Source organism: Klebsiella sp. S69 (genome assembly GCF_016516145.1).
In the GTDB taxonomy this organism is placed as follows: domain Bacteria; phylum Pseudomonadota; class Gammaproteobacteria; order Enterobacterales; family Enterobacteriaceae; genus Klebsiella; species Klebsiella oxytoca.
Window position 1 is genome coordinate 114,831 of sequence record NZ_JACVUU010000017.1, and the last position, 46,527, is coordinate 161,357.

Annotated in this window: 70 protein-coding genes (1 of these 70 cut by a window edge); 56 read left to right on the forward strand and 14 right to left on the reverse strand. The window is 52.1% G+C overall.

Translation table 11 applies throughout. From position 1 onward, the window contains the following. Both pabA and argD read left to right on the forward strand, forming a co-directional pair. Window positions 1–216, forward strand: partial view of an aminodeoxychorismate synthase component 2 gene (pabA, locus tag IAE27_RS17375; protein ID WP_070555763.1) — the 3' portion only. It extends 348 nt beyond the left edge of the window; only the last 216 of its 564 coding nucleotides appear in the window; its start codon lies off the left edge, out of view; the stop codon is at window positions 214–216. 90 nt (window positions 217–306) lie between these two features. Beyond that, window positions 307–1,527 (forward strand): bifunctional acetylornithine/succinyldiaminopimelate transaminase, encoded by a 1,221-nt coding sequence (gene argD / locus IAE27_RS17380; protein ID WP_023329051.1) that lies wholly within the window; start codon window positions 307–309, stop codon window positions 1,525–1,527. On the opposite strand, the gene IAE27_RS17385 is transcribed toward argD, so the two are convergent. Both IAE27_RS17385 and crp read right to left on the reverse strand, forming a co-directional pair. Further along, window positions 1,517–3,595 (reverse strand): YccS/YhfK family putative transporter, encoded by a 2,079-nt coding sequence (locus IAE27_RS17385; protein ID WP_070555762.1) that lies wholly within the window; start codon window positions 3,593–3,595, stop codon window positions 1,517–1,519. The two genes, argD and IAE27_RS17385, sit on opposite strands and share 11 nt — an antisense overlap. Window positions 3,596–3,646: 51 nt before the next feature. Continuing rightward, entirely contained in the window at window positions 3,647–4,279 is a 633-nt protein-coding gene (crp, locus tag IAE27_RS17390) for a cAMP-activated global transcriptional regulator CRP (RefSeq protein WP_000242758.1), read from the reverse strand. Between the two features lie 304 nt (window positions 4,280–4,583). On the opposite strand from crp, the gene IAE27_RS17395 reads away from it, so the two are divergent. Next, window positions 4,584–4,988 (forward strand): OsmC family protein, encoded by a 405-nt coding sequence (locus IAE27_RS17395; protein ID WP_154022756.1) that lies wholly within the window; start codon window positions 4,584–4,586, stop codon window positions 4,986–4,988. A gap of 46 nt (window positions 4,989–5,034) precedes the next feature. On the opposite strand, the gene IAE27_RS17400 is transcribed toward IAE27_RS17395, so the two are convergent. The 4 genes from IAE27_RS17400 to IAE27_RS17415 all read right to left on the reverse strand — a co-directional run bounded on the left by IAE27_RS17400 (window position 5,035) and on the right by IAE27_RS17415 (window position 9,250). Then, window positions 5,035–5,904 (reverse strand): phosphoribulokinase, encoded by an 870-nt coding sequence (locus IAE27_RS17400; RefSeq protein WP_004106399.1) that lies wholly within the window; start codon window positions 5,902–5,904, stop codon window positions 5,035–5,037. A gap of 35 nt (window positions 5,905–5,939) precedes the next feature. Then, window positions 5,940–6,158 (reverse strand): YheU family protein, encoded by a 219-nt coding sequence (locus tag IAE27_RS17405; protein WP_004106398.1) that lies wholly within the window; start codon window positions 6,156–6,158, stop codon window positions 5,940–5,942. Next, on the reverse strand, window positions 6,155–7,153 hold the full coding sequence (locus IAE27_RS17410) for a hydrolase (RefSeq protein WP_160886763.1): 999 nt from the start codon (window positions 7,151–7,153) through the stop codon (window positions 6,155–6,157). Before IAE27_RS17410 ends, IAE27_RS17405 begins: the two co-directional genes overlap by 4 nt. Window positions 7,154–7,345: 192 nt before the next feature. Then, window positions 7,346–9,250, reverse strand: a complete 1,905-nt coding sequence (locus IAE27_RS17415; RefSeq protein ID WP_070555759.1) for an ABC transporter ATP-binding protein — start codon at window positions 9,248–9,250, stop codon at window positions 7,346–7,348. Window positions 9,251–9,422: 172 nt separating this feature from the next. Here IAE27_RS17415 and kefG point away from each other — a divergent pair, with 172 nt between their 5' ends. From kefG to slyD, 4 genes are all read left to right on the forward strand, one after another. Continuing rightward, window positions 9,423–9,986, forward strand: coding sequence for a glutathione-regulated potassium-efflux system ancillary protein KefG (gene kefG / locus IAE27_RS17420; protein WP_024274771.1), 564 nt, complete (start codon window positions 9,423–9,425; stop codon window positions 9,984–9,986). Then, window positions 9,973–11,778, forward strand: a complete 1,806-nt coding sequence (kefB, locus tag IAE27_RS17425) for a glutathione-regulated potassium-efflux system protein KefB (RefSeq protein WP_135800628.1) — start codon at window positions 9,973–9,975, stop codon at window positions 11,776–11,778. Before kefG ends, kefB begins: the two co-directional genes overlap by 14 nt. Before the next feature lie 11 nt (window positions 11,779–11,789). Next, complete coding sequence (locus tag IAE27_RS17430) at window positions 11,790–11,990, forward strand: YheV family putative zinc ribbon protein (protein ID WP_004106389.1); 201 nt, start codon at window positions 11,790–11,792, stop codon at window positions 11,988–11,990. A 94-nt stretch (window positions 11,991–12,084) separates the two neighbouring features. After that, complete coding sequence (slyD, locus tag IAE27_RS17435; RefSeq protein ID WP_004106387.1) at window positions 12,085–12,672, forward strand: peptidylprolyl isomerase; 588 nt, start codon at window positions 12,085–12,087, stop codon at window positions 12,670–12,672. A 59-nt stretch (window positions 12,673–12,731) separates the two neighbouring features. Here the strand turns inward: slyD and IAE27_RS17440 are convergent, their stop codons facing one another. After that, on the reverse strand, window positions 12,732–12,950 hold the full coding sequence (locus IAE27_RS17440) for a protein SlyX (RefSeq protein ID WP_004106384.1): 219 nt from the start codon (window positions 12,948–12,950) through the stop codon (window positions 12,732–12,734). Window positions 12,951–13,172: 222 nt separating this feature from the next. Between IAE27_RS17440 and fkpA the strand changes: the two genes are divergently transcribed. The 11 genes from fkpA to bfr all read left to right on the forward strand — a co-directional run bounded on the left by fkpA (window position 13,173) and on the right by bfr (window position 21,387). After that, window positions 13,173–14,009, forward strand: coding sequence for an FKBP-type peptidyl-prolyl cis-trans isomerase (gene fkpA / locus IAE27_RS17445; protein ID WP_004106382.1), 837 nt, complete (start codon window positions 13,173–13,175; stop codon window positions 14,007–14,009). A gap of 166 nt (window positions 14,010–14,175) precedes the next feature. Then, window positions 14,176–14,898, forward strand: a complete 723-nt coding sequence (locus tag IAE27_RS17450; protein ID WP_004106380.1) for a transcriptional regulator — start codon at window positions 14,176–14,178, stop codon at window positions 14,896–14,898. After that, window positions 14,898–15,284 carry a sulfurtransferase complex subunit TusD gene (gene tusD, locus IAE27_RS17455; protein ID WP_064343917.1) on the forward strand — a complete coding sequence of 129 codons (387 nt, stop codon included), beginning with the start codon at window positions 14,898–14,900 and terminating at the stop codon, window positions 15,282–15,284. Before IAE27_RS17450 ends, tusD begins: the two co-directional genes overlap by 1 nt. Then, window positions 15,284–15,643, forward strand: a complete 360-nt coding sequence (gene tusC / locus IAE27_RS17460) for a sulfurtransferase complex subunit TusC (RefSeq protein WP_016807656.1) — start codon at window positions 15,284–15,286, stop codon at window positions 15,641–15,643. The genes tusD and tusC overlap by 1 nt, the downstream gene beginning before the upstream one ends. 7 nt (window positions 15,644–15,650) lie before the next feature. Continuing rightward, on the forward strand, window positions 15,651–15,938 hold the full coding sequence (gene tusB / locus IAE27_RS17465; RefSeq protein WP_070555758.1) for a sulfurtransferase complex subunit TusB: 288 nt from the start codon (window positions 15,651–15,653) through the stop codon (window positions 15,936–15,938). Between the two features lie 124 nt (window positions 15,939–16,062). Continuing rightward, entirely contained in the window at window positions 16,063–16,437 is a 375-nt protein-coding gene (gene rpsL, locus IAE27_RS17470) for a 30S ribosomal protein S12 (protein WP_002920115.1), read from the forward strand. A 95-nt stretch (window positions 16,438–16,532) separates the two neighbouring features. Next, window positions 16,533–17,003: a 30S ribosomal protein S7 gene (rpsG, locus tag IAE27_RS17475; RefSeq protein WP_004106370.1), complete on the forward strand. Its 471-nt coding sequence runs from the start codon at window positions 16,533–16,535 to the stop codon at window positions 17,001–17,003. Window positions 17,004–17,099: 96 nt separating this feature from the next. Then, window positions 17,100–19,214: an elongation factor G gene (gene fusA / locus IAE27_RS17480; protein WP_004115957.1), complete on the forward strand. Its 2,115-nt coding sequence runs from the start codon at window positions 17,100–17,102 to the stop codon at window positions 19,212–19,214. A gap of 70 nt (window positions 19,215–19,284) precedes the next feature. Beyond that, window positions 19,285–20,469, forward strand: a complete 1,185-nt coding sequence (tuf, locus tag IAE27_RS17485) for an elongation factor Tu (protein ID WP_004115955.1) — start codon at window positions 19,285–19,287, stop codon at window positions 20,467–20,469. 173 nt (window positions 20,470–20,642) lie between these two features. After that, window positions 20,643–20,837, forward strand: coding sequence for a bacterioferritin-associated ferredoxin (gene bfd, locus IAE27_RS17490; RefSeq protein WP_004106366.1), 195 nt, complete (start codon window positions 20,643–20,645; stop codon window positions 20,835–20,837). Between the two features lie 73 nt (window positions 20,838–20,910). Further along, window positions 20,911–21,387 (forward strand): bacterioferritin, encoded by a 477-nt coding sequence (gene bfr / locus IAE27_RS17495; protein WP_004106364.1) that lies wholly within the window; start codon window positions 20,911–20,913, stop codon window positions 21,385–21,387. Here the strand turns inward: bfr and IAE27_RS17500 are convergent. Then, window positions 21,371–21,847, reverse strand: a complete 477-nt coding sequence (locus tag IAE27_RS17500; protein ID WP_004106362.1) for a prepilin peptidase — start codon at window positions 21,845–21,847, stop codon at window positions 21,371–21,373. The genes bfr and IAE27_RS17500 overlap by 17 nt on opposite strands. Window positions 21,848–22,226: 379 nt before the next feature. On the opposite strand from IAE27_RS17500, the gene rpsJ reads away from it, so the two are divergent. From rpsJ to IAE27_RS17655, 31 genes are all read left to right on the forward strand, one after another. After that, window positions 22,227–22,538, forward strand: coding sequence for a 30S ribosomal protein S10 (gene rpsJ / locus IAE27_RS17505; protein ID WP_001181005.1), 312 nt, complete (start codon window positions 22,227–22,229; stop codon window positions 22,536–22,538). Window positions 22,539–22,570: 32 nt separating this feature from the next. After that, window positions 22,571–23,200, forward strand: coding sequence for a 50S ribosomal protein L3 (rplC, locus tag IAE27_RS17510; RefSeq protein WP_004106354.1), 630 nt, complete (start codon window positions 22,571–22,573; stop codon window positions 23,198–23,200). A gap of 10 nt (window positions 23,201–23,210) precedes the next feature. Further along, a complete protein-coding gene (gene rplD / locus IAE27_RS17515) occupies window positions 23,211–23,816 on the forward strand; it encodes a 50S ribosomal protein L4 (RefSeq protein ID WP_003031119.1) in 606 nt (201 codons plus the stop codon). Then, window positions 23,813–24,115 carry a 50S ribosomal protein L23 gene (gene rplW, locus IAE27_RS17520; RefSeq protein WP_000617546.1) on the forward strand — a complete coding sequence of 101 codons (303 nt, stop codon included), beginning with the start codon at window positions 23,813–23,815 and terminating at the stop codon, window positions 24,113–24,115. The genes rplD and rplW overlap by 4 nt, the downstream gene beginning before the upstream one ends. A gap of 17 nt (window positions 24,116–24,132) precedes the next feature. Further along, window positions 24,133–24,954: a 50S ribosomal protein L2 gene (gene rplB / locus IAE27_RS17525; RefSeq protein ID WP_000301869.1), complete on the forward strand. Its 822-nt coding sequence runs from the start codon at window positions 24,133–24,135 to the stop codon at window positions 24,952–24,954. Window positions 24,955–24,970: 16 nt separating this feature from the next. Next, window positions 24,971–25,249, forward strand: a complete 279-nt coding sequence (rpsS, locus tag IAE27_RS17530) for a 30S ribosomal protein S19 (RefSeq protein ID WP_001138115.1) — start codon at window positions 24,971–24,973, stop codon at window positions 25,247–25,249. A 14-nt stretch (window positions 25,250–25,263) separates the two neighbouring features. After that, window positions 25,264–25,596, forward strand: coding sequence for a 50S ribosomal protein L22 (rplV, locus tag IAE27_RS17535; RefSeq protein WP_002919773.1), 333 nt, complete (start codon window positions 25,264–25,266; stop codon window positions 25,594–25,596). 17 nt (window positions 25,597–25,613) lie between these two features. Beyond that, window positions 25,614–26,312, forward strand: a complete 699-nt coding sequence (gene rpsC, locus IAE27_RS17540) for a 30S ribosomal protein S3 (RefSeq protein ID WP_004106350.1) — start codon at window positions 25,614–25,616, stop codon at window positions 26,310–26,312. Window positions 26,313–26,324: 12 nt separating this feature from the next. Next, entirely contained in the window at window positions 26,325–26,735 is a 411-nt protein-coding gene (rplP, locus tag IAE27_RS17545) for a 50S ribosomal protein L16 (protein WP_002919759.1), read from the forward strand. Continuing rightward, window positions 26,735–26,926, forward strand: a complete 192-nt coding sequence (gene rpmC / locus IAE27_RS17550; protein ID WP_002919754.1) for a 50S ribosomal protein L29 — start codon at window positions 26,735–26,737, stop codon at window positions 26,924–26,926. Before rplP ends, rpmC begins: the two co-directional genes overlap by 1 nt. Continuing rightward, the gene (gene rpsQ, locus IAE27_RS17555) at window positions 26,926–27,180 is read left to right on the forward strand and encodes a 30S ribosomal protein S17 (RefSeq protein WP_004106347.1); all 255 of its coding nucleotides are present in this window, start codon (window positions 26,926–26,928) and stop codon (window positions 27,178–27,180) included. Before rpmC ends, rpsQ begins: the two co-directional genes overlap by 1 nt. A 165-nt stretch (window positions 27,181–27,345) precedes the next feature. Next, window positions 27,346–27,717, forward strand: a complete 372-nt coding sequence (gene rplN, locus IAE27_RS17560; RefSeq protein ID WP_000613954.1) for a 50S ribosomal protein L14 — start codon at window positions 27,346–27,348, stop codon at window positions 27,715–27,717. Window positions 27,718–27,727: 10 nt separating this feature from the next. After that, window positions 27,728–28,042 carry a 50S ribosomal protein L24 gene (gene rplX, locus IAE27_RS17565; RefSeq protein WP_004106345.1) on the forward strand — a complete coding sequence of 105 codons (315 nt, stop codon included), beginning with the start codon at window positions 27,728–27,730 and terminating at the stop codon, window positions 28,040–28,042. Window positions 28,043–28,056: 14 nt separating this feature from the next. Next, a complete protein-coding gene (rplE, locus tag IAE27_RS17570) occupies window positions 28,057–28,596 on the forward strand; it encodes a 50S ribosomal protein L5 (protein WP_001096202.1) in 540 nt (179 codons plus the stop codon). A gap of 14 nt (window positions 28,597–28,610) precedes the next feature. Continuing rightward, a complete protein-coding gene (rpsN, locus tag IAE27_RS17575) occupies window positions 28,611–28,916 on the forward strand; it encodes a 30S ribosomal protein S14 (protein ID WP_002919667.1) in 306 nt (101 codons plus the stop codon). Window positions 28,917–28,949: 33 nt separating this feature from the next. Further along, window positions 28,950–29,342, forward strand: coding sequence for a 30S ribosomal protein S8 (rpsH, locus tag IAE27_RS17580; protein ID WP_004106343.1), 393 nt, complete (start codon window positions 28,950–28,952; stop codon window positions 29,340–29,342). A 12-nt stretch (window positions 29,343–29,354) separates the two neighbouring features. Continuing rightward, complete coding sequence (rplF, locus tag IAE27_RS17585) at window positions 29,355–29,888, forward strand: 50S ribosomal protein L6 (RefSeq protein ID WP_004106341.1); 534 nt, start codon at window positions 29,355–29,357, stop codon at window positions 29,886–29,888. 9 nt (window positions 29,889–29,897) lie between these two features. Next, window positions 29,898–30,251, forward strand: coding sequence for a 50S ribosomal protein L18 (gene rplR, locus IAE27_RS17590; RefSeq protein ID WP_000358960.1), 354 nt, complete (start codon window positions 29,898–29,900; stop codon window positions 30,249–30,251). Window positions 30,252–30,265: 14 nt separating this feature from the next. Then, window positions 30,266–30,769, forward strand: coding sequence for a 30S ribosomal protein S5 (gene rpsE, locus IAE27_RS17595; RefSeq protein ID WP_004106339.1), 504 nt, complete (start codon window positions 30,266–30,268; stop codon window positions 30,767–30,769). 3 nt (window positions 30,770–30,772) lie between these two features. Continuing rightward, on the forward strand, window positions 30,773–30,952 hold the full coding sequence (gene rpmD, locus IAE27_RS17600; RefSeq protein WP_001140434.1) for a 50S ribosomal protein L30: 180 nt from the start codon (window positions 30,773–30,775) through the stop codon (window positions 30,950–30,952). A gap of 3 nt (window positions 30,953–30,955) precedes the next feature. Beyond that, window positions 30,956–31,390 (forward strand): 50S ribosomal protein L15, encoded by a 435-nt coding sequence (rplO, locus tag IAE27_RS17605; RefSeq protein WP_004106336.1) that lies wholly within the window; start codon window positions 30,956–30,958, stop codon window positions 31,388–31,390. A 7-nt stretch (window positions 31,391–31,397) separates the two neighbouring features. After that, entirely contained in the window at window positions 31,398–32,729 is a 1,332-nt protein-coding gene (gene secY / locus IAE27_RS17610; RefSeq protein ID WP_004106334.1) for a preprotein translocase subunit SecY, read from the forward strand. Between the two features lie 31 nt (window positions 32,730–32,760). Beyond that, window positions 32,761–32,877, forward strand: coding sequence for a 50S ribosomal protein L36 (gene rpmJ, locus IAE27_RS17615; RefSeq protein ID WP_000868187.1), 117 nt, complete (start codon window positions 32,761–32,763; stop codon window positions 32,875–32,877). A 146-nt stretch (window positions 32,878–33,023) separates the two neighbouring features. After that, the gene (gene rpsM, locus IAE27_RS17620) at window positions 33,024–33,380 is read left to right on the forward strand and encodes a 30S ribosomal protein S13 (RefSeq protein ID WP_004106333.1); all 357 of its coding nucleotides are present in this window, start codon (window positions 33,024–33,026) and stop codon (window positions 33,378–33,380) included. A gap of 16 nt (window positions 33,381–33,396) precedes the next feature. Next, entirely contained in the window at window positions 33,397–33,786 is a 390-nt protein-coding gene (rpsK, locus tag IAE27_RS17625; RefSeq protein ID WP_004138423.1) for a 30S ribosomal protein S11, read from the forward strand. Between the two features lie 33 nt (window positions 33,787–33,819). After that, window positions 33,820–34,440 carry a 30S ribosomal protein S4 gene (gene rpsD, locus IAE27_RS17630; RefSeq protein WP_004106330.1) on the forward strand — a complete coding sequence of 207 codons (621 nt, stop codon included), beginning with the start codon at window positions 33,820–33,822 and terminating at the stop codon, window positions 34,438–34,440. A 25-nt stretch (window positions 34,441–34,465) separates the two neighbouring features. Next, window positions 34,466–35,455 carry a DNA-directed RNA polymerase subunit alpha gene (locus IAE27_RS17635; RefSeq protein WP_002919219.1) on the forward strand — a complete coding sequence of 330 codons (990 nt, stop codon included), beginning with the start codon at window positions 34,466–34,468 and terminating at the stop codon, window positions 35,453–35,455. A gap of 40 nt (window positions 35,456–35,495) precedes the next feature. Beyond that, window positions 35,496–35,882 (forward strand): 50S ribosomal protein L17, encoded by a 387-nt coding sequence (gene rplQ, locus IAE27_RS17640; protein WP_004106324.1) that lies wholly within the window; start codon window positions 35,496–35,498, stop codon window positions 35,880–35,882. A 106-nt stretch (window positions 35,883–35,988) separates the two neighbouring features. Next, on the forward strand, window positions 35,989–36,357 hold the full coding sequence (locus IAE27_RS17645; RefSeq protein WP_070555152.1) for a DUF1992 domain-containing protein: 369 nt from the start codon (window positions 35,989–35,991) through the stop codon (window positions 36,355–36,357). Window positions 36,358–36,359: 2 nt separating this feature from the next. After that, window positions 36,360–36,785 carry a Zn(2+)-responsive transcriptional regulator gene (zntR, locus tag IAE27_RS17650; protein WP_004115947.1) on the forward strand — a complete coding sequence of 142 codons (426 nt, stop codon included), beginning with the start codon at window positions 36,360–36,362 and terminating at the stop codon, window positions 36,783–36,785. 58 nt (window positions 36,786–36,843) lie between these two features. Continuing rightward, window positions 36,844–37,104, forward strand: coding sequence for an alternative ribosome-rescue factor A (locus IAE27_RS17655; protein WP_083307702.1), 261 nt, complete (start codon window positions 36,844–36,846; stop codon window positions 37,102–37,104). Here the strand turns inward: IAE27_RS17655 and mscL are convergent. The 5 genes from mscL to def all read right to left on the reverse strand — a co-directional run bounded on the left by mscL (window position 37,058) and on the right by def (window position 41,823). Then, window positions 37,058–37,471 carry a large-conductance mechanosensitive channel protein MscL gene (gene mscL / locus IAE27_RS17660; RefSeq protein WP_004106310.1) on the reverse strand — a complete coding sequence of 138 codons (414 nt, stop codon included), beginning with the start codon at window positions 37,469–37,471 and terminating at the stop codon, window positions 37,058–37,060. The genes IAE27_RS17655 and mscL overlap by 47 nt on opposite strands. Window positions 37,472–37,611: 140 nt before the next feature. Then, the gene (gene trkA / locus IAE27_RS17665; RefSeq protein ID WP_004106309.1) at window positions 37,612–38,988 is read right to left on the reverse strand and encodes a Trk system potassium transporter TrkA; all 1,377 of its coding nucleotides are present in this window, start codon (window positions 38,986–38,988) and stop codon (window positions 37,612–37,614) included. 21 nt (window positions 38,989–39,009) lie between these two features. Further along, a complete protein-coding gene (gene rsmB / locus IAE27_RS17670) occupies window positions 39,010–40,299 on the reverse strand; it encodes a 16S rRNA (cytosine(967)-C(5))-methyltransferase RsmB (protein WP_070555155.1) in 1,290 nt (429 codons plus the stop codon). Window positions 40,300–40,351: 52 nt separating this feature from the next. Further along, on the reverse strand, window positions 40,352–41,299 hold the full coding sequence (gene fmt, locus IAE27_RS17675; protein WP_126488141.1) for a methionyl-tRNA formyltransferase: 948 nt from the start codon (window positions 41,297–41,299) through the stop codon (window positions 40,352–40,354). A 14-nt stretch (window positions 41,300–41,313) separates the two neighbouring features. Next, on the reverse strand, window positions 41,314–41,823 hold the full coding sequence (gene def / locus IAE27_RS17680; protein WP_004106306.1) for a peptide deformylase: 510 nt from the start codon (window positions 41,821–41,823) through the stop codon (window positions 41,314–41,316). A 129-nt stretch (window positions 41,824–41,952) separates the two neighbouring features. On the opposite strand from def, the gene dprA reads away from it, so the two are divergent. From dprA to IAE27_RS17710, 6 genes are read left to right on the forward strand one after another with little or no spacing between them, the layout of a single operon-like run. Further along, on the forward strand, window positions 41,953–43,077 hold the full coding sequence (gene dprA / locus IAE27_RS17685) for a DNA-protecting protein DprA (RefSeq protein WP_154022674.1): 1,125 nt from the start codon (window positions 41,953–41,955) through the stop codon (window positions 43,075–43,077). Then, complete coding sequence (gene smg / locus IAE27_RS17690) at window positions 43,049–43,522, forward strand: DUF494 family protein Smg (protein ID WP_070555143.1); 474 nt, start codon at window positions 43,049–43,051, stop codon at window positions 43,520–43,522. Before dprA ends, smg begins: the two co-directional genes overlap by 29 nt. Before the next feature lie 27 nt (window positions 43,523–43,549). Further along, window positions 43,550–44,092 (forward strand): type I DNA topoisomerase, encoded by a 543-nt coding sequence (locus IAE27_RS17695; RefSeq protein ID WP_004106296.1) that lies wholly within the window; start codon window positions 43,550–43,552, stop codon window positions 44,090–44,092. Window positions 44,093–44,096: 4 nt separating this feature from the next. After that, window positions 44,097–44,669 carry an L-threonylcarbamoyladenylate synthase type 1 TsaC gene (gene tsaC, locus IAE27_RS17700; protein WP_023329047.1) on the forward strand — a complete coding sequence of 191 codons (573 nt, stop codon included), beginning with the start codon at window positions 44,097–44,099 and terminating at the stop codon, window positions 44,667–44,669. Window positions 44,670–44,672: 3 nt separating this feature from the next. Further along, a complete protein-coding gene (gene aroE / locus IAE27_RS17705; RefSeq protein WP_004106292.1) occupies window positions 44,673–45,491 on the forward strand; it encodes a shikimate dehydrogenase in 819 nt (272 codons plus the stop codon). Beyond that, window positions 45,488–45,745 carry a DUF1488 domain-containing protein gene (locus tag IAE27_RS17710; protein WP_070555135.1) on the forward strand — a complete coding sequence of 86 codons (258 nt, stop codon included), beginning with the start codon at window positions 45,488–45,490 and terminating at the stop codon, window positions 45,743–45,745. The genes aroE and IAE27_RS17710 overlap by 4 nt, the downstream gene beginning before the upstream one ends. On the opposite strand, the gene IAE27_RS17715 is transcribed toward IAE27_RS17710, so the two are convergent. After that, a complete protein-coding gene (locus tag IAE27_RS17715) occupies window positions 45,721–46,275 on the reverse strand; it encodes a gamma carbonic anhydrase family protein (protein WP_115239155.1) in 555 nt (184 codons plus the stop codon). The genes IAE27_RS17710 and IAE27_RS17715 overlap by 25 nt on opposite strands. A gap of 69 nt (window positions 46,276–46,344) precedes the next feature. On the opposite strand from IAE27_RS17715, the gene IAE27_RS29620 reads away from it, so the two are divergent. Then, window positions 46,345–46,527: hypothetical protein (locus tag IAE27_RS29620; RefSeq protein WP_227685276.1), on the forward strand; the 183-nt coding region annotated here is incomplete at its 3' end.

The following is a 46,527-nucleotide window of genomic DNA, read 5'->3' on the forward strand; positions in this document are numbered from 1 at the left end:
GGCCTCAATAATCCGCTAACCGTGACCCGCTACCACTCCCTGCTGATTGACCCGCTAACGCTGCCTGAATGCTTTGAGGTGACCGCCCGCAGCGAGGAGGGTGAGATCATGGGCATTCGCCACCGCGAATTCGACCTTGAGGGCGTGCAATTTCATCCGGAGAGCATTCTCAGCGAACAGGGCCACCAGCTGCTGGCAAACTTCCTCAATCGGTGATTTGTAGTTGCCATGGGTTGATTTTTTATGCATATTTTGTGATTAGATTATCATAATCACTATCGCATAACGAAGAGGGATGGGCACGACATGGCAACTGAACAACCGGCGATCACCCGCGCGACATTCGATGAGGTTATTTTGCCAATTTATGCACCGGCGGAATTTATTCCGGTGAAGGGCAAAGGAAGCCGGGTATGGGATCAGCAGGGGAAAGAGTACGTTGATTTCGCCGGGGGTATTGCCGTGACTGCGCTCGGACATTGCCATCCGGCGCTGGTGGCGGCACTCCATGAACAGGGTGAAAAGCTGTGGCATACCAGCAACGTTTTTACCAACGAACCGGCCCTGCGCCTGGGGCGTAAGCTGGTTGATGCGACGTTCGCCGATCGCGTCGTGTTTATGAACTCCGGAACCGAAGCCAACGAAACGGCTTTTAAGCTGGCGCGCCACTATACCGTCACTCGCCATAGTCCGTACAAAACCAAAATTATCGCCTTCCATAACGCATTCCACGGTCGATCGCTGTTTACCGTCTCCGTCGGCGGGCAGCCGAAATATTCCGATGGCTTTGGGCCTAAACCGGCCGATATCGTTCACGTGCCGTTTAACGATTTACACGCGGTGAAAGCCGTGATGGACGATCATACCTGCGCGGTGGTGGTCGAGCCGATTCAGGGAGAAGGCGGCGTGACCGCAGCGACGCCGGAATTTCTGCAAGGCTTGCGCGATCTGTGCGACCAGCATCAGGCTTTGCTGGTCTTTGATGAAGTTCAGTGCGGTATGGGGCGCACGGGCTCGCTGTTTGCTTATATGCACTATGGCGTAACGCCGGATATTCTGACCAGCGCTAAGGCGCTGGGCGGCGGTTTCCCTATCAGCGCGATGCTGACCACCCATGACATCGCCAGCGCGTTCCACGCCGGTTCTCATGGTTCGACCTACGGCGGTAACCCCCTGGCCTGCGCGGTGGGCGGAGCGGCGTTCGATCTGATTAACACACCGGAAGTGCTGGACGGCGTCACCGCGAAGCGCGAGCTGTTTGTTGAGCACCTTCAGCAAATTGACGCGCGGTTCGATCTGTTCAGCGATATCCGCGGCATGGGGCTGCTTATCGGCGCCGAGCTTAAGCCGCAGTATCACGGGAAAGCGCGCGATTTCCTCTACGCCGCCGCAGAGGCTGGCGTCATGGTGCTCAATGCCGGACCGGACGTGATGCGCTTTGTACCGTCGCTGGTGATTGATGATAGCGATATTGCTGAAGGCATGACGCGCTTTGCCAAGGCTGTTGAGCGGGTGCTCAGCGCTTAGTGGCGCGCAGCCAGATGCCATGATGCGGACGCTGACGCCATGCCACCGATGAAATCGTGTGCATGGTGTTCAGATGCCCGAGGATGCGCTGCAGATGCTGCTCCATTGTACTGAGCGGGCCGCGAGGAACCTCCGCATCCTGCGCCTCCATGATATTCACATCCCCTGCGCTGCCCGGCCCATCGGAATCCAGCCGCTGCTGGCAGCGCTGGAGCGCAATCTCGCAGGACTCCAGATAACGTTGCGCCAGATCTGGCGTGAGCATATTGTGCTCGCGCGCCAGGGTGGTCATGGCGTTGATATGCTCGACAATAAACTGGCTGTGGGTAACCCACAGCTTCATATCTTCCAGATAGTGCGAGTTAAAACCGGGTTCCTGCATTGCCTGATTCAGCGAGTTAAACAGCGCGTTATGCGCCTGGTTGACGCGCATTCGCTGATAGGCCAGCGCCGGGGCCTGATGGTCGTCGCTGAGGATCAGCCTGATAGCATCCTGATCGGCTTCCAGCGCATCGTGGGCATTTTTGCGCAGCAGGCCGCTTTGCCATTGCGGCCATAGCCAGACCATACCCCCGAAGGCGATCAGGCAGCCAATCAGCGTATCAATTAGCCTGGCAACGATAAACTGTTCGCCGTTCAGGGTGAGTAGCTGCAGGGTATACACTGCCGTTACCGTAAATCCGACCATCGCCCAGCCGTAGTTCTTGCGGATAATCAGATAGCTTAACAGCGTGATAAAGAGCATCGCGGTCAGCGTATAGCCTTCAGGGACGTGAAAGTGCAGCGTCAGTCCGGCAATGACCAGCCCGGCAATGGTTCCTGCAGCCCGGTGGACGATGCGTACTCGGGTGGCGCCGTAGCCGTTTTGCGTCACGAACAGAACCGTCATCAGGATCCAGTAGGGTTTTGGCAGGTTCAGCGCGCTGCCCATCAGGCTGGCGACGCTCAGCATCACGCTGATACGCGCCGCATTTCGTAAGGCCGGCGACTTAAGCGACAGATAGTTTTTCAGGGCAGGCAGCAGCGGCAGGCGACGGGTTTTATCCGCCATCAGGTTACGCGCGTACAGCGGCCGCTGGGTGCGCAGAACCCGGGCAATACGGCTGAAATGCCAGGCGCAAAACTGCCCGACCGGGTTATCGGGATGCTGCCAGGCGATTTTTTCCAGCGCACCGATCTGTTTATCCATCTGAAAGCGCTGAGGATAACGATGGTAAAGGAGATCGTCCGCCAGCACCCGCAGGCGGGCGGCAACGGTTTGCGCGTTCCAGCGAATCACCGCTTCCGCATGGCTGCGCTCCACCAGTTTTTGCACCTCTTCCGGCTGATGAAGGCTGACGGAAATATGCTCCTGCAGGTCCAGTCCAACCTGGAATGCGCGCAGCAGGCGTTTATGATCGCTGCGCTGGTTGGCCGCCAACATATGCATCTGCTGATAGCACTGGGTTATCAGATCTACCACCTTTTGCTGTCGATTAAGCAGCGGCGGCAACGATGTTGAGGGGTCCGTATGCTGGGTAAGCAGACTGTATTTGGCCTCGCAATAATTGGCCAGCTCGCGATACAGCAGACTTAAGGATTCGCGCAGCGGCTGTTCGCGCCAAAGCCAGAACCAGATCCAGTTAAAAATGCCATACCATAACGTCCCGAGCGCGTAGATCAGCAGCGGCTCCCAAATCGGCATGTTGCCCGCGAGACTGAGCGTAAATATAGCCGCGATAAGCGAGGCGGGCAGCAGCCTTGCGTGCAGCGAGCTGATTTCGGCAGTGACGCCGAGGATGAGCGCCAGACCCGTGAGGATCAGCGGCAAAGGTATTTCTCGCTGCAGAAGGAGTTGAACGATAAGGCTACTGCCGGCAAACAGGCAGCCGCCGATAATCAGGCGTTTAAAGAAACGCTTATGCGGTGTATCCAGCCCGGCAACGTTGCAGCAGGCGGGAACAAGAGAAAACAGCAGCCCCTGCTGTAGATGACCGAACAGAAGCCCTATCGCAACCGGCAGACACAACACCAGCGTTTGCCGCAGTGCATAGTTGACTTCCGGGTGGTAAATCAGCCTGCGCCACATGAGGGGAAAACAAAAACGGCGTATTGTCAGGCAATACGCCGTTTTACCGACTTAACGGGTACCGTAGACGACGATAGTTTTACCGTGTGCCGAGATCAGGTTTTGATCTTCCAGCATTTTCAGGATGCGGCCAACGGTTTCGCGAGAGCATCCGACAATCTGACCGATTTCCTGGCGGGTAATTTTAATTTGCATACCGTCCGGGTGGGTCATCGCATCCGGCTGTTTTGCCAGGTTCAGCAGCGTCTGGGCGATACGACCAGTCACGTCGAGGAAAGCGAGGTTGCCCACTTTTTCCGACGTAACCTGCAGACGGCGCGCCATCTGCGAAGAGAGACGCATCAGGATATCCGGGTTAACCTGGATCAGCTGACGGAATTTTTTGTAGGAGATTTCGGCCACTTCACATGCGGTTTTCGCACGTACCCAGGCGCTACGCTCCTGACCTTCTTCAAACAGGCCTAATTCACCGATGAAATCGCCCTGGTTGAGGTAAGAGAGGATCATCTCTTTACCTTCTTCATCCTTGATGAGTACAGCCACGGAGCCCTTAACGATGTAGTACAACGTTTCTGCTTTTTCACCCTGGTGGATCAGCGTGCTCTTTGATGGGTACTTATGAATGTGGCAATGAGACAAGAACCATTCAAGGGTAGGGTCTGTTTGCGGTTTGCCAAGCACCATGCGCGGTTATCCTCTGTTATAAGCTATCTCCGGGTGCCGACACTACACGGCATCCGGGCATGCAATCGTATTGAATCCCTATACCTGGGAATCCGGCTGAAAGTGTTCTGCAGCCTGTAATGTGAACTCCTCTGCATACATGCAGTACATCAATGTATTACTGTAGCATCCAGACTGTTTTAGCATAGCTTTCGCCGCATGTCTCCTGGTGTCTCGCTTCAGCATGACCCAGGTCGCCTTCCGTTGCGAGAATTGTTATCTACGCGTAATCTGTCAGGAAAATTACAGCCCTGGAGTTAAATTTATGCAAGCGCGAGTGAAGTGGGTTGAAGGGTTAACCTTCATCGGTGAGTCGGCTTCTGGCCACCAGATTCTGATGGACGGTAATTCCGGGGATAAAGCGCCCAGCCCGATGGAAATGGTGCTGATGGCGGCAGGCGGGTGCAGCGCGATTGACGTGGTTTCCATTTTGCAGAAGGGGCGTCATAACGTCACCAACTGCGAAGTTAAGCTGACCTCGGAGCGTCGCGAAGAGGCGCCGCGTCTGTTTACCCATATCAATCTGCACTTTATCGTGACCGGTAAGGAGTTGAAAGACGCGGCCGTTTCCCGCGCCGTTGACCTGTCGTCGGAAAAGTACTGCTCGGTGGCGCTGATGCTTGAGAAGGCGGTAAACATTACTCACTCTTATGAAGTGATCGAAGGATAAACGGAACCGACCCCGGTAGGTTATGTTGCCGCCGGGGCGATCGCAGCTAGCTTATTTTCTTGCCTTCCATCAGCCGTTCAACCAGCGGCGCCATAATCAGCTCCATCGCCAGCCCCATTTTTCCGCCCGGTACCACCAGCGTGTTCATATGTGAGATAAACGAACCCTGAAGCATCGCCAGAAGCCACGGAAAATCGATATTTTTCAGGTTGCGGAAATGAATCACCACGAAGCTTTCATCCAGGGAAGGGATGGCTTTGGCCGCAAAGGGATTGGACGTATCCACCGTGGGGACGCGCTGGAAGTTGAGATGGGTGCGCGAAAACTGCGGGGTGATAAAGTTGATGTAGTCCTCCATCGAGCGGACCACCGAGTCCATCACCGCCTCCCGAGAGTGGCCGCGTTCGCTGGTGTCGCGGATAAGCTTCTGGATCCACTCAAGATTGACGATGGGCACCACGCCGACCAGAAGGTCGACATGGTTTGCGACGTTGTGCTGCGGCGTCACGACGCCGCCGTGCAGGCCTTCGTAAAAGAGGACGTCAGTCGGCTCGGGCAGCGGCTGCCAGGGCGTGAAGGTCCCCGGAACCTGGTTCCACGGCACGGCTTCGTCATAGGTATGCAAATACTTGCGCGACTGGCCTTTGCCGCTTAGCCCATACTCAGAAAACGTCTGTTCCAGCAGGCCAAAGTCGTTGGCCTCTGGGCCGAAGTAGCTGATATGTTTGCCCTGATCCCGCGCTTTGCGGATCGCCATGTCCATTTCCGGGCGGGTGTAGCGGTGAAAGCTATCCCCTTCGACTTCAGCGGCATGCAGATTCAGCTGGGCGAAGATTTTGCGGAAAGCGAGGCTGGTGGTTGTGGTACCCGCGCCGCTGGAGCCCGTGACGGCAATCACCGGATGTTTGGCAGACATAACAACTCCCTGGATAAACGATAGTGTGTGCCGCCTTAGCCGTGAAACTGCTTGCGGGGCATGATGTTGACCGTCTCGTGCAGCTCTGACCATACCAGCACGGCCTCTCCGCTTTTTAGCTGCTGTTTTACATCAGAGACTTTATCAACCAGCGAACGTTCATGTTCACCATAATCGGTGCCTTCGCGCAAGACAAAACTTTCGATCAGGCTATCCAGCGTTTCGGGAGCGAGCTCTTGCCAGGGTATGATCATAATTTTCCTCCTAACCAGCGGGTTAGCCAATCCGGAATACGTCTTTCAAGCCACATCTCTGGCTTACGCAAGGTACCGCCGACGAACCCAACGTGCCCGCCGTGCTCCGTCAGCTGATACTCGACATTCGCCGGCAATTGTTCCTGCGGCGGTATCGAGTGATGGTCCATAAAAGGGTCGTCTTTTGCGTGAATAATCAGCGTGGGCTTCGTGATATCGCTTAAGCGCGGCATGGCGCTGCACTGGCGATAATAGTCCAGCGCATCGGCAAAACCGTGGATCCTCGCGGTGATGCTGTCGTCAAATTCGCGGATACGGCGCATGCTTTTTAGCTGACGTAAATCGACGGGCAGAGAGCCAGGATAGGCTTTTAGCTTACGTGCGGCGTTGGCTTTTAGCAGATTAAGCAAATAGCGCTGATAAACCCGTGAGAAACCTTTATCCATATGATAGCTACAGGCTTCCAGCATAAACGGAGCCGAGACGATTACCGCGGCATCGACCGGAATGTCGTCGCCTTCTTTTGCCAGCAGGCAGCCCAGCATATTGCCCCCGAGCGAATAACCTACCGCTGCGGTCGGTGCCGAACCGTATTCGCGCTGGAGCCAGCGCAGAAACCAGGAGCCGTCTTCCGTTTCGCCCGAATGGTAGATGCGGTTATTTCGGTTGGGTTCGCCGCTACAGCCGCGAAAATGCATCACCACGCCCAGCCAGCCGCGCTGCATTGCCGCATGGATAAGTCCGTGTGCGTAAGGGCTGTGCAGGCTGCCCTCCAGACCATGAAATACCACTAGTCTGGGTTTATGGCGTGCCTGAGAAGGATCTTCACTCCAGGCCAGATCGACAAAGTCGCCATCCGGCAGTTCAAGACGCTGCCAGTGGGGAGTGAAACGGAGTTTGCGACGGATTAGCCGCGGCAACATGGTTTGCAAATGACGATTGCCTACGCCGCGCATCGGATGAAACTGCTGCGAGTCGTTTTCCGGGGGCGTCATTTCTGTAGGAGTGATATCAACCATAGCACCAGAGCAATTAATAATCTTTATCCCTACTATACCGCGCATGAAGTACGCAGGTTAGCCAATATGTGGTCTTGCGGCTAATCGGTAGGCAGGTTACGTGTAAAAAGCCGCGGAGAGAGAGGTAAACAGGCGGGTTTCCCCGCCTCGCTGTAGCGCATGTTGCCGCTAGCCCTCTTGCAGCATCTGCTCCAGCTGTTCCTGCGCATCCAGCCAGGCCATTTCACACTCTTCGAGGCCGGACTTTGCGCTGGCCTGCTGCTGTAAACATTCGGTAAGCTCTGCTTTACGGCTTTGATCGTACAGGCCGCTGTCGCCGAGCTTCTCTTCCGCCTGCGCCAGCTGGGCGTTGAGCTTCTCCATCTCTTTTTCCAGACGGATAATCTCTTTACGCAGCGGCTGGGTTTGCGTACGCAGCTCGGCTTCGCGGCGTTTCTGATCTTTACGCGCCTGGGCGCTGTTGCCGTTTTCTTTCGGTTCTTCCGATGCCTGGCTTTCCAGCTTTTGCGAGTCGCTCAACCACTGCTGGTAGTCTTCGAGATCGCCGTCGAAAGGTTCGACTTTGCTATCGTGCACCAGATAAAGATCGTCGGTAGTGGAACGAATCAGATGGCGGTCGTGGGAGACCACCACCAGGGCGCCTTCAAAATCAATTAACGCTTCAGTTAGCGCCTGGCGCATGTCGAGATCGAGGTGGTTGGTCGGTTCATCAAGCAGCAGCAGGTTAGGGCGTTGCCAGACGATCAGCGCCAGCACCAGGCGCGCCTTCTCGCCGCCGGAGAAACGCTTTGTCTCTTCGTTGACTTTGTCGCTCTGGAACCCGAAACCGCCCAGATAGTCGCGCAGTTTCTGCTCCAGCTCCTGCGGCGCCAGGCGGGCAAGATGCTGGAGCGGGGATTCGTCCGCGCGCAGGAATTCAAGCTGGTGCTGAGCAAAGTAGCCAAGCTTGATGCCTTTCGCCAGGCCCATTTCACCGCGCAGCGGCTGTAGCTCGCCGGCCAGCAGCTTAATCAGCGTGGATTTACCCGCTCCGTTACGCCCCAGCAGACCGATGCGCGACCCTGGAACCAGATTCAGCTTGATCGAATCGAGAATGACGCGCTCGCCATAGCCGGCGCTGACTTTTTCCATCTTCAGCAGTGGATTGGGCAGGCTTTCCGGCGCACGGAAGCTAAAGTGGAACGGATTATCAACGTGGGCAGGGGCGATGAGCTCCATACGCTCGAGCATTTTGATACGGCTTTGCGCCTGCTTGGCTTTGGTCGCTTTCGCGCGGAAACGATCGATATAGCTCTGCAGATGGGCCACGCGCTGCTGCTGGCTCTCATACATCGCTTGTTGTTGAGAAAGGCGGGTTGCGCGCTGCACTTCGAAAGAGCTGTAGTTGCCGGTGTATTCGAACATCGTTTGCTGTTCGATATGAATAATTTTGTCGACGATTGGGTCAAGGAAGTCGCGATCGTGGGAGATCAGGATCAGCGTGCCGCTGTAGCTTTTGAGCCACTTCTCCAGCCAGATTACCGCGTCGAGGTCGAGGTGGTTAGTCGGTTCATCAAGCAGTAGCAGATCGGAACGGCAAATAAGCGCCTGGGCGAGGTTAAGACGCATGCGCCAGCCGCCGGAAAAGTCGCTCACCGGCCTCTCAAGCTGTTCATTGCTGAAACCGAGGCCGTGCAGCAGGCTGGCCGCGCGGGATCTTATGGTCCAGGCATCGATGGCATCCAGCTTACCGTGGACCGTCGCAATGGCATGTCCGTCATTTCGTTCGTTGGCCGCGTGCAAATCCGCCTCCAGCTTGCGGAATTCGCGATCGCCGTCAATAACATAGTCTATAGCCGGCTGAGGAAGGGCTGGCGTTTCCTGGTTAACCCAGGCCAGCTGCCAGCTACCGGGAAAAGTCATCGAGCCGCCGTCGGCGCTAATCTCGTTTTTCAAAAGCGAAAGCAGCGTGGATTTACCGCAGCCGTTTTTACCCACCAGGCCGACTTTTTGCCCTGGGTTGATGGTGGCGCTGGCGTTGTCCAGCAGGACGCGTACGCCGCGACGAATTTGTAACGAGGAGAAAACAATCATAAGGCGCCGTATGTTCTGACTATGTTAATTTGTCATTATGATAATGTAGTGTGGAGCGAATCGCTCAACCGGGCCGCAATGGTAGCCCAAAATGAAGACGATACACAAAGTCATTCTGGTTGCGTCGGGACGCAGCCGCTGCACAGGCCGCCAGAAGACGTTCGGGAGGGGAATGATGTCTCAGACAGCGAAGGTTTTGCTGCTGTATGCCCACCCAGAATCTCAGGATTCCGTGGCCAACCGGGTTTTGCTTGAACCGGCCTTACAGTTGTCGAATGTTACCGTGCACGATCTTTACGCGCACTATCCGGATTTTTTTATCGATATCGCCCATGAGCAGGATCTCCTGCGCCAGCATGAGGTGATTGTTTTTCAGCATCCGCTTTATACCTGGAGCTGTCCGGCGCTGATGAAAGAGTGGCTGGATAGGGTGCTCAGCCGTGGTTTTGCCAGCGGGGCGGGAGGGAACCAGCTGGCGGGAAAGTACTGGCGTAGCGTGATTACCACCGGGGAGCCGGAGAGCGCCTATCGACGCGATGCCCATCGCTATCCAATAAATGACATTCTTCGCCCTTTCGAACTGACCGCCGGCATGTGCCGCATGCACTGGATAAGCCCGATTATCGTCTACTGGGCGCGGCGGCAATCGCCTGACGATCTGAAAAGCCGCGCTCGTGCCTACCGCGACTGGCTGGCTAATCCTGTAACGGCTGGAGGTACAAATGGCGGGAGCTGATTTACTGCTGGCCGGGGTGTTATTTCTGTTTGCCGCGGTGGTGGCGGTACCGCTGGCGGCGAGGCTGGGTATTGGCGCCGTGCTGGGGTATCTGCTGGCCGGTATCGCCATTGGCCCCTGGGGGTTAGGGTTTATCAGCGATGTTGATGAAATCCTTCACTTCTCAGAATTAGGCGTTGTCTTTCTGATGTTTATTATTGGGCTGGAGCTGAATCCGTCCAAGCTCTGGCGGCTAAGAAGCTCAATTTTCGGCGTAGGCGCCGCGCAGGTCGCTTTCAGCGCGCTCATTCTTGGCGGCTTGCTCATGCTTAGCGACTTCTCATGGCGCGCTGCGGTGGTGGGCGGACTTGGGCTGGCGATGTCTTCAACCGCGATGGCGCTGCAGCTGATGCGTGAAAAAGGCATGAGCCGCAACGAGTCCGGGCAACTGGGATTCTCCGTATTGCTGTTTCAGGATCTGGCCGTTATCCCGGCCCTGGCGGTGGTGCCCCTGCTTGCCGGTTCAGGTGACGACCACTTTAATTGGCTCACCATCGGGATGAAGGTCCTGGCCTTTGGCGGGATGCTGGTTGGCGGCCGTTTTCTGCTGAGGCCGGTGTTTCGTTTTATCGCCGGATCCGGCGTGCGGGAGGTCTTCACCGCAGCGACGCTGCTGCTGGTTCTTGCATCGGCTTTATTTATGGATGCGCTCGGTTTGTCGATGGCGCTGGGGACCTTTATCGCCGGCGTTCTGCTGGCCGAGAGTGAGTATCGGCACGAACTGGAAATCGCTATTGAGCCCTTTAAAGGGCTCCTGCTCGGGCTGTTTTTTATTTCCGTTGGCATGGCGCTGAACCTTGGCGTGCTCTATACCCACCTGCTATGGGTAGCGGCCAGCGTCGCAATACTGGTGTCGGTAAAAGGCGTCGTGCTGTATCTCCTTGCGCGGGTGTACGGCCTGCGTAGTGCAGAACGGGTGCAGTTTGCCGGAGTGCTGAGCCAGGGGGGAGAATTCGCTTTTGTGCTGTTCTCATTACCCGCCTCGATGCGCCTTTTTCAGAACGATCAAATGGCTCTACTGCTGGTGACGGTGACATTGTCGATGATGACCACGCCGCTGTTGATGAAGCTAATCGACAAAATACTCTCTCGCCGATTCAATCAATCCGAAGAGGAGGGCGAGGCTCCATGGGTCGAAGATGATAAACCGCAGGTCATTATCGTTGGTTTTGGGCGCTTTGGTCAGGTGATTGGCCGCCTGCTGATGGCTAACAAAATGCGTATTACGGTGCTGGAGCGCGATATCAGCGCGGTCAATCTGATGCGCCAATATGGCTATAAGGTCTACTTTGGCGATGCGACGCAGCTGGAGCTCCTGCGCTCGGCGGGAGCCGAAGAGGCGCAGTCGATCGTCATTACCTGTAATGAGCCGGAAGATACCATGAAGCTGGTCGAGATGTGTCAACAACACTTTCCACATCTTCATATTCTGGCGCGAGCGCGAGGACGCGTCGAGGCGCATGAACTGCTGCAGGCGGGAGTGGCGCAGTTTTCTCGTGAAACCTTCTCCAGCGCGCTCGAGCTAGGGCGTAAAGCGCTTATCTCGCTAGGCATGCACCCTCATCAGGCGCAGCGCGCGCAGCTGCATTTTCGGCGTCTTGATATGCGAATGTTGCGTGAGTTAATGCCGGTTCATAGTGATACTCTGCAGATATCCCGCGTGCGGGAAGCCAGGCGCGAGCTGGAGGAAATTTTTCAGCGTGAGATGCAAAAAGAGAGCAGACAGTTAGACGGCTGGGATGAATTTGAATAAAGGTAAATGATATGGCTGTGCGTAAACGTTTTATTGCCGGGGCGAAATGCCCGGCGTGCCAGGCTCAGGATTCGCTGGCGATGTGGCGTGAGAATAATGTCGATATAGTTGAGTGCGTTAAGTGTGGACACCAGATGCGAGAGGCGGATAAAGAGGTCCGCGAGCATGTTCGCAAAGAAGAGCAAGTGATAGGCATTTTTCATCCGGACTAGCGTTATCGGGCGGCTTTTTTTAAGCTAAAGGGTACACGGCTGCAGAATTCCGCTACAATCTGCGCCACTATTCTTCCCATGCTCAGGAGATATCATGAAAGTAGCAAAAGACCTGGTGGTCAGCCTGGCCTATCAGGTACGTACAGAAGACGGTGTGTTGGTTGATGAGTCTCCGGTAAGCGCGCCGCTGGACTACCTGCATGGTCACGGTTCCCTGATTTCCGGCCTGGAAAGCGCGCTGGATGGTCACGAAGTGGGCGACAAATTTGACGTAGAAGTCGGCGCTAATGACGCGTACGGCCAGTACGACGAAAACCTGGTACAGCGCGTTCCTAAAGACGTGTTTATGGGTGTTGACGAGCTGCAGGTTGGCATGCGCTTCCTCGCGGAAACCGATCAGGGCCCGGTACCGGTAGAAATCACCGAAGTGGGTGACGAACACGTTGTTGTTGACGGTAACCACATGCTGGCTGGCCAGAATCTGAAGTTCAACGTTGAAGTTGTCGCGCTTCGCGAAGCAACGGCGGAAGAGCTGGAACACGGTCATGTACATGGCGCTCACGGTCACGACCACGGTCACGACCACGATCATGACGGTTGCTGCGGTGGCCACGGTCACGGCCATGACCACGAACATGGTAAAGGCGGCTGCGGCGGTAACGGCGGCTGCGGTTGCCACTAATTCCATCGCGCTAGCGTTCTGGAATAGAAAAAAGCGGGGAGACCCGCTTTTTTTACGTCTTAATAGTGCGGTGGAGGCGTTTCTTCCGCCTGTGAAGCCATATGCGAGGGCTGAGTAGCTTTCAGCTTTTCCACCATCAGGCGCATATGTTCGCGCATCCTGGCCATTTCTATCTCGTGGGCGGTGACGGTTTTGTTGAGGTCTTCAATGGTGATTTCCTGAAACGCCAGTCTGCTCTCCAGCTCTGCAAGGCGAGTCTCTAAAGTGCTATCGTGCATGAGTAACCTCTTCTGTCTGATCCTGCGGGCGGATTCTACTGAAGTTTCAGCATTCACGCAGCATCGTTACGCCTGACAGGAAACTAATTCATACAAAAATAGTCTGAAATGAGGCGATATTCAGGTACGTCTGTATGTTGATTTGTTCTGCAACGTTCTATAGTACGTTTTTTGTTTTTTATGATAACCCTGGGGTGAGATGCCCCGGCCCTGGAGAAATGGATGAAATCACTGTTTAAAGTAACGCTGCTGGCGACCACAATGGCCGTCGCCCTGAATGCACCGCTGACCTTTGCTGCTGAAACTGTGACCAAAGCAGCCACCGAAGCGAAAGCGGCACCTGCAACGGACAGCAAATCGGCATTCAAAAATGACGATCAGAAATCTGCATATGCGCTGGGTGCATCGCTGGGACGTTACATGGAAAACTCCCTGAAAGAACAAGAAAAACTGGGCATCAAATTAGATAAAGCTCAGCTGATTGCCGGCGTTCAGGACGCTTTTGCCGATAAGAGCAAGCTGTCCGATCAGGAGATCGAACAGACTTTGCAGGCGTTTGAAACTCGCGTAAAAACCGCTGCCCAGCAGAAAATGGAAAAAGATGCTGCTGAGAATGAGGCAAAAGGTAAAGCTTATCGCGATGCCTATGCGAAAAAGCAGGGTGTGAAAAAAGCGAATTCCGGTCTGCTGTACAAAGTAGAGAAAGCGGGTACGGGCGAAGCGCCGAAAGACAGCGATACCGTTGTTGTTAACTACAAAGGTACGCTGATCGATGGTAAAGAGTTTGATAACTCTTACACCCGTGGCGAACCGCTGTCCTTCCGTCTGGACGGCGTAATCCCTGGCTGGACTGAAGGCCTGAAGAACATTAAGAAAGGCGGTAAAATTCAGCTGGTCATTCCACCGGATCTGGCTTACGGCAAAACCGGCGTACCGGGTATCCCGGCTAACTCCACTCTGGTATTTGATGTAGAGCTGTTGGACATCAAACCGGCTCCGAAAGCGGACGCCAAGCCTGAAGCCGCGGCCGAAGCGCCAGCCGCTGACGCGAAGAAGTAATCTGGCTCAAGCCGCCGCCTCCAGGGGCGGCGGCTTTTTTATTGAGGGCAGATATAATTAAAACTGGAAAGAACCTCAGGCGCTGTATTACTTTAGATAGATTAATAATGATGATGAGCCTGCCCTGACGATAACGACAGGCTCCTGAAAAGGAGTGCTTTTTTCCATGTCCAGGTCGCTTTTAACCAACGAGACCAGCGAGCTTGATTTGCTGGATCAACGTCCTTTTGACCAGACCGACTTCGATATCCTTAAATCCTATGAAGCGGTAGTGGACGGGTTAGCGATGCTCATCGGTTCCCACTGTGAAATCGTACTGCACTCATTGCAGGACTTAAAATGTTCCGCTATTCGTATCGCCAACGGTGAACATACCGGCCGTCAGATCGGCTCGCCAATTACCGACCTTGCGTTGCGCATGTTGCACGATATGACTGGGGCCGATAGCAGCGTTTCCAAATGCTATTTTACTCGCGCCAAAAGCGGCGTACTGATGAAATCAGTGACCATTGCTATCCGCAACCGTGACCATCGGGTTATTGGCCTGCTGTGCATCAACATGAACCTTGACGTGCCGTTCTCGCAAATAATGAGCACCTTTATTCCGCCAGAAACGACAGAAGTGAATTCACAGGTCAACTTTGCTTCATCGGTTGACGACCTGGTTGCACAGACGCTTGAGTTCACTATTGAAGAGGTGAATGCCGACCGCAACGTTTCTAACAACGCCAAAAATCGTCAGATCGTTCTGAACCTCTATGAGAAAGGGATCTTTGATATCAAAGACGCCATTAATCAGGTAGCGGATCGGCTGAACATCTCTAAGCACACGGTATATCTCTATATTCGTCAGTTCAAAAGCGGAGATTTCCAGGGGCTGGATAAATAATGCGTTTTGCCATTACGGTGACGGGGCCGGCTTATGGTACGCAGCAGGCCAGCAGCGCACTGCAGTTTGCCCGAGCCGTGTTGCAGGAAGGCCACGAATTGCTCAGTATCTTTTTCTATCGTGAAGGCGTCTACAATGCGAATCAGCTAACTGCCCCCGCCAGCGATGAGTTTGATCTGGTTCGGGCCTGGCAGGCATTACATGACGACCACGGCGTCTCCTTACATATCTGTGTAGCCGCAGCTTTACGCCGTGGCATAACCGATGCACAGGAGGCGCAGCAGCTGAGTTTGCCAGCGCATAATTTGCAGCCGGGCTTTACGCTGAGTGGATTAGGTGCGTTGGCGGAAGCTGCCTTAACCTGCGACCGGATGGTGCAGTTCTGATGAAACGCATAGCCTTTATTTTTTCGTCCGCACCCCATGGCTCAGCATCGGGCAGGGAAGGGCTGGATGCCCTGCTGGCGACATCCGCACTGACGGAAGAGATTGGCGTCTTCTTCGTCGGAGATGGCGTATTTCAGCTCCTTCCGGATCAGCGGCCAGCCGCAGTACTGGCGCGCGATTATATCTCTACCTTTAAACTCCTGTCGCTATACGATATTGAACAGTGCTGGATTTGCGCGGCTTCAGCGCGCGAGCGCGGCCTGACTTCCGCCACGCCGTGGGTCGTGGACGGTGAATGGCTGGAGCCAGAGGCTCTGCGCGCCCGGCTGGACGATTTTAACGTGATACTGCGTTTCTGAGGTCTGAATGCTCCACACATTAAGCACATCCCCCTGGCACGCCGATATTGCGGCTATGCTCCGTTTGATAAAAGAAGGTGACGATCTGCTGCTGCTGTCGGACGGCGTTATCGCCGCTGTCGCGCAAGGCCGCTTCCTTGAAATCCTGCAATCTGCCCCCATATCCCTCTACGCTCTGCAAGACGATATCGAAGCCCGCGGGCTGGCTGGTCAAATTGCGGACAGTGTCGTCAGGGTTAGCTATACTGATTTCGTCAGACTTTCAGTCAAACATGCCGGTCAGTTGTCCTGGTAATGGCGGGATTGTTGTATATTTCTTGACACCTTTTCGGCACCGCCCTAAAATTCTGCGTCCTCATATTATATGAGGCGATTTATTACGTGTTTACGAAGCAAAAGCTAAAACCAGGAGCTATTTAATGGCAACAATTAACCAGCTGGTACGCAAACCACGCGCGCGCAAAGTTGCAAAGAGCAACGTGCCGGCGCTGGAAGCCTGCCCGCAGAAACGTGGCGTATGTACTCGTGTATATACCACCACTCCTAAGAAACCGAACTCCGCACTGCGTAAAGTTTGCCGTGTGCGTCTGACTAATGGTTTCGAAGTCACCTCCTACATCGGTGGTGAAGGTCACAACCTGCAGGAGCACTCCGTGATCCTGATCCGTGGCGGTCGTGTTAAAGACCTTCCGGGTGTTCGTTACCACACCGTTCGTGGTGCGCTTGACTGCTCCGGCGTTAAAGACCGTAAGCAAGCTCGCTCCAAGTATGGCGTGAAGCGTCCTAAGGCTTAATGGTTCTCCGTTAAGTAAGGCCAAACGTTTTATATTAATGTCAAACTAAACTCTTAGAGTTTTGGACAATCCTGAATTAACAACGGAGTATTTCCATGCCACGTCGTCGCGTCATTGGTCAGCGTAAAATCCTGCCGGATCCTAAGTTCGGATCAGAACTGCTGGCTAAATTTGTAAATATCCTGATGGTAGATGGTAAAAAATCTACTGCAGAAGCAATCGTATACAGCGCGCTGGAGACCCTGGCTCAGCGCTCTGGTAAAAATGAACTGGAAGCATTCGAAGTCGCTCTCGACAACGTTCGCCCGACTGTCGAAGTTAAGTCCCGCCGCGTTGGTGGTTCTACTTATCAGGTTCCAGTTGAAGTCCGTCCGGTTCGTCGTAATGCTCTGGCAATGCGTTGGATCGTTGAAGCTGCTCGTAAACGTGGTGATAAATCCATGGCTCTGCGTCTGGCGAACGAACTTTCTGATGCTGCAGACAACAAAGGTACTGCAGTTAAGAAACGTGAAGACGTTCACCGTATGGCAGAAGCCAACAAGGCGTTCGCACACTACCGTTGGTAATCCCTTCGGAGTCTTAGTCACCAGGCGGGCGCTTCAGGTAAGTCGCCCGTTTTGGATAACTTAACTGAACGCCTAAAGAAATAAACGAGGAATCAAATGGCTCGTACAACACCCATCGCACGCTACCGTAACATCGGTATCAGTGCGCACATCGACGCCGGTAAAACTACTACTACCGAACGTATTCTGTTCTACACCGGTGTAAACCACAAAATCGGTGAAGTTCATGACGGCGCTGCCACCATGGACTGGATGGAGCAGGAGCAAGAGCGTGGTATTACTATCACCTCCGCAGCGACTACTGCATTCTGGTCAGGTATGGCTAAGCAGTATGAACCGCATCGCGTAAACATCATCGACACCCCGGGGCACGTTGACTTCACTATCGAAGTAGAACGTTCCATGCGTGTGCTTGATGGTGCAGTAATGGTTTACTGCGCAGTTGGTGGTGTTCAGCCTCAGTCTGAAACCGTATGGCGTCAGGCAAACAAATATAAAGTTCCGCGCATTGCGTTCGTTAACAAAATGGACCGTATGGGTGCGAACTTCCTGAAAGTTGTTGGTCAGATCAAAACCCGTCTGGGCGCGAACCCTGTTCCGCTGCAGCTGGCGATTGGCGCTGAAGAAGCGTTCACCGGTGTTGTTGACCTGGTGAAAATGAAAGCCATCAACTGGAACGAAGAAGATGCAGGCGTAACCTTCACCTACGAAGATATTCCGGCAGACATGCAGGAACTGGCCGAAGAATGGCACCAGAACCTGATCGAGTCCGCTGCTGAAGCTTCTGAAGAGCTGATGGAAAAATACCTGGGTGGCGAAGAACTGACTGAAGAAGAGATTAAAACTGCTCTGCGTCAGCGCGTTCTGAACAACGAAATCATCCTGGTAACCTGTGGTTCTGCGTTCAAGAACAAAGGCGTACAGGCGATGCTGGATGCGGTAGTTGACTACCTGCCATCCCCGGTCGACGTTCCTGCGATCAACGGTATCCTGGACGATGGTAAAGATACTCCTGCTGAGCGTCACGCTAGCGATGATGAGCCGTTTGCTGCTCTGGCATTCAAAATCGCTACCGACCCGTTCGTGGGTAACCTGACCTTCTTCCGCGTGTACTCTGGTGTGGTTAACTCTGGTGATACCATCCTGAACTCCGTGAAAGCTGCTCGTGAGCGTTTCGGTCGTATCGTACAGATGCACGCTAACAAACGTGAAGAGATCAAAGAAGTTCGCGCGGGCGATATCGCTGCTGCTATCGGTCTGAAAGACGTTACTACGGGTGATACTCTGTGTGATCCTAACGCGCCGATCATTCTGGAGCGTATGGAATTCCCTGAGCCGGTAATCTCTATCGCCGTTGAACCGAAAACCAAAGCTGACCAGGAAAAAATGGGTCTGGCTCTGGGCCGTCTGGCTAAAGAAGACCCGTCTTTCCGCGTATGGACTGATGAAGAATCTAACCAGACTATCATCGCCGGTATGGGTGAGCTGCACCTCGACATCATCGTTGACCGTATGAAACGTGAATTCAACGTTGAAGCGAACGTCGGTAAACCTCAGGTTGCTTACCGTGAAGCGATTCGCGCGAAAGTTACCGATATCGAAGGTAAACACGCTAAACAGTCTGGTGGTCGCGGTCAGTATGGTCACGTCGTTATCGACATGTACCCGCTGGAGCCGGGCTCTAACCCGAAAGGTTACGAGTTCATCAACGACATTAAAGGTGGTGTAATTCCTGGTGAATACATCCCGGCCGTTGATAAAGGCATCCAGGAGCAGCTGAAAGCTGGCCCTCTGGCTGGTTATCCGGTAGTTGATCTGGGCGTGCGTCTGCACTTCGGTTCTTACCACGACGTTGACTCCTCTGAACTGGCGTTTAAACTGGCCGCTTCTATTGCCTTCAAAGATGGCTTTAAGAAAGCGAAACCAGTTCTGCTTGAGCCGATCATGAAGGTTGAAGTAGAAACTCCGGAAGAGAACACTGGTGACGTTATCGGTGACCTTAGCCGTCGTCGCGGTATGCTGCGCGGTCAGGAATCCAACGTGACTGGCGTTGTGATCCACGCTGAAGTTCCGCTGTCTGAAATGTTCGGATATGCAACTCAGCTGCGTTCTCTGACCAAAGGTCGTGCTTCTTACTCCATGGAGTTCCTGAAGTATGATGATGCGCCGAACAACGTTGCTCAGGCCGTAATCGAAGCCCGTGGTAAATAAGCCGCAGGGTTAAAACCAAAGTCCCGTGCTCTCTCCTGAAGGGGAGAGCACTATAGTAAGGAATATAGCCGTGTCTAAAGAAAAATTTGAACGTACAAAACCGCACGTCAACGTCGGTACTATCGGCCACGTTGACCATGGTAAAACTACTCTGACCGCTGCAATCACTACCGTTCTGGCTAAAACCTACGGTGGTGCTGCTCGCGCATTCGACCAGATCGATAACGCGCCGGAAGAAAAAGCTCGTGGTATCACCATCAACACTTCCCACGTTGAATATGACACCCCGACTCGCCACTACGCGCACGTAGACTGCCCGGGCCACGCCGACTATGTTAAAAACATGATCACCGGTGCTGCGCAGATGGACGGCGCGATCCTGGTTGTTGCTGCGACTGACGGCCCGATGCCGCAGACTCGTGAGCACATCCTGCTGGGTCGTCAGGTAGGCGTTCCGTACATCATCGTGTTCCTGAACAAGTGCGACATGGTTGATGACGAAGAGCTGCTGGAACTGGTTGAAATGGAAGTTCGTGAACTTCTGTCTCAGTACGATTTCCCGGGCGACGACACTCCGATCGTTCGTGGTTCTGCTCTGAAAGCGCTGGAAGGCGACGCTGAGTGGGAATCTAAAATCATCGAACTGGCTGGCTTCCTGGATTCTTACATTCCGGAACCAGAGCGTGCGATTGACAAGCCGTTCCTGCTGCCGATCGAAGACGTATTCTCCATCTCCGGTCGTGGTACCGTTGTTACCGGTCGTGTAGAGCGCGGTATCATCAAAGTTGGCGAAGAAGTTGAAATCGTTGGTATCAAAGACACTGCTAAGTCTACCTGTACTGGCGTTGAAATGTTCCGCAAACTGCTGGACGAAGGCCGTGCTGGTGAGAACGTTGGTGTTCTGCTGCGTGGTATCAAACGTGAAGAAATCGAACGTGGTCAGGTACTGGCTAAGCCGGGCTCTATCAAGCCGCACACCAAGTTCGAATCTGAAGTTTATATCCTGTCCAAAGACGAAGGCGGCCGTCACACTCCGTTCTTCAAAGGCTACCGTCCGCAGTTCTACTTCCGTACAACTGACGTGACTGGCACCATCGAACTGCCGGAAGGCGTAGAGATGGTTATGCCGGGCGACAACATCAAAATGGTTGTTACCCTGATCCACCCGATCGCGATGGACGACGGTCTGCGTTTCGCAATCCGTGAAGGCGGCCGTACCGTTGGCGCGGGCGTTGTTGCTAAAGTTCTCGGCTAATTATTAGTCCGGAATGAAAAAGGGCGCTAAGGCGCCCTTTTTGCTGTCTGTAATTTGAGAGCATATCCGTGAAAGATTACAGAGAATAAATGACATGTATATTTAATAAACAGACTATTGTAATCATAACTATTCTCATTTACACTTCGCCTGTAAGTTGAACGGGAGTATGTATGTACGTTTGTCTGTGTAATGGTGTGAACGATAAAAAAATTCGTCAGGCTGTGCGCCAGTTTCATCCTCAGTCTTTCCAGCAGTTGCGCAAATTTATTCCCGTGGGAAATCAATGCGGTAAGTGTGTGCGCGCGGCCCGAGAAATTATGGAAGATGAATTAACTCGCATGCCGGAATATCAAGAGATTGCCTGAAGACCACGGCTTAACTTTGACATCCTAATAGCCCGAACTACGCTTCAATAAGTGGAAGCGGAGGGACTATATAATGAAAGGTGATGTCAAAATCATAAGTTATCTCAATAAATTATTGGGAAATGAGCTGGTCGCAATTAATCAGTACTTTCTCCATGCGAGAATGTTCAAAAACTGGGGCCTGATGCGCCTCAATGATGTCGAATACCATGAATCCATCGATGAAATGAAGCATGCCGATAAATATATTGAGCGTATTTTGTTTCTTGAGGGGATCCCTAACCTGCAGGACCTCGGTAAACTCCGCATTGGGGAGGACGTCGAGGAGATGCTGCAATCTGACCTGAGGCTGGAACTGGAAGGGGCAAAGGATCTACGAGAAGCCATTGCCTATGCCGACAGCGTCCATGACTACGTCAGCCGGGATATGTTAATCACTATCCTTGCAGACGAAGAAGGGCATATCGATTGGCTTGAAACCGAACTGGATCTCATAGCTAAAATTGGTCTGCAGAATTATCTTCAGTCGCAGATTAAAGTGGCGGACTAAGAAAGGTCACACCTTCAGATGATAAACCCGCTACGGCCAGAAAAGGGCCAAAAGGTAGCGGGTTATGTAATGCCTCTCTTTCTCTGGTGCGTAGAATCACTACTGCTACGGCAGCGCATGCCAGAATCGTTGCGATAAGAACCAGCTGCGGTAAAGCTCTCCAGCCATGCCAGGCTCCGAGTGCGGCGAGTAACTTTACATCACCGTAGCCGATACCTTCAGACCCACGTACTCCCCTGTAGAACCAATAAATCAACGCAAAGGCCAGATAGCCTGCTATCGCTCCCCATACCGCATGCGGTAGATTGACCGGCGACATACATACATAGTAAAGCAGCCCGCTCCAGAGCAGAGGGCAGGTGAATTTATCGGGTAGCAAGCCATAGCGCAGATCGTGCCAGCTGAGAGTGAGCAATAAGCCGCCGTAGATAATAAAGAAGACAACGTTCGCAACTGCCATTGATTTTCTCCATGTTGTGGCTGTTAGCACCGAGTGTGCTGAGGTGGAGAGCATCTGGCAAAGGCCAATGACCGGGAATGGACTGACTTATCCAAATTTTTTTATGTCTACAGGTTGCGTTACGGCGTGAGCGGAAGCGGACTCGCAGAAAGAAGTGATGATTTTCTACGCAGTACTTGCGTTGTGGCTGAATTTGCGTATAATGCGCGGGCCTGTCAAAGTTGACGGCCGGTTCGATATGAACCCTGGTAGCAGCAACAAGCTACCAAACAATGTTCCCAATTGGGGAACTATGTAAGAACGGTTACACTCTCCCATCAATCGTAATGGGTATGAGGAGTAACCATTTCGTCTATAAAATAATTGGAGCTCTGGTCTCATGCAGAACCAAAGAATCCGTATCCGCCTTAAAGCGTTTGATCATCGTCTGATCGATCAATCAACCGCGGAAATCGTCGAGACTGCTAAGCGCACTGGTGCGCAAGTCCGTGGTCCGATCCCGCTGCCGACCCGCAAAGAGCGCTTTACCGTTCTGATCTCTCCGCATGTTAACAAAGACGCGCGCGATCAGTACGAAATCCGCACTCATAAGCGTCTGGTTGACATCGTTGAGCCAACTGAAAAAACCGTTGATGCTCTGATGCGTCTGGATCTGGCTGCCGGTGTAGACGTGCAGATCAGCCTGGGTTAATCAGGTCATCGAGCGATTGAGAGGTTGAAACAATGATTGGTTTAGTCGGTAAAAAAGTGGGCATGACCCGCATCTTCACTGAAGATGGCGTATCTATCCCAGTAACCGTAATCGAAGTTGAAGCAAACCGCGTTACTCAGGTTAAAGATCTGGCTAACGATGGCTACCGTGCCGTTCAGGTTACCACTGGTGCTAAAAAAGCTAACCGTGTAACCAAACCGGAAGCGGGTCACTTCGCTAAAGCTGGCGTTGAAGCTGGCCGTGGTCTGTGGGAATTCCGTCTGGCTGACGGCGAAGAGTTCACCGTAGGTCAGGACATTAGCGTTGAGCTGTTTGCTGACGTTAAAAAAGTTGACGTAACCGGTACCTCTAAAGGTAAAGGTTTTGCTGGTACCGTTAAGCGCTGGAACTTCCGTACCCAGGACGCAACTCACGGTAACTCCTTGTCTCACCGCGTTCCGGGTTCTATCGGTCAGAACCAGACTCCGGGCAAAGTGTTCAAAGGCAAGAAAATGGCAGGTCAGCTGGGTAACGAACGTGTAACCGTTCAGAGCCTGGACGTAGTACGTGTTGACGCTGAGCGCAACCTGCTGCTGGTTAAAGGTGCAGTCCCGGGTGCAACCGGTAGCGACCTGATCGTTAAACCAGCTGTGAAGGCGTAAGGGGATAGCAATGGAATTAGTATTGAAAGACGCGCAGAGCGCGCTGACTGTTTCCGAAACTACCTTCGGTCGTGATTTCAACGAAGCGCTGGTTCACCAGGTTGTAGTTGCTTATGCAGCTGGTGCTCGTCAGGGTACTCGTGCTCAGAAGACTCGTGCTGAAGTAACTGGTTCAGGCAAAAAGCCGTGGCGCCAGAAAGGTACCGGCCGTGCGCGTTCAGGTTCTATCAAGAGCCCGATCTGGCGTTCAGGTGGCGTGACCTTCGCTGCTCGTCCGCAGGACCACAGTCAAAAAGTTAACAAAAAGATGTACCGCGGCGCGCTGAAAAGCATTCTGTCCGAACTGGTACGTCAGGATCGTCTGATCGTTGTCGAATCTTTCTCTGTAGAAGCGCCTAAAACTAAGCTGCTGGCACAGAAACTGAAAGACATGGCTCTGGAAGATGTGCTGATCATCACCGGTGAGCTGGACGAGAACCTGTTCCTTGCTGCGCGCAACCTGCACAAGGTTGACGTACGTGATGCAACTGGTATCGACCCGGTTAGCCTGATCGCCTTCGACAAAGTCGTAATGACTGCTGATGCTGTTAAGCAAGTTGAGGAGATGCTGGCATGATTCGTGAAGAACGTCTGCTGAAGGTGCTGCGCGCACCGCACGTTTCTGAAAAAGCGTCTACTGCGATGGAAAAAACTAACACCATCGTTCTCAAAGTTGCTAAAGACGCGACCAAAGCAGAGATCAAAGCTGCTGTGCAGAAACTGTTTGAAGTCGAAGTCGAAGTCGTTAACACCCTGGTTGTTAAAGGGAAAGTTAAACGTCACGGACAGCGTATCGGTCGTCGTAGCGACTGGAAAAAAGCTTACGTCACCCTGAAGGAAGGCCAGAATCTGGACTTCGTCGGCGGCGCTGAGTAAGTCGGAGGAGTAATACAATGGCAGTTGTTAAATGTAAACCGACATCTCCGGGTCGTCGCCACGTTGTTAAAGTGGTCAACCCAGAGCTGCACAAGGGCAAACCTTTTGCTCCGCTGGTTGAAAAAAACAGCAAATCCGGTGGTCGTAACAACAATGGCCGTATCACCACTCGTCATATCGGTGGTGGTCACAAACAGGCCTACCGTATTGTTGACTTCAAACGCAACAAAGATGGTATCCCGGCAGTTGTTGAACGTCTTGAGTACGATCCGAACCGCTCCGCGAACATCGCGCTGGTTCTGTACAAAGACGGTGAGCGCCGTTACATTCTGGCCCCTAAAGGCCTGAAAGCTGGCGACCAGATTCAGTCTGGCGTTGATGCTGCAATCAAAGCAGGCAACACCCTGCCGATGCGCAATATCCCGGTTGGTTCTACCGTTCATAACGTAGAAATGAAACCAGGTAAAGGCGGTCAGCTGGCTCGTTCCGCTGGTACTTACGTTCAGATCGTTGCTCGCGATGGTGCTTATGTCACCCTGCGTCTGCGTTCTGGTGAAATGCGTAAAGTCGAAGCAGACTGCCGCGCTACTCTGGGCGAAGTTGGCAATGCTGAGCATATGCTGCGCGTTCTGGGTAAAGCAGGTGCTGCACGCTGGCGTGGCGTTCGTCCTACCGTTCGCGGTACTGCGATGAACCCAGTCGACCACCCACATGGTGGTGGTGAAGGTCGTAACTTTGGTAAGCACCCGGTAACTCCGTGGGGCGTTCAGACCAAAGGTAAGAAGACCCGCAGCAACAAGCGTACTGATAAATTCATCGTACGTCGCCGTAGCAAATAATTTTAGAGGATAAGCCATGCCACGTTCTCTCAAGAAAGGTCCTTTTATTGACCTGCACTTGCTGAAGAAGGTAGAGAAAGCGGTGGAAAGCGGAGACAAGAAGCCCCTGCGCACTTGGTCCCGTCGTTCAACGATCTTTCCTAACATGATCGGTTTGACCATCGCTGTCCATAATGGTCGTCAGCACGTTCCAGTTTTTGTTTCCGACGAAATGGTTGGTCACAAACTGGGTGAATTCGCACCGACTCGTACTTATCGCGGCCACGCTGCTGATAAAAAAGCGAAGAAGAAATAAGGTAGGAGGAAGAGATGGAAACTTTAGCTCAACATCGCCATGCTCGTTCTTCTGCTCAGAAGGTACGCCTTGTTGCTGACCTGATTCGCGGTAAGAAAGTGTCGCAGGCCCTGGATATTCTGACCTACACCAACAAGAAAGCTGCTGTACTGGTCAAGAAGGTACTGGAATCTGCCATTGCTAACGCTGAACACAACGATGGCGCTGACATTGATGATCTGAAAGTTGCGAAAATTTTCGTAGACGAAGGCCCGAGCATGAAGCGCATTATGCCGCGTGCTAAAGGTCGTGCAGATCGCATCCTGAAGCGCACCAGCCACATTACTGTGGTTGTGTCCGATCGCTGAGACTCTGGAGACTAGCAATGGGTCAGAAAGTACATCCTAATGGTATTCGCCTGGGTATTGTAAAACCATGGAACTCTACCTGGTTTGCGAACACCAAAGAATTCGCTGACAACCTGGACAGCGATTTTAAAGTACGTCAGTACCTGACTAAGGAACTGGCGAAAGCGTCTGTATCTCGCATCGTTATCGAGCGTCCGGCTAAGAGCATTCGTGTGACCATTCACACCGCTCGCCCGGGTATCGTTATCGGTAAGAAAGGCGAAGACGTAGAAAAACTGCGCAAGGTCGTCGCGGATCTCGCTGGCGTGCCTGCACAGATCAATATTGCCGAAGTTCGTAAGCCTGAACTGGACGCTAAATTGGTTGCTGACAGCATCACTTCTCAGCTGGAACGTCGCGTTATGTTCCGTCGTGCTATGAAGCGTGCTGTACAGAACGCAATGCGTCTGGGCGCTAAAGGTATCAAAGTTGAAGTTAGCGGCCGTCTGGGCGGCGCGGAAATCGCACGTACTGAATGGTACCGTGAAGGTCGCGTACCGCTGCACACTCTGCGTGCTGACATCGACTACAACACCTCTGAAGCGCACACCACTTACGGTGTAATCGGCGTTAAGGTATGGATCTTCAAAGGTGAGATCCTGGGTGGTATGGCTGCTGTTGAACAACCGGAACCGGCTGCTCAACCTAAAAAGCAGCAGCGTAAAGGCCGTAAATAAGGAGCGTCGCTGATGTTACAACCAAAGCGTACAAAATTCCGTAAAGTGCACAAAGGCCGCAACCGTGGTCTGGCGCAGGGTACGGATGTTAGCTTCGGCACTTTCGGTCTGAAAGCTGTTGGCCGTGGTCGTCTGACTGCACGTCAGATCGAAGCAGCACGTCGTGCTATGACCCGTGCAGTTAAGCGTCAAGGTAAGATCTGGATCCGTGTATTCCCGGACAAACCGATCACCGAGAAGCCGCTGGAAGTTCGTATGGGTAAAGGTAAAGGTAACGTGGAGTACTGGGTTGCCTTGATTCAGCCGGGTAAAGTCCTTTATGAAATGGACGGCGTACCGGAAGAGCTGGCCCGTGAAGCATTCGGCCTGGCAGCAGCGAAACTGCCGATCAAAACCACCTTTGTAACTAAGACGGTGATGTAATGAAAGCAAAAGAGCTGCGTGAAAAAAGCGTTGAAGAGCTGAACGCTGAGCTGCTGAACCTGCTGCGTGAGCAGTTCAACCTGCGTATGCAGGCTGCAAGTGGCCAGCTGCAACAGACTCATCTGCTGAAGCAAGTGCGTCGTGATGTTGCACGCGTTAAGACTTTACTGACTCAGAAGGCGGGTGCGTAATGACCGATAAAATCCGTACTCTGCAAGGTCGCGTGGTTAGCGACAAAATGGAGAAATCCATTGTTGTTGCTATCGAACGTATGGTGAAACACCCGGTATACGGCAAATTCATCAAGCGTACGACCAAACTGCACGTACATGACGAGAACAACGAATGCGGTATCGGTGACGTGGTTGAAATCCGCGAATGCCGTCCGCTGTCCAAGACTAAGTCCTGGACGCTGGTTCGCGTTGTAGAGAAAGCGGTTCTGTAATACAGTACGCATTCTCGATACGGATAAACGGCTCAGCGATGAGCCGTTTATTTTTTCTACCCATATCTGATTTGCGGTGTTATAATGCCGCGCCCTCGATATGGGGCTTTTTTAACGACCCTACTTTTGGGTCTCAGTAGTAGTTGACATTAGCGGAGCACTAAAATGATCCAAGAACAGACTATGCTGAACGTCGCCGACAACTCCGGTGCACGTCGCGTAATGTGTATCAAGGTTCTGGGTGGCTCGCACCGTCGCTACGCAGGCGTAGGCGACATCATCAAGATCACCATCAAAGAAGCAATTCCGCGTGGTAAGGTCAAAAAAGGTGATGTGCTGAAGGCGGTAGTGGTGCGCACCAAGAAGGGTGTTCGTCGCCCGGACGGTTCTGTCATTCGCTTCGATGGTAATGCATGCGTTATTTTAAACAATAACAGCGAGCAGCCCATCGGTACGCGTATTTTTGGGCCGGTAACTCGTGAACTTCGTAACGAGAAGTTCATGAAAATTATCTCTCTGGCCCCAGAAGTACTCTAAGGAGCGAATCATGGCAGCGAAAATCCGTCGTGATGACGAAGTTATCGTGTTAACCGGTAAAGATAAAGGTAAACGCGGTAAAGTTAAGAATGTCTTGTCTTCCGGCAAGCTCATTGTTGAAGGTATCAACCTGGTTAAAAAACACCAGAAGCCGGTTCCGGCTCTGAACCAACCAGGCGGCATCGTTGAAAAAGAAGCTGCTATTCAGGTTTCTAACGTTGCAATCTTCAATGCGGCAACCGGCAAGGCTGACCGTGTAGGCTTTAGATTCGAAGACGGCAAAAAAGTCCGTTTCTTCAAGTCTAACAGCGAAACTATCAAGTAATTTGGAGTAGTACGATGGCGAAACTGCATGATTACTACAAAGACGAAGTAGTTAAGAAACTCATGACTGAGTTTAACTACAATTCTGTCATGCAAGTCCCTCGGGTCGAGAAGATCACCCTGAACATGGGTGTTGGTGAAGCGATCGCTGACAAGAAACTGCTGGATAACGCAGCAGCGGATCTGACAGCAATCTCCGGTCAAAAACCGCTGATCACCAAAGCACGCAAATCAGTTGCAGGCTTCAAAATCCGTCAGGGCTATCCGATCGGCTGTAAAGTAACTCTGCGTGGCGAACGCATGTGGGAGTTCTTTGAGCGCCTGATCACTATTGCTGTACCGCGTATCCGTGACTTCCGTGGCTTGTCCGCTAAGTCTTTCGACGGTCGTGGCAACTACAGCATGGGTGTCCGTGAGCAGATCATCTTCCCAGAAATCGACTACGATAAAGTCGACCGCGTTCGTGGTTTGGATATTACCATTACCACTACTGCGAAATCTGATGAAGAAGGCCGCGCTCTGCTGGCTGCCTTTGACTTCCCGTTCCGCAAGTAAGGTAGGGTTACTTAATGGCTAAGCAATCAATGAAAGCACGCGAAGTAAAGCGCGTGGCTTTAGCTGATAAATTCTTCGCTAAACGCGCTGAACTGAAAGCTATCATCTCTGATGTGAACGCAACCGACGAAGATCGTTGGAATGCTGTTCTCAAGCTGCAGACTCTGCCGCGTGATTCCAGCCCGTCTCGTCAGCGTAATCGCTGCCGTCAAACAGGTCGTCCGCATGGTTTCCTGCGGAAGTTCGGGTTGAGCCGTATCAAGGTCCGTGAAGCCGCAATGCGCGGTGAAATCCCGGGTCTGAAAAAGGCTAGCTGGTAATTGTCACCAATTGAATCACGGGAGTAAAGACAGATGAGCATGCAAGATCCGATCGCGGATATGCTGACCCGTATCCGTAACGGTCAGGCCGCGAATAAAGCTGCGGTCACCATGCCTTCCTCCAAGCTGAAAGTGGCAATTGCCAACGTGCTGAAGGAAGAAGGCTTTATTGAAGATTTTAAAGTTGAAGGCGACATCAAGCCGGAACTGGAACTGACTCTTAAGTATTTCCAGGGTAAAGCTGTTGTAGAAAGCATTCAGCGTGTCAGCCGCCCAGGTCTGCGCATCTACAAACGTAAAGATGAGCTGCCGAAAGTTATGGCGGGTCTGGGTATCGCGGTTATTTCTACCTCTAAAGGTGTTATGACTGATCGTGCAGCGCGCCAGGCTGGTCTTGGTGGCGAAATTATCTGCTACGTAGCCTAATCGGAGGAAAAAATGTCTCGTGTTGCTAAAGCACCGGTCGTTGTTCCTGCCGGCGTTGATGTAAAAATCAACGGTCAGGTTATTACGATCAAAGGTAAAAACGGCGAGCTGACTCGTACCCTCAACAATGCTGTTGAAGTTAAACATGCAGATAATGCTCTGACCTTCGGTCCGCGTGATGGTTTCGTGGATGGATGGGCTCAGGCTGGTACCGCGCGTGCCCTGCTGAACTCAATGGTTGTTGGTGTTACCGAAGGCTTCACTAAAAAGCTTCAGCTGGTTGGTGTAGGTTATCGTGCAGCGGTCAAAGGGGATGTAGTAAACCTGGCTTTAGGTTTCTCTCATCCTGTTGAGCATAAACTGCCGGCCGGTATCACTGCAGAATGTCCGACTCAAACTGAAATCGTGCTGAAAGGCGCTGATAAGCAGGTGATCGGTCAGGTTGCAGCAGATCTGCGCGCCTACCGTCGTCCTGAGCCTTATAAAGGTAAGGGTGTTCGTTACGCCGACGAAGTCGTGCGTACCAAAGAGGCTAAGAAGAAGTAAGGTAACACTATGGATAAGAAATCTGCTCGTATCCGTCGTGCGACCCGCGCACGCCGCAAGCTCCAGGAGCTGGGTGCAACTCGCCTGGTGGTACATCGTACCCCGCGTCATATTTACGCACAGGTAATTGCACCGAACGGTTCTGAAGTTCTGGTAGCTGCTTCTACTGTAGAAAAAGCTATCGCTGAACAACTGAAGTACACCGGTAACAAAGACGCGGCTGCAGCTGTGGGTAAAGCTGTCGCTGAACGCGCTCTGGAAAAAGGCATCAAAGATGTATCCTTTGACCGTTCCGGGTTCCAATATCATGGTCGTGTCCAGGCACTGGCAGATGCTGCCCGTGAAGCTGGCCTTCAGTTCTAAGGTAGAGGTGTAAGATGGCTCACATCGAAAAACAAGCTGGCGAACTGCAGGAAAAGCTGATCGCGGTTAACCGCGTATCTAAAACCGTTAAAGGTGGTCGTATTTTCTCCTTCACAGCTCTGACTGTAGTTGGTGACGGTAACGGTCGCGTTGGTTTTGGTTACGGTAAAGCGCGTGAAGTTCCAGCAGCGATCCAGAAAGCGATGGAAAAAGCCCGTCGCAATATGATTAACGTCGCGCTGAACCACGGCACCCTGCAGCACCCGGTTAAAGGTGTTCACACGGGTTCTCGTGTATTCATGCAGCCAGCTTCCGAAGGTACCGGTATCATCGCCGGTGGTGCAATGCGCGCCGTTCTGGAAGTTGCTGGAGTTCATAACGTTCTGGCCAAAGCATATGGTTCCACCAACCCGATCAACGTGGTTCGTGCAACTATTGATGGCCTGGAAAATATGAATTCTCCAGAAATGGTCGCTGCCAAGCGTGGTAAATCCGTTGAAGAAATTCTGGGGAAATAAACCATGGCAAAGACTATTAAAATTACTCAAACCCGCAGTGCAATCGGTCGTCTGCCGAAACACAAGGCAACGCTGCTTGGCCTGGGTCTGCGTCGTATTGGTCACACCGTAGAGCGCGAGGATACTCCTGCTGTTCGTGGTATGGTCAACGCGGTTTCCTTCATGGTTAAAGTTGAGGAGTAAGAGATGCGTTTAAATACTCTGTCTCCGGCCGAAGGCTCTAAAAAGGCGGGTAAACGCCTGGGTCGTGGTATCGGTTCTGGCCTCGGTAAAACCGGTGGTCGTGGTCACAAAGGTCAGAACTCTCGTTCTGGCGGTGGCGTACGTCGCGGTTTCGAAGGTGGTCAGATGCCTCTGTACCGTCGCCTGCCGAAATTCGGCTTCACTTCTCGTAAAGCGATGATCACTGCAGAAGTTCGTCTGTCTGATCTGGCTCACGTAGAAGGCGATGTTATCGACCTGAACACGCTGAAAGCGGCTAACATTATCGGTATCCAGATCGAGTTCGCGAAAGTGATCCTGTCTGGTGAAGTATCTCGTCCGGTAACTGTTCGTGGCCTGCGCGTGACTAAAGGTGCTCGTGCTGCTATCGAAGCTGCTGGCGGTAAAATTGAGGAATAAGTAGCAGATGGCTAAGCAACCGGGATTAGATTTTCAAAGTGCCAAAGGTGGGATTGGCGAACTGAAGCGCAGACTGTTGTTTGTAATCGGTGCGTTGATTGTGTTCCGTATTGGCTCTTTTATTCCGATCCCTGGTATTGATGCCGCTGTACTTGCCAAACTGCTTGAGCAACAGCGAGGCACCATCATTGAAATGTTCAACATGTTCTCTGGTGGTGCTCTCAGCCGTGCTTCAATCTTTGCTCTGGGTATCATGCCGTATATTTCGGCATCGATCATTGTCCAGCTGTTAACGGTTGTTTATCAGCCGTTAGCGGAGCTGAAGAAAGAAGGGGAGTCTGGTCGTCGTAAGATCAGCCAGTACACCCGCTACGGTACTCTGGTGCTGGCGATATTCCAGTCGATCGGTATTGCTACCGGTCTACCGAATATGCCTGGTATGCAGGGCCTGGTAATAAATCCAGGCTTTGCATTCTATTTCACCGCTGTTGTTAGTCTGGTCTCAGGAACGATGTTCCTGATGTGGCTCGGCGAACAGATCACTGAGCGTGGTATCGGTAACGGTATTTCGATCATTATCTTCGCTGGTATCGTTGCGGGACTCCCGCCGGCCATAGCCCATACTATCGAGCAAGCGCGTCAAGGCGACCTGCACTTCCTCCTGTTGCTGTTGGTTGCAGTATTAGTATTTGCAGTGACCTTCTTTGTTGTGTTTGTTGAGCGTGGCCAACGCCGCATTGTGGTAAACTACGCGAAACGTCAACAGGGTCGTCGTGTCTATGCTGCACAGAGCACACATTTACCGCTGAAAGTGAATATGGCAGGGGTCATCCCGGCAATCTTCGCTTCCAGTATTATTCTGTTCCCGGCAACCATTACATCTTGGTTCGGGGGCGGTACTGGTTGGAACTGGCTGACAACAATTTCGCTGTATTTGCAGCCTGGGCAACCGCTTTATGTGTTACTCTATGCGTCTGCAATCATCTTCTTCTGTTTCTTCTACACGGCGTTGGTTTTCAACCCGCGTGAAACAGCAGATAACCTGAAGAAGTCCGGTGCATTTGTACCAGGAATTCGTCCGGGAGAGCAAACGGCGAAGTATATCGATAAAGTAATGACTCGCCTGACTTTGGTCGGTGCGTTATACATCACTTTTATCTGCCTGATCCCGGAGTTCATGCGTGATGCAATGAAAGTACCGTTCTACTTCGGTGGGACCTCACTGCTTATCGTTGTTGTCGTGATTATGGACTTTATGGCTCAAGTGCAAACTCTGATGATGTCAAGTCAGTATGAGTCTGCATTGAAGAAGGCGAATCTGAAAGGCTACGGCCGCTAACAGGTCGCTCGAGAAGTTACGGAGAGTAAAAATGAAAGTTCGTGCTTCCGTCAAGAAATTATGCCGTAACTGCAAAATCGTTAAGCGTGATGGCGTCATCCGCGTGATTTGCAGTGCCGAGCCGAAGCATAAACAGCGCCAAGGCTGATTTATTCGCATATTTTTCTTGCAAAGTTGGGTTGAGCTGGCTAGATTAGCCAGCCAATCTTTTGTATGTCTGTACGTTTCCATTTGAGTATCCTGAAAACGGGCTTTTCAGCATGGTGCGTACATATTAAATAGTAGGAGTGCATAGTGGCCCGTATAGCAGGCATTAACATTCCTGATCACAAACATACCGTAATCGCATTAACTGCCATTTTCGGTATCGGCAAGACCCGCTCTAAAGCCATCTGTGCTGACACGGGTATCGCTGAAAATGTTAAGATCAGTGAGCTGTCTGAAGAACAAATTGAATCCCTGCGTGAAGCGGTAGGTAAATTTGTCGTTGAAGGTGATCTGCGCCGTGAAATCACCCTGAGCATCAAGCGTCTGATGGACCTTGGTTGCTATCGTGGTTTACGCCATCGTCGTGGTCTTCCGGTTCGCGGTCAGCGTACTAAGACCAACGCACGTACCCGTAAGGGTCCGCGTAAACCGATCAAGAAATAATCGGGGTGATTGAATAATGGCAAAGGCACCAGTTCGTGCACGTAAGCGTGTAAGAAAACAAGTCTCTGATGGCGTGGCTCATGTCCATGCTTCTTTTAACAACACCATCGTTACCATTACCGATCGTCAAGGTAACGCGCTGGGTTGGGCAACAGCCGGTGGTTCCGGTTTCCGTGGTTCTCGCAAATCCACTCCGTTCGCAGCTCAGGTTGCAGCAGAGCGTTGCGCTGAAGCCGTAAAAGAATACGGCATCAAGAATCTGGAAGTTATGGTCAAAGGTCCGGGTCCAGGTCGCGAATCTACTATTCGTGCACTGAACGCCGCTGGTTTCCGCATCACTAATATTACTGATGTGACTCCGATCCCTCATAACGGTTGTCGTCCGCCGAAAAAACGTCGCGTTTAACGCGTTCGTTTCTAGGATTGTTGGAGAAAGAAAATGGCAAGATATTTGGGTCCTAAGCTCAAGCTGAGCCGTCGTGAGGGCACAGACCTGTTCCTTAAGTCTGGCGTTCGCGCGATCGATACCAAGTGTAAAATTGAACAAGCTCCTGGCCAGCACGGTGCGCGTAAACCGCGTCTGTCTGACTATGGTGTGCAGTTGCGTGAAAAGCAAAAAGTTCGCCGTATGTACGGTGTGCTGGAGCGTCAGTTCCGTAACTATTATAAAGAAGCAGCGCGTCTGAAAGGCAACACCGGTGAAAACCTGTTGACTCTGCTGGAAGGTCGTCTGGACAACGTTGTATACCGTATGGGCTTCGGCGCGACTCGTGCTGAATCACGTCAGCTGGTTAGCCACAAAGCTATCATGGTAAACGGTCGTGTTGTTAACATCGCTTCTTATCAGGTTAAAGCGAATGACGTTGTCAGCATTCGTGAGAAAGCGAAAAAGCAATCTCGCGTGAAAGCCGCTCTGGAGCTGGCTGAGCAGCGTGAAAAGCCAACCTGGCTGGAAGTTGATGCTGGCAAGATGGAAGGTACGTTCAAGCGTCTGCCGGAACGTTCTGATCTGTCTGCGGACATTAACGAACACCTGATCGTCGAGCTTTACTCCAAGTAAAGCTTAGTACCAAAGAGAGGACACAATGCAGGGTTCTGTGACAGAGTTTCTAAAACCGCGCCTGGTCGATATCGAGCAAGTGAGTTCGACGCACGCCAAGGTGACCCTTGAACCTTTAGAGCGTGGCTTTGGCCATACTCTAGGTAACGCACTGCGCCGTATTCTGCTCTCATCGATGCCGGGTTGCGCGGTGACCGAGGTTGAGATTGATGGTGTACTTCATGAGTACAGCACCAAAGAAGGCGTTCAGGAAGATATCCTTGAAATCCTGCTCAACCTGAAAGGGCTGGCGGTGAGAGTTCAGGGTAAAGATGAAGTCATCCTTACTTTGAACAAATCTGGCATTGGCCCTGTGACCGCAGCCGACATCACCCATGACGGTGATGTCGAAATCGTCAAGCCGCAACATGTGATCTGCCACCTGACCGATGAGAACGCAGCTATTAGCATGCGTATCAAAGTTCAGCGCGGTCGCGGTTATGTGCCGGCTTCTGCCCGAATTCATTCGGAAGAAGATGAGCGCCCAATCGGCCGTCTGCTGGTCGACGCATGCTACAGCCCGGTAGAGCGTATTGCCTACAATGTTGAAGCAGCGCGTGTAGAACAGCGTACCGACCTGGACAAGCTGGTCATCGAAATGGAAACCAACGGCACAATCGATCCTGAAGAGGCGATTCGTCGTGCGGCAACCATCCTGGCAGAACAACTGGAAGCTTTCGTTGACTTACGTGATGTACGTCAGCCGGAAGTGAAAGAAGAGAAACCAGAATTCGATCCGATCCTGCTGCGCCCTGTTGACGATCTCGAATTGACTGTCCGCTCTGCTAACTGCCTCAAGGCAGAAGCTATCCACTATATCGGTGATCTGGTACAGCGTACCGAGGTTGAGTTGCTGAAAACGCCGAACCTGGGTAAAAAATCTCTTACCGAGATTAAAGACGTGCTGGCTTCACGTGGTTTGTCTCTGGGCATGCGCCTGGAAAACTGGCCACCGGCAAGCATTGCTGACGAGTAACCGGATCACAGGTTAAGGTTTTACTGAGAAGGATAAGGTCATGCGCCATCGTAAGAGTGGTCGTCAACTGAACCGCAACAGCAGCCATCGCCAGGCTATGTTCCGTAACATGGCTGGTTCGCTGGTTCGTCATGAAATCATCAAGACGACCCTGCCGAAAGCGAAAGAACTGCGTCGCGTAGTTGAGCCGCTGATTACTCTTGCCAAGACTGATAGCGTTGCTAATCGTCGTCTGGCATTCGCCCGCACTCGTGATAACGAGATCGTGGCAAAACTGTTTAACGAGCTGGGCCCGCGTTTCGCGAGCCGCGCCGGTGGTTACACTCGTATTATGAAGTGTGGCTTCCGTGCAGGCGACAACGCGCCGATGGCATACATCGAGCTGGTTGATCGCTCTGAATCGAAAGCAGAAGCTGCTGCAGAGTAATCTGTAGTATCGTAAAAAAACCCGCTCCGGCGGGTTTTTTTATATCCTCCCTATTCCTGCTTGTTTACAATATCTGCATTCTTTTGTTCATCGCCGGAGCCGTATTATGTGGTTACTGGATCAGTGGGCAGAACGCCATATTCTTGATGCACAGCGCAAAGGTGAATTGGATAATCTTCCGGGAAGTGGCGAACCACTGATTCTGGATGATGATTCACATGTGCCGTCCGAGCTACGCGCAGGTTATCGACTACTCAAGAATGCGGGTTGTTTACCTCCCGAACTTGAAAATCGTAAAGAAGCCGTGATGCTAAATGACTTACTTAAAGGCGTTCAGGAGTGCGATCCCCGCTATGCTGAGCTGAGCCGTCGTCTTGCGCTGCTCGAGTTAAAGCTGCGGCAGGCGGGCTTAAATACTGACTTCCTGCGTGGGGATTACGCTGATAAGTTGCTGCATAAGATTAATGAGGAGTAATCATGTACCGCATAGGTGAACTGGCTAAATTGGCTGACGTTACTCCTGATACTATCCGCTATTATGAAAAACAGCAGATGATGGAGCATAACGTGCGTACGGAAGGTGGATTTCGTCTCTATTCGGATAACGACCTGCAGAGACTGCGTTTTATCCGCTATGCCAGGCAGCTGGGTTTTACGCTGGAATCGATCCGCGAACTTCTCTCGATCCGCATCGATCCGGAACATCATACCTGTCAGGAATCTAAAGGCATCGTGCAGGCTCGTTTGAGTGAAGTGGAATCCCGTATTAAGGAACTCCAGGCTATGCGTCGTTCCTTACAGCGGCTCAATGATGCTTGCTGCGGCACAGCGCACAGCAGTGTCTATTGTTCCATTCTTGAAGCGCTCGAGCAGGGCGCCAGTAACAGAAATACCGGGCGTTGATTTTTTCAGCATTCACGTCTACACTCACGCCGATTTCATTTACCAATCTGGAGATTTTATGAGCCGCTATCAGCACACTAAAGGGCAGATAAAAGATAATGCCATCGAGGCCTTGCTTCATGACCCGTTATTCAGGCAACGAGTGGAAAAGAATAAAAAGGGGAAAGGCAGTTATCAAAGAAAAGCAAAACATGCGGGGCGGGATGGTCGGGAGGCCAGTGGCAAGAAAGTGATTAACTTTTTTACCACTGGCCTTCTGGTTTTAAAGCCTTTTAAGAGCGATTGTTCTGTTCTTTCAACAGGTCACGAATTTCGCTAAGCAGGACTTCTTCTTTAGTCGGAGCAGGTGGTGCTGCCGGCGCCTCTTCTTTTTTCCTGTTCAATTTGTTCATCAGTTTGATTGCCATAAAAATAGCAAAAGCCACGATAATAAAATCGAATACATTCTGGATGAATACGCCATAGTGCATCACGACAGCGGGAATGTCGCCCTGGGCATCTCGCAGTGTTACAGCAAACTGTTTAAAGTCAATTCCGCCGATGAGCAAGCCTAGCGGCGGCATAATAATATCGGCAACCAACGACGATACGATTTTACCAAATGCTGCACCAATGATGACACCGACTGCCAGATCAACCACGTTCCCGCGCATCGCAAATTCGCGAAATTCTTTTAAAAAACTCATTTTATTCTCCTTGAGCCAGCGAACACTGATAAGTTTAACAAATGTATTCCTATTTTCCATTATTAGGAAATAATTGCAGGAAAATATTATCCTTTGATATATAAGGGATAAAAGAAAGGCGTCTTGTCGACGCCTGATAACTACAGAAAGAAAGGGCTTGGCTGGAATAGCCTCTCCACATCAGAGATGAATTTTTTGTCAGTCAGGAACATAACTACATGATCCCCTTGCTCAATGCGCAGATTGTTATTCGCTATCATGACATCATTACCGCGTACAACTGCGCCAATAATTGTTCCTGGCGGAAGTTTAATCTCATCAATCGAACGTCCAACAACCCGTGAAGTGCTTTCGTCTCCGTGCGCCACTGCTTCAATGGCCTCAGCGACGCCGCGGCGCAGCGAGGAAACACCAACAATATCCGCTTTGCGGACATGGCTGAGCAGCGCGGATATGGTTGCCTGCTGCGGTGATATTGCAATGTCGATCACGCTCCCCTGGACAAGATCGACGTAAGCCCGTCGCTGGATCAGTACCATGACTTTTTTGGCGCCCATTCGCTTCGCGAGCATGGCAGACATGATATTGGCTTCATCATCGTTGGTGACAGCGATAAAAAGATCAACTTGATCGATATGTTCTTCAGCCAGTAATTCTTGATCTGAAGCATCGCCGTAGAAGACGATGGTATTCTGCAGCTTTTCTGCAAGCTCTGCGGCTCGCTGTTGATTACGTTCAATGAGTTTGACGCTGTAATCTTTCTCCAGCTTATGGGCGAGCCCGGCGCCAATGTTTCCGCCGCCGACCAGCATGATGCGTTTATAAGGCTTTTCCAGACGCTGAAGCTCGCTCATGACTGCTCGAATGTGCTGCGAAGCGGCGATAAAGAACACCTCATCCCCGGCCTCTACAATTGTTGAGCCCTGGGGTCTGATAGGACGATCGTGGCGGAAAATGGCCGCTACGCGTGTATCAATATGCGGCATATGTTCGCGCATAGTCGAAAGCGCATTTCCCACCAAAGGACCGCCATAATAGGCTTTAACGACCGCCAGGCTGACCTTTCCTTCAGCGAAATTGACAACCTGCAAAGCGCCTGGATACTCGATCAGCCGGTAAATACTATCAATTACCAGCTGCTCAGGTGCGATAAGGTGATCTATAGGAACCGCTTCTGAATGGAAAAGTTTATCGGCATCGCGAACATAATCCGGCGAACGGATGCGAGCAATACGATTTGGTGTATTAAACAGCGAATAGGCAACCTGGCAGGCCACCATATTGGTTTCATCGGAGCTGGTCACCGCAACCAGCATGTCGGCATCATCCGCACCGGCCTCACGTAACACGCGCGGATGCGAGCCATGCCCCTGAACCACCCGGAGATCAAATTTATCCTGAAGACTACGAAGGCGGTCGCCATTCGTGTCGACCAGAGTAATATCGTTGTTCTCTCCGACGAGATTTTCCGCCAGAGTTCCGCCGACCTGTCCTGCGCCCAATATGATAATTTTCATCAGTCGCGACTCGTTATCTCATCACTTTTTGATTAGCTTAGCGTAAAAGAAGCCGTCACCTTCTTCAGCACCAGGCAAATTTTGTTGGCCTGGCAACTCTGGCGTTCCGGTTTCGCTGAGTACCGCATCCGCCGTTCGTTGCAGAAAGGCTTTAATTTGCAGGCTATTCTCCTCTGGTAATACGGAGCACGTCGCGTAAACCAGAGTTCCGCCGGATTTCAGGTGCGGCCATACGGCATCCAGAATTTCCGACTGAAGCTGGGCCAGTTCTGCGATATCGCGATCCCGGCGCAGCCATTTGATATCCGGGTGACGGCGAATAACACCGCTAGCGGAACAAGGCGCATCCAGCAGGATACGATCGAACTGTTGTTCGCCGCACCATTGTGATGGATGGCGTCCATCACCCTGTTTGACGGTTGCCTTCATTCCCAGTCGCTTCAGGTTGTCATAGACGCGGGAGAGCCGCTGCTCGTCAATATCGATGGCGAGAACTTGTGCTTCGGGAGCCGCTTCGAGAATATGCGTGGTTTTACCGCCCGGAGCGGCACAGAGATCCAGAATTTGCTCGCCGTTTTTGGGGGCCAGGAATGTGATGCAACCCTGAGCGGAGGCATCCTGAACGGTAACCCAGCCTTCTTCAAACCCTGGCAGTGCATGGACTGGTACCGGTGTTTCCATGCGTACAGCGTCAGGATAAGCGGAATGCGTAAACCCTGACATACCCGCCTCTTCCAGCAATGCCAGCCAGCTGTCGCGCGTGTGATGGAGACGGTTCACGCGCAACCACATTGGCGGACGCTGGTTGTTCGCATCCACGATGGCTTCCCACCGTGCTGGATACGCTTTCTGCAGGCGTTTTAATAACCAGCCTGGGTGTAAGAAGCGAATGTCGCTACGAGAAAATTCAGACAACAGCTCTTCCTGCTGGCGCTGAAACTGGCGCAATACGCCATTAATCAACCCTTTAAGCTGTGGACGTTTAATAGCGACTGCGCCTTCAACCGTTTCCGCCAGTGCGGCATGCGGCGGGATACGCGTATAGAGCAGTTGATATAAGCCCACCATAATCAGGTAGTGAACGATACGCTGCTTACCCGTCATCGGACGAGACATTAGCTTATTAATCAGCCAGTCTAATTGCGAAAGCGTACGCAGCACGCCAAAGCATAGTTCCTGAAGCAGCGCTTTATCTTTATCGGATACTTTTTGCTGCAGTGAGGGCAGAACGTTGCTTAATGATTGCCCTTGTTCGAGAACCTGTTCAACGGCCTGCGCTGCCAGGCTACGTAAATTGAGTTGTTTTTTCATAAACACAAAAATAAAAATGCCCGGCAACACCGGGCGTATTAAGAAGGGGCCGTCAGACCAGACGGTTGCCAGGAGCGAACCATTCCCGGCGCGAGTTTAAAAGATCCTGGGCGCTCATTGCTTTTTTACCGGCCGGCTGCAGCGAGAGTAGATTCAGAATACCGTCGCTGGTTGCTACCTGAATCCCCTGTTTTGTCGCTTCAATGATGGTCCCCGGTTCGGCAGCTGTGGCCGTATTGATAACCGATGCCTGCCAGACTTTTATCGGCTGGCCATCAATTTCTATCCAGCTCATAGGCCACGGATTAAAGGCGCGAATGCAGCGTTCTAACTGAGCAGCGGAAAGAGACCAGTCGATACGCGCCTCTTCTTTGCTGAGTTTTTGTGCATGGGTAACCAGCGCTTCATCCTGAACGACCGGTTTTGCGGTACCCGCGGCAAGCTGCTTAAGGGTTTCAATAAGCCCTTGCGGCCCCAGGTTAGCCAGTTTGTCATATAACGTTCCGCTGGTATCTTCTGCGGTGATGGGACACGCAAGCTTATACAGCATGTCGCCCGTATCAAGCCCGACATCCATCTGCATGATTGTTACACCGGTCTCGGTATCACCAGCCCAGAGCGAACGTTGAATTGGCGCCGCTCCGCGCCAGCGTGGAAGCAGCGAACCATGAACATTAATGCAGCCAAGGCGCGGCATATCCAGCACCGCTTTCGGCAAAAGCAGACCATAGGCTACGACCACCATGACGTCTGCATGCAGGTCAGAAACTAATTGCTGATTATCCTGCGGGCGTAACGAAGCTGGCTGGAATACCGGTATGCCTTTCTCCTGCGCCAGTACTTTAACCGGGCTGGGCATGAGTTTTTTACCCCGGCCAGCTGGACGGTCTGGTTGTGTAAACACGCCAACGACGTTATGTCCAGAGGAGAGCAGCGCGTCAAGATGACGCGCTGCAAAATCAGGAGTACCCGCGAAAATAATACGTAGTGAATCTGACACGTTAATTCTCGTCCTTAAGCTCGGGCATTCAGGCGGTCAAGTTTCTCAACTTTTTGACGAATGCGTTGTTGCTTGAGCGGAGACAGATAATCGATGAACAGCTTACCAACGAGATGATCCATCTCATGCTGAATACAGATTGCCAGCAGACCGTCAGCTTCCAGTTCAAACGATTTTCCTTCGCGATCGAGCGCGCGGATTTTCACTTTTTCTGCACGCGGCACTAAAGCGCGTTGTTCAGGAATAGAGAGACAGCCCTCTTCAATGCCGGTCTCTCCGCTCTTTTCCAGCAGCTCCGGGTTGATTAATACCAGCTGCTCATCACGATTTTCCGATACATCAATAACGATGATCCGCTGATGGATATCCACCTGCGTTGCGGCAAGACCGATACCTTCTTCAGCGTACATCGTCTCGAACATATCATCGACGATACGCTGAATTTCCGCATTTACTTCTTCAACCGGCTTTGCGACTTTGCGAAGGCGCTCGTCCGGAATATGTAACACTTGCAAAACTGACATAGTTATCCAGAGTTGTGTTCAGGAGTTGGAAAGATTATTACCTCTATTCTAGACAAAACCCCCTGCAATTGACAGTCTCGCTGTCCAATCGCAATGATTGTTAAAGTCGCTTGTGGCAGGGGGATGGGGATGACGCTGAAGGAAATTTGGATACGTTTGATGAGAGTGAGCAGCCTGTATGGCGACAGTGCTGTCAACGTCGCTCGTCAGTTATGTTCATCTCCGACGTTAGATCATGAGAATTTGCGAGCCTGTGGTTTGAATCTGGCGCAATCGAAGCACTTTCTTAGCGTTAACCAATGCGAGATTGATTCCACTCTGCAGTGGCTCGAGCAGCCGAGTTGCTATCTACTCACCGCCGAAGATCCGCTTTACCCACCTCAATTGCGGGCTATCGTGGATTTTCCCGGTGCCCTTTTTGTCTATGGAAATACTTCGCTACTTAGTAGCCGGCAGCTGTCAGTTATCGGAAGTCGAGCGCATTCGTGGTATGGCGCCCGCTGGGGGAAATTATTTAGCGAAGCTTTAGCGGGTTATGGCATTACGATCACTAGCGGTCTGGCTCTTGGCATCGATGGGATCGCCCATCGTGGTGCGCTGGAAGGCAAGGGTAAAACGGTTGCCGTTTTAGGGAACGGGTTACGCGAAATCTATCCTCGTCGCCATCAGGCGCTGGCGGAGCAGATAATTCGCAACGGTGGAGCCGTAATTTCTGAATTTCCACTTTTTACTCCGCCTTTGCCGGGGAATTTTCCCCGGCGTAATCGGATTATCAGCGGCCTGAGCGCCGGTGTGTTAGTTGTTGAGGCCGCACTGAAAAGCGGTTCGCTAGTGACAGTTCGTTATGCTCTGGAGCAGGGAAGGGATGTATTTGCCCTGCCCGGGCCAATTGGCAGTCCTGGCTCGGAAGGACCCCATTGGCTCATTAAGCAGGGAGCGACTCCCGTAACGGCGCCTGAAGACATCATTGAATACTGGCGGGATGAGCTACAGTCCATTGTTCCTGAGCCGGATGGCGCAAATAATTGCGCGAATCTGCCTTCTGTAGCATTGCCATTTCCAGAGCTCCTGGCTAACGTAGGAGATGAGGTAACACCTGTTGACGTTGTCGCTGAACGTGCCGGCCAATCTGTGCCAGTAACCGTAGCCCAGCTACTTGAACTGGAGTTAGCAGGCTGGATCGCAGCTGTACCCGGCGGCTATGTCCGATTAAGGAGGGCAAGCCATGTTCGACGTACTCATGTATCTGTTTGAAACTTACATCCATAACGAAGCAGAAATGCGCGTGGATCAGGACAAGCTGACTCGGGATCTTACCGATGCCGGTTTTGAACGAGAAGATATCTATAACGCCCTGATGTGGCTTGAGAAACTTGCTGATTATCAGGAGGGGCTGGTTGCGCCTATGCAGCTTGCTTCCGACCCTCTCTCCCTACGAGTATATACGGACGAGGAGTGCCTGCGTCTTGATGCGAGTTGCCGGGGGTTCTTACTGTTCCTTGAGCAAATTCAGGTGTTGAACCTCGAAACACGGGAAATGGTGATAGAGCGTGCGCTGGCGCTGGATACGGCGGAGTTCGATCTGGAGGATCTCAAATGGGTGATTCTGATGGTGCTGTTCAATATTCCCGGTTGCGAAAATGCCTACCAGCAAATGGAAGAATTACTCTTTGAAGTAAATGAAGGTATGCTGCATTAACTTTTTTGCTGCGACATTAGAATTGTTATGACCAAAACAGCGCTGTTTTCGGTGCGTAAAAACGAACCCTGCCCGCAGTGTGGGGCTGAACTGGTGATACGCTCCGGGAAGCACGGGCCTTTTCTCGGCTGTTCGCATTATCCTGACTGTGACTATGTCCGTCCCCTTAAAAGCCAGGCGGACGGACATATCGTCAAAGTTCTGGAGGGGCAGACGTGTCCGTCTTGCGGCTCTGTGCTGGTGCTACGGCAGGGACGTTTTGGTATGTTTATCGGGTGTAGTAGCTACCCTGATTGTGAACATACTGAATTGATTGATAAGCCAGATGAAACCGCAATACCCTGCCCGCAATGCGGACAAGGGCATCTGGTGCAGCGCCGTTCACGTTTTGGTAAAAACTTCCATTCCTGCGATCGTTACCCCGATTGCCAGTTCGTCATTAATTTCAAACCAGTAGCGGGCGAGTGCCCCGAGTGTCATTACCCGTTGCTAATCGAAAAGAAAACGGCTCAGGGCGTTAAGCGCTTTTGTGCCAGCAAACAATGTGGAAAGCCGATATCGGCGGAATAAATCTGTGAATAATAACCTGCCCTCCGAAGCCATCGTTCGTGCTGTGGAGCTTCTGAATAATCAACATGTCATCGCCTATCCTACGGAAGCCGTTTTTGGCGTCGGTTGCGATCCCGATAGCGAAAAGGCCGTCATGACTCTGCTTGCCCTTAAACAGCGTCCGGTTGAAAAAGGATTGATCCTGATCGCCGCTAGCTTTGAACAACTCAAGCCATACATTGACGATACGCGGCTTAGTGATGAGCAGCTCGCGGCTATTTTTTCCTGCTGGCCTGGTCCGGTGACGTTTGTCTTCCCCGCCTGTGCTTCAACGCCGCGTTGGTTGACTGGGCGCTTCAATTCATTGGCTGTCAGAGTTACCGATCATCCGCTGGTGGTTGAACTGTGCAAGGCTTACGGTAAGCCGCTGGTTTCAACCAGCGCAAATTTATCGGGCCAGCCACCTTGCCGCACGACCGAGGAAGTTTATACACAGTTTGGCGCTGACTTTCCCGTCATTGATGGGGCAACGGGAGGACGACAAAATCCATCTGAAATTCGTGATGCCTTGACGGGCGAACTCTTCCGCCAGGGATAATTCATGGAAACTTATGCCGTCTTCGGACACCCCATCGCCCATAGTAAATCGCCGTCTATCCATCGGCTTTTTGCACAGCAGCTGCAAATTGCGCATCCCTATGGACGTATTCTGGCTCCGCTCGATGATTTTGTTACCACGCTTGACGCCTTCTTTAATGAGGGTGGCAAGGGCGCTAACATCACAGTACCTTTTAAAGAAGAGGCCTTTGCGCGAGCTGACGAGTTAACCGAACGTGCAGCGCTGGCCGGCGCAGTTAATACGCTTAAACGGCTGGAAGACGGCCGGCTGCTTGGCGACAATACGGATGGCATCGGGCTCTTAAGCGATCTGGAACGGCTTGAGTTTATCAAACCTGGATTCCGGGTATTGCTTATTGGCGCGGGTGGCGCTTCACGTGGGGTATTGCTGCCCCTTTTATCTCTGGATTGCGCCGTTACTATTGTCAATCGTACCTTTTCTCGCGCTCATGAACTGGCTACGCTGTTTGCTCATACTGGCAGCGTCCGTGCTTTGGATATAGAAGCATCAGGCAATGAGGAATTTGATCTCATCATTAATGCGACATCCAGCGGCATTGACGGGGACGTTCCTGCAATTCCTGTGAGTTTAATTAACCCTCATGTCTGCTGCTATGACATGTTTTACCAGAAAGGTAGTACGCCTTTTTTATCCTTATGCCAGCAACACGGTGCGACAAAATGCGCTGATGGGTTAGGAATGCTGGTGGCGCAGGCTGCTCATGCGGTGCTGTTGTGGCACGGCATTCTGCCAGATATAACTCCAGTCATTGCCGCTTTACAGAAGGAGTTGAATGCATGAACCAGTCTATTCAGTTTCCTGACAGGGAAGTGTGGGATGAGGCGCACCAATGTATCGCTTTTCCGGTATTAGTAAACGGTATGCAGCTAACCTGCGCCTTAACGTCATTGGTGCTCAAGATGCGTTTTGGTGGGGAAGAACCTACGCAATGGCTGGCCGCATTTCGTGAACATCGCTGGGATCTGGAAGATGAAGCCCAGGTTCTGATTCTCGACCAGCAGGAAGATGCTCAAGGTTGGATCTGGTTTTCCTGAGTCAGGTAGTCACCCTTCCACTTTACATAGTTATTCGCTGAATATATGAGTCCGGCGATTTCCGCCTCCGTCAGGGGGCGTATCTGCTTTACAGGGTTGCCAAAGTAAAGGTAGCCACTCTCAAGGCGTTTATTCTGTGGTACCAGGCTGCCTGCGCCAATCATTATATCGTCTTCTACAATCACGCCATCCAACAGAATCGAACCCATGCCGACCAGCACACGGTTACCGATGGTGCAGCCGTGTAGCATGACCTTGTGGCCGACAGTGACATCATCGCCAATGATAAGTGGATTGCCTCGCGGGTTTGATGAAGACTTATGAGTAACATGTAAGACACTACCGTCCTGGATGTTAGTTCGAGTGCCTATTTCTACATAATTCACATCACCGCGAATCGCGACCAGCGGCCAGATACTGACATCATCAGCTATTCTGACGTCCCCGATCACTACGCTGCTGACGTCGATCATTACCCGTTGACCCGTTTTCGGGAATAACTCTTTATAGCGACGCAAACTGTTGGTCATAGTTACCTCAATAAAATAAGGGAGTGCAAAGACTTTGGGTGCTTTTGGGGCCTCCTGCAACCCTTTATTGTGGTAAAAATTGAACGAATTGCGCAAGAACGCTGCGAAGAGGCGGAAAAAGCATCACATGAAAAAAAAGATCGAAAAAAGGCTTGTGCAAAAAAATGGGATCCCTATAATGCGCTCCCACTGACACGGAATAACGGCTTACAGCCCGCCGGGTCAGCGGGATTCAGCGATGAATGCCGGCAG

Bases quoted from the DNA above. Each gene is read 5' to 3' on its own strand.
- argD (WP_023329051.1), top strand. From the start codon at position 307: ATGGCAACTGAACAACCGGCGATCACCCGCGCGACATTCGATGAGGTT.
- IAE27_RS17385 (WP_070555762.1), bottom strand. From the start codon at position 3,595: ATGTGGCGCAGGCTGATTTACCACCCGGAAGTCAACTATGCACTGCGG.
- crp (WP_000242758.1), bottom strand. From the start codon at position 4,279: ATGGTGCTTGGCAAACCGCAAACAGACCCTACCCTTGAATGGTTCTTG.
- IAE27_RS17395 (WP_154022756.1), top strand. From the start codon at position 4,584: ATGCAAGCGCGAGTGAAGTGGGTTGAAGGGTTAACCTTCATCGGTGAG.
- IAE27_RS17400 (WP_004106399.1), bottom strand. From the start codon at position 5,904: ATGTCTGCCAAACATCCGGTGATTGCCGTCACGGGCTCCAGCGGCGCG.
- IAE27_RS17405 (WP_004106398.1), bottom strand. From the start codon at position 6,158: ATGATCATACCCTGGCAAGAGCTCGCTCCCGAAACGCTGGATAGCCTG.
- IAE27_RS17410 (WP_160886763.1), bottom strand. From the start codon at position 7,153: ATGACGCCCCCGGAAAACGACTCGCAGCAGTTTCATCCGATGCGCGGC.
- IAE27_RS17415 (WP_070555759.1), bottom strand. From the start codon at position 9,250: ATGATTGTTTTCTCCTCGTTACAAATTCGTCGCGGCGTACGCGTCCTG.
- kefG (WP_024274771.1), top strand. From the start codon at position 9,423: ATGATGTCTCAGACAGCGAAGGTTTTGCTGCTGTATGCCCACCCAGAA.
- kefB (WP_135800628.1), top strand. From the start codon at position 9,973: ATGGCGGGAGCTGATTTACTGCTGGCCGGGGTGTTATTTCTGTTTGCC.
- IAE27_RS17430 (WP_004106389.1), top strand. From the start codon at position 11,790: ATGGCTGTGCGTAAACGTTTTATTGCCGGGGCGAAATGCCCGGCGTGC.
- slyD (WP_004106387.1), top strand. From the start codon at position 12,085: ATGAAAGTAGCAAAAGACCTGGTGGTCAGCCTGGCCTATCAGGTACGT.
- IAE27_RS17440 (WP_004106384.1), bottom strand. From the start codon at position 12,950: ATGCACGATAGCACTTTAGAGACTCGCCTTGCAGAGCTGGAGAGCAGA.
- fkpA (WP_004106382.1), top strand. From the start codon at position 13,173: ATGAAATCACTGTTTAAAGTAACGCTGCTGGCGACCACAATGGCCGTC.
- IAE27_RS17450 (WP_004106380.1), top strand. From the start codon at position 14,176: ATGTCCAGGTCGCTTTTAACCAACGAGACCAGCGAGCTTGATTTGCTG.
- tusD (WP_064343917.1), top strand. From the start codon at position 14,898: ATGCGTTTTGCCATTACGGTGACGGGGCCGGCTTATGGTACGCAGCAG.
- tusC (WP_016807656.1), top strand. From the start codon at position 15,284: ATGAAACGCATAGCCTTTATTTTTTCGTCCGCACCCCATGGCTCAGCA.
- tusB (WP_070555758.1), top strand. From the start codon at position 15,651: ATGCTCCACACATTAAGCACATCCCCCTGGCACGCCGATATTGCGGCT.
- rpsL (WP_002920115.1), top strand. From the start codon at position 16,063: ATGGCAACAATTAACCAGCTGGTACGCAAACCACGCGCGCGCAAAGTT.
- rpsG (WP_004106370.1), top strand. From the start codon at position 16,533: ATGCCACGTCGTCGCGTCATTGGTCAGCGTAAAATCCTGCCGGATCCT.
- fusA (WP_004115957.1), top strand. From the start codon at position 17,100: ATGGCTCGTACAACACCCATCGCACGCTACCGTAACATCGGTATCAGT.
- bfd (WP_004106366.1), top strand. From the start codon at position 20,643: ATGTACGTTTGTCTGTGTAATGGTGTGAACGATAAAAAAATTCGTCAG.
- bfr (WP_004106364.1), top strand. From the start codon at position 20,911: ATGAAAGGTGATGTCAAAATCATAAGTTATCTCAATAAATTATTGGGA.
- IAE27_RS17500 (WP_004106362.1), bottom strand. From the start codon at position 21,847: ATGGCAGTTGCGAACGTTGTCTTCTTTATTATCTACGGCGGCTTATTG.
- rpsJ (WP_001181005.1), top strand. From the start codon at position 22,227: ATGCAGAACCAAAGAATCCGTATCCGCCTTAAAGCGTTTGATCATCGT.
- rplC (WP_004106354.1), top strand. From the start codon at position 22,571: ATGATTGGTTTAGTCGGTAAAAAAGTGGGCATGACCCGCATCTTCACT.
- rplD (WP_003031119.1), top strand. From the start codon at position 23,211: ATGGAATTAGTATTGAAAGACGCGCAGAGCGCGCTGACTGTTTCCGAA.
- rplW (WP_000617546.1), top strand. From the start codon at position 23,813: ATGATTCGTGAAGAACGTCTGCTGAAGGTGCTGCGCGCACCGCACGTT.
- rplB (WP_000301869.1), top strand. From the start codon at position 24,133: ATGGCAGTTGTTAAATGTAAACCGACATCTCCGGGTCGTCGCCACGTT.
- rpsS (WP_001138115.1), top strand. From the start codon at position 24,971: ATGCCACGTTCTCTCAAGAAAGGTCCTTTTATTGACCTGCACTTGCTG.
- rplV (WP_002919773.1), top strand. From the start codon at position 25,264: ATGGAAACTTTAGCTCAACATCGCCATGCTCGTTCTTCTGCTCAGAAG.
- rpsC (WP_004106350.1), top strand. From the start codon at position 25,614: ATGGGTCAGAAAGTACATCCTAATGGTATTCGCCTGGGTATTGTAAAA.
- rplP (WP_002919759.1), top strand. From the start codon at position 26,325: ATGTTACAACCAAAGCGTACAAAATTCCGTAAAGTGCACAAAGGCCGC.
- rpmC (WP_002919754.1), top strand. From the start codon at position 26,735: ATGAAAGCAAAAGAGCTGCGTGAAAAAAGCGTTGAAGAGCTGAACGCT.
- rpsQ (WP_004106347.1), top strand. From the start codon at position 26,926: ATGACCGATAAAATCCGTACTCTGCAAGGTCGCGTGGTTAGCGACAAA.
- rplN (WP_000613954.1), top strand. From the start codon at position 27,346: ATGATCCAAGAACAGACTATGCTGAACGTCGCCGACAACTCCGGTGCA.
- rplX (WP_004106345.1), top strand. From the start codon at position 27,728: ATGGCAGCGAAAATCCGTCGTGATGACGAAGTTATCGTGTTAACCGGT.
- rplE (WP_001096202.1), top strand. From the start codon at position 28,057: ATGGCGAAACTGCATGATTACTACAAAGACGAAGTAGTTAAGAAACTC.
- rpsN (WP_002919667.1), top strand. From the start codon at position 28,611: ATGGCTAAGCAATCAATGAAAGCACGCGAAGTAAAGCGCGTGGCTTTA.
- rpsH (WP_004106343.1), top strand. From the start codon at position 28,950: ATGAGCATGCAAGATCCGATCGCGGATATGCTGACCCGTATCCGTAAC.
- rplF (WP_004106341.1), top strand. From the start codon at position 29,355: ATGTCTCGTGTTGCTAAAGCACCGGTCGTTGTTCCTGCCGGCGTTGAT.
- rplR (WP_000358960.1), top strand. From the start codon at position 29,898: ATGGATAAGAAATCTGCTCGTATCCGTCGTGCGACCCGCGCACGCCGC.
- rpsE (WP_004106339.1), top strand. From the start codon at position 30,266: ATGGCTCACATCGAAAAACAAGCTGGCGAACTGCAGGAAAAGCTGATC.
- rpmD (WP_001140434.1), top strand. From the start codon at position 30,773: ATGGCAAAGACTATTAAAATTACTCAAACCCGCAGTGCAATCGGTCGT.
- rplO (WP_004106336.1), top strand. From the start codon at position 30,956: ATGCGTTTAAATACTCTGTCTCCGGCCGAAGGCTCTAAAAAGGCGGGT.
- secY (WP_004106334.1), top strand. From the start codon at position 31,398: ATGGCTAAGCAACCGGGATTAGATTTTCAAAGTGCCAAAGGTGGGATT.
- rpmJ (WP_000868187.1), top strand. From the start codon at position 32,761: ATGAAAGTTCGTGCTTCCGTCAAGAAATTATGCCGTAACTGCAAAATC.
- rpsK (WP_004138423.1), top strand. From the start codon at position 33,397: ATGGCAAAGGCACCAGTTCGTGCACGTAAGCGTGTAAGAAAACAAGTC.
- rpsD (WP_004106330.1), top strand. From the start codon at position 33,820: ATGGCAAGATATTTGGGTCCTAAGCTCAAGCTGAGCCGTCGTGAGGGC.
- IAE27_RS17635 (WP_002919219.1), top strand. From the start codon at position 34,466: ATGCAGGGTTCTGTGACAGAGTTTCTAAAACCGCGCCTGGTCGATATC.
- rplQ (WP_004106324.1), top strand. From the start codon at position 35,496: ATGCGCCATCGTAAGAGTGGTCGTCAACTGAACCGCAACAGCAGCCAT.
- IAE27_RS17645 (WP_070555152.1), top strand. From the start codon at position 35,989: ATGTGGTTACTGGATCAGTGGGCAGAACGCCATATTCTTGATGCACAG.
- zntR (WP_004115947.1), top strand. From the start codon at position 36,360: ATGTACCGCATAGGTGAACTGGCTAAATTGGCTGACGTTACTCCTGAT.
- IAE27_RS17655 (WP_083307702.1), top strand. From the start codon at position 36,844: ATGAGCCGCTATCAGCACACTAAAGGGCAGATAAAAGATAATGCCATC.
- mscL (WP_004106310.1), bottom strand. From the start codon at position 37,471: ATGAGTTTTTTAAAAGAATTTCGCGAATTTGCGATGCGCGGGAACGTG.
- trkA (WP_004106309.1), bottom strand. From the start codon at position 38,988: ATGAAAATTATCATATTGGGCGCAGGACAGGTCGGCGGAACTCTGGCG.
- rsmB (WP_070555155.1), bottom strand. From the start codon at position 40,299: ATGAAAAAACAACTCAATTTACGTAGCCTGGCAGCGCAGGCCGTTGAA.
- def (WP_004106306.1), bottom strand. From the start codon at position 41,823: ATGTCAGTTTTGCAAGTGTTACATATTCCGGACGAGCGCCTTCGCAAA.
- dprA (WP_154022674.1), top strand. From the start codon at position 41,953: ATGACGCTGAAGGAAATTTGGATACGTTTGATGAGAGTGAGCAGCCTG.
- smg (WP_070555143.1), top strand. From the start codon at position 43,049: ATGTTCGACGTACTCATGTATCTGTTTGAAACTTACATCCATAACGAA.
- IAE27_RS17695 (WP_004106296.1), top strand. From the start codon at position 43,550: ATGACCAAAACAGCGCTGTTTTCGGTGCGTAAAAACGAACCCTGCCCG.
- aroE (WP_004106292.1), top strand. From the start codon at position 44,673: ATGGAAACTTATGCCGTCTTCGGACACCCCATCGCCCATAGTAAATCG.
- IAE27_RS17710 (WP_070555135.1), top strand. From the start codon at position 45,488: ATGAACCAGTCTATTCAGTTTCCTGACAGGGAAGTGTGGGATGAGGCG.
- IAE27_RS17715 (WP_115239155.1), bottom strand. From the start codon at position 46,275: ATGACCAACAGTTTGCGTCGCTATAAAGAGTTATTCCCGAAAACGGGT.